This is a genomic window from Methanocorpusculum petauri (assembly GCF_026891975.1).
Classification (GTDB): domain Archaea; phylum Halobacteriota; class Methanomicrobia; order Methanomicrobiales; family Methanocorpusculaceae; genus Methanocorpusculum; species Methanocorpusculum petauri.
This window is the reverse complement of sequence record NZ_JAPTGB010000016.1, coordinates 1-55,810: the sequence shown is the minus strand read 5'-3', so window position 1 is coordinate 55,810 and position 55,810 is coordinate 1. Positions and strand designations below refer to the sequence as shown.

The following is a 55,810-nucleotide window of genomic DNA, read 5'->3' as shown; positions in this document are numbered from 1 at the left end:
CCCGTCCGCTCGGACGGGAAGGCGAGCGACGAAGAGCAAATGCGATGAGCGAAGCTGTGCCGTCAGGCACATCTGCGTTATCTGCGTTTTCCTTTCATCATGCCCGGCCACCACTCACCCACCAACAGCTTCCAGAAAAAATACCTGCTAAATCAACAACCGCAAAAAACTCTCGAACACATCGCCACAGGCGGGTACTGCCGCCAGATTCCAGTACATAGATTCTTTCCGTGTATTCCGTAAGCCGCGAAGCGGCGGTATTCTGTGTTTTTTTTCCGTGGAATTCCGTGGAGTCTGTGTTTTCCGTGGTTACTCCAAGCGAAACCACACACCAAAAAAACCCCGAACCCATCTCAGGAACAAAACCCCGCGAAGGATTCCATCGGACAACCGGAAAACAATCGGTTTCCTCCATTAACCCTCAAAATCCTCCGGCATTCCTGCCTGCCCTACCTGAAAAATGCATCTCCCCCTGAATCCTCCTATAAGAGGATTCAGTACCCCGCAAAAAAATTCTTTCAGCCGATGATCCGCCGCGCCGCCGCGTACACCGGCAGCTTGAACAGCTTCACAAAGATACCCACCAGCACCGCCGCAATCACCGTCCCCTCCCGGATACCGTACACCGTCGAAAACATCGCGAGCGACAGCACAAGAGAAACAACCACCAGACTCACATCCAGCACAACCTTCGCGGTCCCGAACTCCCCGTGAAACCTGCGGACAGCTGCCGTCAGCATACCCTCACTTGCCATCATCAGCACATTCGGCGCCACCTCAAAACAAATCCCGACACCCAGCAGCACACAGCTCAGCACCACAAGCAGCACCTGCTCCGGATAACTGACCGGAACCAGCCACCCGAGACCCGCGAGCACCAGATCAATAAACACCCCGAACACCACCGCAGCCCCCAGCTGCAACAACTGGATCGCCTCAAACTCCCGCGGCATCAACAGAAACTCAATCAACAGAAAACCCGCATGCAGCAGAATCGTCAGCATCCCCACCGTCAGCGGCACCCCGAGACTCACCACATACGGCAGACTCGAGATCGGCGTAATCCCCATATCCGCACGAATCGACAGGGCAATCCCTGTCGCCATAATAAACAGCCCGAAAATAAAAACCCCATATCTCCGGGCTAATTTGAAATAAACTGACTTCGGTTGCGTGGATATCTATTTGCGGCAAAAGTATTTGGGAATTGGTATTCCAGGCCTGGTTTTTTTCCACAGAGAATAACCAGGGAATACACAGAACACACACCGCTCCCTCATACTCCCTGCTTCGCAGCACTCTGCTGCATATCTCATTTTGTAACCGATGGGTGCGGTTACAAATCTGAGTTTATTAGTTAGTCTGTTTCGGATTCAAATTTGTTTTCGGCGTTTTTTTTATTTTTGTAACCGATGGTTTGGTACTGTGCTCCAAGTTTTTATCAGATTCTTGTACACAGTACGAATTTTGCGGTTACAGCGGTTACAAATTTTGTGAAACCTTTGGATTCTTGTTTATTTTTAATTTTCGGCATTTCCTATTGAGATTTTTGTAACCGGCATACCGGTTACAAATAGTTGAATCCTCAGCAGATAGAATATACTCCTCCCCGCCCGCCCGCATCAGACCCGGAACTATGTCATTCAAAAAAGTGACAACTCTCTTAAACTCCCAAAACAGAAATATCCTCATCATGTCCCCCTCCCCCTTAAGCACACAGGAACTCATCACCCGTCTCACCAAAATCGGCATGGGGGAATACGAAGCAAAAATCTACATCGCCTTATCCACACTCCGCGTTGCAACCGCCCGTGAACTCCATGAAGTCACCCGCATCCCGCGAACCCGCGTATATGACACCCTCTCCTCCCTCATTCAGGAAGGATACGTCGTCCTCCTCAGCGGCCGCCCCGCCCGCTACCATGTCACCGACATTACCGCAACCTTCGAACGCATCAGACGTCAGACACTCACCGAACTCGAAGAACTGGGCAGCGGCCTCGCAACCCTTGCACATGACCCGGAAAACCCATCCATGCGGGCATACGAACTCCACACCACCTACGCCGTCACCCACCAGATTCAGATGATCCTTGGACGGGTAAAAAACGAACTCATTCTTCTCTGCCGTGACCCCTCCCTCCTCAACGAATACACCCCCCTCCTCACCGCCGCCCGCAAACGCGCCGCCGTCTATCTCGTCACCGGCCGGCATCCCGCATCCGGAGAAACACCCAGAACCTGGTACACCGGAAAAAAAGACCTCGAAGAAGGAATCTTCCAAAACAACACCGACACCGACCAGCTCACCATCATCGCCGACCGGCGTGAATCACTCTTCATTCATGCAAAAAATGACGGAGTTGAAGGAATCTTCATCCCGAACGACCCGCGAAACGATTACTTCGCCAGAAAAATCCTCAAAGATCTCATCTCCGCATCAGACAGACACCTTTCTTCGCCGGAACCAGAAACTCCCGACAATGATCACACCAATCCCAAGAGCCGCAACACCACAAACCGCAAACAGACCAGCATACGTACCAACAACAATCAGCAGCGGAACCGCAAGCAGACTTGACGAAAAATTACCCAGGTTCAGGGAAACAGAAAATCCCCCTGTCGCCTTACCCATAACCGGCATCGGCACAATCTCGGAAAGCCACATCGTAATACTCGGCATCAAAAGACCATTCCCGAACCCAATCACCGCAACCGCAGCAACAACAGGTACCAGATCTGACACCACCCCAAGCAGCAGCATCCCTGCCGCCATACACACAAATGCCAGACCAATCACAACCTGCCGGTTCACCCTCCGGACAATCCTCCAGACATTCACCGAAGCCACCATCGAGGCAACTCCCATCAATCCAAGAATAACCCCGCTTATTATTGCAGCATCACTGCCCAGCAGACCCGAGAGAAGATACGGAAGTTTTGTCGGCATCAGGAAAAACAACGCAACACCCAGAAACAGCGTCACATACAGGATCGCAAGCTCCGTCACACTCAGTACCGCAGCAGCACTCGGATTGCCCGGCTCACTCTGATACGGAACGCATTCCCGCTTCGGCTCACGCATCGTCAGAAAAATACCGATCAGAATAACCGCGCCGATAAGATAGATCAAAAAGGATATCCGCCAGGACACACCAGCCAGAAAACCTCCGCCGGTTTCAAGAATCAGCGCACCAATACCCATAGCACCTGCCTGATATCCGAGAACTTTTGTCCGGGTAATCCCCGAATAATACTCGGCAATCAGTGACGTAATTGTCGTCGTAATCCCTCCGATACCAATACCCACTATAAACCGGCCGACAAGAATAGCCTCAAGACTATCAAGATAATATCCCGACGTCCCCGCAACCGTAAACAGCAGAATCGATCCGATCAGAACCGGCAGTCTCCCAATCCGATCAGAAAACGCACCAAGAAGAAAACCGGTCAGTGCCACCGCAAGGGACGGCAGGGTAATAATCAAAGACACCATCGTTTCGGATGCATCCGGAAACGCCGCACTGATCGAAGGAAGTGCCGGAGCAACCGCCGCACCTCCCATCAAAATCAGCGTCGAAGACAACAGGAGAAAAACAAGTGTCCACTTTGTCGGGCAGAAGGATGACCGGCCCTGATTTGCCGGACATGACGCTGCCGCATCGTCTGAAAATTGTTTCTTCATCCATAATTATTCATGTAATTTCCTATAAAGGAATACTGTCACTTTTTCCAATGACACCAAAAAAAGAAAAACCTCAGGAAGAATCCGCCCCGACCATCTGATTAATCAGAATCTCCGCAATATCCGAACTGTACTCACTAATCCTGTGCATACTGTTTGCAATCGTCGTCATCGCAACAGCCTCCTTCACCTTCATCTTCTGTGTCGTCGCCGACAGCGTATGATACTCCGGCAGCAGATCATCCGCCGCTGCAATAATCGCATTCGCCTCCGGAATGCTGTTCGCATAAATCGCCTTAATACTCCGGTTGAAAATATCCAGCGATGCCTCCCCCGCCTTCGTCACCTTCGCAACAACCGTATGATCCACCCGCATATCAATCAGCACCAGCGCCGCCTCCGAAATCGCCACCGCATGATCCCCCACCCGCTCAATAATCCGGGAAATCTGATAATACGTCGCCGCCTTTGCCGGTGCAATCTCCATCCTTCGTGACAGCGCAGGATTTGTCACAATCAGAGAAAACTGCCGGTGTATCAGCCAGTGCAGGCGATCCACATCCGTATCACGTGCAGCCACATCCTCCGCAAGCTCGCGGCGTCCCTGCTCAAGTGCATACAATGCATCCTCATGCATCGCCTTCACAATCACATACATCCGGCGAATCGTATTCTCAAACGGCATCTCGGACGGATTCAGAATATCCTTCAGAATAATACTATTATCACTCTCCTCCGCAACCTCCTGACCGATCGTCATCTGCGTAAACTTGCGTACCACCTGCCGCACCTTCGGCGGAATCCTCCCCGCAGACGTAACACGAATCGTCGTAAACCCGGAAATATATGCACCAATCAGGGATCTGAGCAGCATATCCGGAACCGGATACTCCTTCAGAGAAAACTCCTTAATCCGGATCGTACTGTCATACGTCAGATTCGGCGTCAGCAGAAGTGTCCCGTCCGCCTGCGTAATCACCCCGACCGGATCATTCTTCTCAATCTTCTGCTGGCGTATCCAGCCTTTCGGCAGAGAAATCACATACGATGACCCCCCGGTAACCTGCACTTTCCGAATTTCCATAGATCTTTCATACTATATGTCACAGCCAATATTTATTGACACCCACATATTCTCTATATACTCAATAGATGTATAGAAACTCTGCGTGAAAATTGTGAAGATAGAGATAACCAGAGACTATGTCGATCACCACTATACCTGATAATCCACAACCAAATGAGCGGAAGCTGACAAACAACAACGTCAATCTTCCGGGTGTAATTAGTATGCGTAGCTCAAAACGCTTCAACAAAGCAGGTCTCGCTGCAATCTTTGCAGTCGCCGTCCTCGCTCTTGCCGTCCTCTCGGCTGGATGTGTCAACACTGACACCCCGTCCGGGACTACCGGAACCATCTCGGTTGCCGGCTCCACGACTGTACTTCCTGTTGCCCAGGCAGTAGCCGAAGTATACATGAAAAATCATGCAAACGCTGACATCCAGATCAGCGGCGGCGGCTCCGGCGTCGGAGTAACCACTATCTCCTCCGGAACTGCTGACATCGGCATGCTGTCCCGTGACCTGAAATCCTCCGAAAAGGAAGGCCACAACTTCAAAGAATATATCATCGGACGTGACGGAATCGCCATCATCGCCCACCCGTCCAACAGCGTCTCCGCCCTCACCCTTGCCCAGGTCAAAGACATCTATCAGGGCAAGATCACCAACTGGAAAGAAGTCGGCGGATCAGACACAACAATCGTCCTCGTCGGACGTGACAGTGCCTCCGGAACCCGGGAATTCTTCACCGAGTTCGTCTTAAACAAAGAAGACGCCGCAAAGACCATGCAGGAACTCAACTCCAACGGAGCCGTTCAGCAGAGCGTCGCCCAGACTCCCGGTGCAATCGGTTACGTCTCCCTTGAGTACGTGGACAACACCGTCAAAGCATTCCCCATCGACGGCGTCAAGCCCTCAGTCGCCACCGTCATTGACGGCACCTACACCATCAACCGTCCGCTCCTCATGATCACCGACGGGGAACCAACCGGTCTTGCAAAGAGTTACCTTGACTTCATCCTCTCTGCCGAAGGCCAGAAAATCTTAAGCGACAACGGCTTTGTTCCGGTCAGCGGCAGCAGCACATCTACAGGCGACGTCTCCGGCACAATCTCCCTTGCGGGATCCACCACCGTCCTTCCCGTTGCCCAGGCAGTAGCCGAAGTATACATGAAAAACCATGCAAACGCTGACATCCAGATCAGCGGCGGCGGCTCCGGCGTCGGGGTAACCACCGTCTCCTCCGGAACTGCTGACATCGGCATGCTGTCCCGTGACCTGAAATCCTCCGAAAAGGAAGGCCACAACTTCAAAGAATATATCATCGGACGTGACGGAATCGCCATCATCGCCCACCCGTCCAACAGCGTCTCCGCCCTCACCCTTGCCCAGGTCAAAGACATCTATCAGGGCAAGATCACCAACTGGAAAGAAGTCGGCGGATCAGACACAACAATCGTCCTCGTCGGACGTGACAGTGCCTCCGGAACCCGGGAATTCTTCACCGAGTTCGTCTTAAACAAAGAAGACGCCGCAAAGACCATGCAGGAACTCAACTCCAACGGAGCCGTTCAGCAGAGCGTCGCCCAGACTCCCGGCGCAATCGGCTACGTCTCCCTTGAGTACGTGGACAACACCGTCAAAGCATTCACCATCGACGGCGTCAAGCCCTCGGTCGCCACCGTAATTGACGGCACCTACACCATCAACCGTCCGCTCCTCATGATCACCGACGGTGAACCAACCGGTCTTGCAAAGAGTTACCTTGACTTCATCCTCTCCGCCGAAGGCCAGAAAATCTTAAGCGACAACGGATTCGTCCCGGTCGCATAAACAATCAACCATCTTTTTTTTCGAGGGAACAATGACAGAACACACAAATATCGTAGCCCGCAATCGGGTTATGCGGGAAAAAATTATCAGATCCATCTGGCTGCTTACCGCTTTGATATCGGCTGCTGCCGTTGTATTCATCCTCGGTTATCTGATCTATACTGCTCTTCCCGCCTTTACCGAAGTGGGAATTTTTGAATTCTTATTCAACACGAACTGGAACCCGACCGGCTCCCTCCCCTCCTACGGCGTTGCCGCATTAATTATTGACACACTGCTTGTCACCCTGGGGGCACTGATCTTCGCTATTCCCTTAGGTCTCGCCACTGCCGTGTACCTCTCCTACCTTGCCCCGCCAAAGATCCGCGACGCAGTAAAACCAATCATCGAACTCCTTGCCGGAATTCCGTCAGTCGTGTATGGTTTCTTCGGCATGGTGGTTCTCTGCAACTTTCTGCGGACAACTCTTGACATTCCCAGCGGTTTCTCCTGGCTTGCCGCCTCGGTCATCCTGGGAATCATGGCACTGCCGACAATAGTCTCCGTCTCCGAAGATGCACTGTTTGCTGTTCCCAAAGACTACAAAGAAGCATCCCTCGGTCTGGGCGCAACCTACTGGCACACCATCTCCCGTGTTCTCCTGCCCGCCGCCGCATCCGGAATTTCCGCAGCGATCGTACTTGGTATGGGCCGGGCAATCGGTGAAACCATGGCGGTCATGATGGTTGCCGGAAACGCCGCAATCATCCCTGAACCCATCTGGAACGTTCTTTCGCCGGTCAGAACCCTGACCGCAACCCTTGGTATCGAAATGGCCGAGGTTGCAACCGGCACCATGCACTACTACGCCCTCTTCGGCGTCGCCGTCATTCTGCTGATAATTGCCCTCATCGTAAACCTTGCATCCGCCTGGATTATCAAACGGACACAGACCGGGAGGCGGACTGAACCGCGTCTCTCCGCCGAAAGCAGAAAAAGGCTCAAACTTTTCGCCCTTGCGGTAATCGGTGTGGCATTCTTCTGCTTCCTTGCAGCAGCTCTCGGCATCCTCTCGGCAGTGATCATAGCAGCACTCATTGCCGTCTGGTACTTCGGCCGGGCAAAAATATCCCACCGGATTGCCGAACTGAGTTCGTTTGGTGTCATCTATGCCTGCACCGCCGCCGTCATTCTGATCCTTGCCATCATCCTGCTGGATATCTTCTCAAACGGTCTGCCTGCAATCACGTGGGAGTTCCTCACCCAAAGCCCGAGCGACCTTGGCCGTGCCGGAGGAATTTATCCGGCAATTATCGGAACCCTGCAGCTGGTGGGCGGTGCAATACTTGTCGCACTCCCGATAGGAATCGGTGCGGCGATTTACTTAATCGAGTACTCACGGGAAAACCTCCTGACCCGTGCCCTGCGGACCGGAAACGATCTCTTAAACGGAACCCCTTCCATCGTGTTCGGCCTGTTCGGATTTGCCTTCTTCGTGATCTATCTCAACTGGGGTATCTGTATGCTCGCCGGTCAGATCTGTCTTGCCTTAATGATTCTGCCGACCATTGTCAGAACCACCGAAGAAGCACTAAAATCCGTACCGAATGCACTCCGTGAAGCATCCCTTGGTCTTGGCGCAACCAAATGGCAGACGATCCGCAAAGTCGTCCTGCCGTCTGCTGCCCCCGGTGTTCTCACCGGTGCAATTCTCTCCATCGGCAGAGCCGCAGGGGAAACCGCACCAATCATGTTCACGGCAGTGGTATTTACGAAACGGTTCGTCACCATGGACGTCTCTGACCCTGTTATGGCACTGCCGTTCCACCTGTATGTTCTTTCGACCAGTGTACCGGGCGCGACTGCCCAGCAGTACGGAACTGCCGTTGTGCTGATTGTCCTGGTAATGGTAATCTATCTTGCGGCAATTCTCCTGCGCAGACACTTCCAACAAAAACTTCTGAGATAAATTATGACAAGCGTTATTCAGACACAACATCTGAACCTTTCATACGGTTCAAAACAGGCACTCTTTGACGTGGACTTCCCGTTTGAAGAAAAGAAGGTCACTGCCCTTATCGGCCCGTCCGGTTGCGGAAAGTCTACACTTCTCCGCTGCTTGAACCGGATGAACGATCTTATCCCTTCCTGCAAAATCACCGGAGAAATTCTCTTCCGGGACGCAAATATTCTGGACGCCGACCCGGTCGAACTGCGGAAACAGATCGGCATGGTCTTTCAGCGGCCAAACCCGTTCCCGAAATCTATCTACGACAACATTGCCTACGGCCCCCGTGCCCATGGCGAACGTGACTCCGGCAAACTTGACGCAATTGTGGAGAACAGTCTGAAAGGGGCAGCCCTTTGGGACGAGGTCAAAGACCGGCTGCACGACTCGGCTCTCGGACTTTCCGGAGGACAACAGCAGCGTCTCTGCATCGCACGAACACTTGCGGTAAGCCCTGAAATCATTCTCATGGACGAACCCTGTTCAGCACTGGATCCGATTGCAACCTCAAAGATTGAAACACTGATTACGGATCTGAAGGAGAAGTACACCGTGATCATCGTCACCCACAACATGCAGCAGGCCGCCCGTGTCAGCGACACGACCGGCTTTATGTATCTCGGCAAACTGGTAGAGGTGGACGAGACGAAAAAGATATTCTCCAACCCCGCAGAAGAGCTGACCGAACGCTATGTAACCGGAAGGTTTGGTTAAATGAACGAGTATTTTCATCTGGAACTGGGTTCCTACAAAGATCAGGTAAACTGGTATGGCCGTTTCGCCTTAGGCATGCTGAAAAATTCCCTGATGGCCTTTGAAACGATTGATCGCGAGATTGCCGCCGATGTTGTCCGGCAGAAAGAGTATATTGCAAGTCAGTATGATCTGCTGAACGAACGGGGCGTACTGCTGATTGCACTGAATCAGCCGATGGCAACCGATCTCCGTATTATTGCCTGCAGTCTGGATATGATTACCTCGTCCGAGCGTGTCGGCCGCTACGGAAAAGACATCGGCGAACTTATTGCACAGTTTACGGATCGTGAACATGTTACACCGATTGCAAAAGAGATTACGGAAATGGGCGACGTAACCAATTCGATGCTGGAGATTGTGTACAACTGTTTTGCAACAGGCGAGATTGAACCACTCGGGTCGCTTTCCACTATGGAGAAATCCGTTGACGAAATGTATACGGTCATCTATGATGACTGTGTTACGGCAATGGGGCAGTATGTTTCGGTTGTTCCGCAGTGCAGTGCCTATCATATGATCAACCGGTATCTGGAACGGTGTGCGGATCATGCCTGCCGGATGGGTGAGAAGGTCTATTATATGCAGACCGGCAAGCGGACGTCGATTGATGGTATCAGCCGGATAGGCTGATACGGATCACTTTTTTTTGGTGGATACGCGATCTGTCCCCGGCGTGTATCCGAAAAATAATACTAAAAAGATCAGCGTTTCCGCCGGATAAGCAGTGCAAGAACGCCGAATCCGATGATGATAACGCCGATGAGTGCTATAGTCGGATACTGTTTGATAAGATCCACAAAGACTTCGGAAGCCTTTGCTTCTTTGGAGAGGACGAAGCTGATCTCGTATGTCGTGCCGGCCTCGAATTTGATCGTCTGTTCGTCGTCAAGGTATCCCTCTTTTTTCAGAAGAACTACATGAGTCCCCGGCGCAATTTCGGTCTGGGTGGTGGGGGTGAAGCCTTTGTAGTTGTTGTCGATAAAGATATTGGCCCCGGACGGATTGGAAGAGACGATAAGGGTTGCAACGGTTGGTGTCGGTTTCGGCGTGGGGGTTGTGGTCGGAACTGCGGTGGCCGTGGCAGTCGGAGTTGCCGTTGCGGTCTGGGTCTGCGTTGGTGTTCTGGTTGGTGTTGCCGTAGCGGCTGATGATCCGATTACGACTTTCTTTTCCGCGGTGGAGATGACAACTTTTCCGGTATTTTCCTCGGCGCTGAGGAGACTGAGTTCATCACCAACGGTGTTTGGAGGGACGGTTCCGGTCAGGGTGATAGTTGCAATAATTTCGTGGGAGTAGGAGAGAATGAATCCGTTTATGGAGTAGTATTTCCCGGTACGCTGAAGCGTGGTAAGAGGCGTTCCCTCTACGTGAGTAATTTCACAGGTCCACTTTGCATCAGAGAGATCCGTGGTCAGGTACAACTGGTGATCTGTAGGAAACTCCCGCAAAATAGTGATTTCAAGTTCAGCTGTCACCGTATCTCCCGGCATGAGTATGCCGGACGGAGATACTTTTATGTCGGTGTTTGAATGCCAGGCTGCTGCCGGCATGCAGCAGAATCCGGCAAGGAGGAGTACTGCAAGGATGCAGAGGATTAGTTTCTGGTATTTCATCGGAGTCACACACTTCGTTTGAATATCTCTTTTCTTTCATTCGGGAGGCTATATATTTTCTGACGGACACAGCTCTGCACCTTTCTTCCCGGACCGCCGGCAAAACACAGTTGTACAAGAGAGGGGAACATATCCAACATCGTGGTGGGAAAAGAGATCTGCGATGGCAGGGAACAATCTCCCTACTATACCAAATCCTGATCTCCGGACTGTACGTCAATCATCTCTCCCGCAGATGTATACGGACCCGACGGCAGCAGGCAATACAACCTCCGAAAACTACCGCTACAGATTGAAAATTCTAAAAAAAGTATTATTTAAAGAAGCCGCGCTTCTTTTTCTTCTCATCCTTCGGTGCATCCGACCCGGGAGAACTCTTCGGCTCTTTTGCGTCCTTCGTCTTCGATGCATTCCCTTCCGCTGCAAGAAGCTGCTCATACAGCTCCCGCTCGGTTGCGGAGAGCTTCTTCGGCGTTGCAATTACAATCCGCACCAGAAGACTTCCGAAATTACCGCGTCTCCTGACACCCTCACCCGGAATCCGCAGACGCGTTCCGTAGGAAATTCCTGCCGGAACCTTCAGCGACACCTTCTTCTTATCCAGCGTCTCGATCAGAACCTCGCAGCCAAGAGCCGCCTGGGCAGGTGTAATCTCATACTGCGTCACCAGATTATCATCCTCGCGATCGAACCGCGAGTTTGGCATCACGCGGACTTCAATATAGAGATCTCCGTTCGACGCCCCGTAATCTCCGGCCTCGCCATAGCCCTCCATCCGCAGACGCATCCCGGATTCAATACCCGGAGGGACGTGCACCGTGACTTTTCGCCGAACCTTCGTTCTGCCGGTACCGTTACATTTCCGGCACACTGACTCCGGAATCTTTCCGCGGCCTCCGCAGTTCGGACACGGGGCAGCCGTCACCATCTGGCCGAAGATCGAATTTCTGACCTGCTTGATCTGACCGGTTCCGCCGCACTTCGGGCATGTCGTGGTCTTCTTCGTCGAACTGCCCGTTCCGTCACAGTCCGGACACTGCTCGGTGTGCATCACCTCGATCTCCTTCTGCGCACCAAAGACCGCATCCTCAAGACTGATCTGAATACGCATCAGAAGATCATCACCCTGACGGGGGCCGGAACGCCGTCCGCCACCGCCGAAGAACGAATCAAAGATATCTCCGAACCCGGAGAAATCGGCATTAAACCCTGCACCGCCCGGGCCTCCGCCGTAGCTTCCCTTCGACGCATTCGTAAAGTTCTCATGTCCCAGCTGATCGTACTGGCGGCGCTTTGACTCATCCGACAGCACCGCATACGCCTCATTGATCGACTTGAACTTCTCCTCGGCGCCTGCTTCCTTACAGACGTCAGGGTGATACTTCTTGGCGAGGTTCCGGTATGCCTTTTTGATGTCCGTCTCCGTCGCATTGCGGGGAACACCCAAGACATCATAGTACGATTCCGAACCCATTGTCATTCACCTGAAAAGAAGGGGTTTAGTCCTTCTTCACTTCGTAGTCCGCGTCAACCACGTTGTCATCCTGCTTGGCACCTGCATCACAGTCGCCGCCGCAGGTTCCGTCACAGCCCGCGTTTGCGCCTGCTGCGCCCGCCGCGGCCTGCTGTTCCTGCTGAACTTTCTGATACATCTTCGAGGTCACCGCAAACACAACCTCCTGCAGAGCATCCATCTTTGCTTTGATGTCCTCGGTTGCCGCGTCTTCTTTTGCCAGCACCTCTTTGAGTTCGCCTGCGGCCTTCTCGATATTTTCCTTATCCTCAGCCTCGATCTTGTCGGCGGTCTCTTTGTCATTCACGAGTTTTTCTGCGGCATAGACAGCGTTGTCTGCGTTGTTGCGCAGCTCAATCTCTTCGCGGCGCTTCTTGTCCTCTTCCTCATACTGCTTTGCATCGTTGACCATCTTGTCGATCTCATCACTGTTGAGATCCTTTCTGCCGGTGATGGTCATCGACTGCTCATGACCGGTTCCGAGATCCTTTGCAGAGACGTGAACGATACCGTTTGCATCGATATCAAACGTCACCTCAATCTGCGGCATTCCGCGTGGTGCCGGCGGGATACCGGTCAGCTGGAACTTGCCGAGACTGAAGTTGTCGCGGGCGAACTGACGCTCTCCCTGCACGACATGGATCTCAACGGAGGTCTGGTTATCAGCTGCCGTACTGAAGATCTGGCTCTTTCGAGTCGGAATGGTGGTGTTTCTCTCGATGAGTTTGGTTGCAATACCGCCGAGCGTTTCAATGCCGAGGGTCAGCGGGGTCACGTCGAGAAGCACGACGTCTTTGGTCTCGCCGGTCAGAACAGCACCCTGCACGGCTGCACCGAGCGCAACACACTCGTCCGGATTGATGTTCTTGTCCGGTTCTTTGCCGAGGAGTTTTCTGACGGTGTCAACAACGACCGGTACACGGGTGGAACCGCCGACAAGAAGCACATGGTCAATATCGGATGCGGAGAGGCCTGCATCGCTTAATGCCTGTTTGACCGGCTCGACCGTCTTCTGGACGAGGTCGTCGATGAGCTGCTCGAACTTTGCCCGGGTCAGATCAATGTCAAGGTGTTTCGGACCGGAAGCGTCTGCGGTGATGTACGGCAGGTTGATGTTTGCCTTCTGTAAGGACGAAAGTTCGATCTTTGCCTTTTCGGCTGCGTCCTTTAACCGCTGCATGGCGACCGGGTCCTTTCTGAGGTCAACGCCTTCCTTCTTCTTGAACTCGTCGGCGAGGTAGTCGATAACTCTCTGGTCAAAGTCGTCACCGCCGAGACGGTTGTTTCCGGCGGTTGCCTTGACTTCGAAGAGACCGTCGTCAAGGGTCAGGATGGAGACATCGAATGTTCCTCCGCCAAGGTCATAGACGAGAACGGTTACTTCGTTCTCTTTCTCCAGTCCGTAGGCAAGAGCGGATGCGGTTGGTTCGTTGATGATACGAAGAACCTCAAGGCCTGCGATCTTTCCTGCGTCTTTGGTTGCCTGACGCTGTGCATCATTGAAGTATGCCGGGACGGTGATGACTGCTTTCTGGACTTTTTCTCCGAGATATGCTTCCGCATCCATCTTGAGCTTCTGCAGAATCATTGCGGAGATTTCCTGCGGGGAGTACTTCTTGCCGTCAATGTCAACGTGATAGTCGGTACCCATGTGCCGTTTAATCGAACTGATGGTTCGTCCCGGGTTGGTGATTGCCTGACGTTTTGCAACGTTGCCGACGAGACGCTCGCCGTCTTTGGAGAAGCCGACGACGGACGGCGTAGTCCGGAATCCTTCCGCGTTTGCAATGACGATCGGGCTTCCGCCTTCCATGACGGCAAGACAGGAGTTGGTTGTTCCAAGGTCGATTCCAATTACTTTGTTACTGATTTTATCTGCCAATTGATTCACCTTTGTGAAGTATTCATTCGTTTCCACGTGATACGGCAACTTTTGCATGACGGAGCACTTTGTCATGCATGGTGTAGCCGCGTATTGCTTCGTCGATGACGGTGCCTTCGGGCGAGTCGGACGGGATGTGGGCAACTGCTTCGTGCCGGTTCGGGTCAAACTGGGATCCTTCGGCATTCATGGGTTCTACACCGTTGCGGGAAAGGACGGAGGTATACAGTTTGTGTATCTGTTCCAGTCCTGACCGGAGATCGTCGTCACTGCCTTTGAGTGCACGTTCGAAGTTGTCTAAAACGTCAAGCATGTCGCGGGCAAACTTTTCGTTCGCGTAGCGAACGGTGTTTTCTGCATCACGCTGGGTGCGTTTTTTGTAATTTTCAAACTCTGCGACGAGACGGAGATACCGGTCGTTGAGCTCATCATATTTTCTGGTGAGTTCGGTAACCGGATCAACCGGAGTCTCTTCAACGGTAGTCACCGGAGTTTCCTCTGCCGCCGGTTTTTCTTCTGCCGGGGTTTTCGTTTTTTTCTCCATGGTAATTACCTGATACTTATACAACTAATTATTTGTATTGCGGTTCTATATAAATATTTGTTTCAGGTGTGTTTGCGGATATTTGGTAGTTTTGCAAATGAAGATGTTTACACGCGAATTCCAAAAATTCAGATCAAAACGACAGTTACCAATGGTAAGGGAGCGCGAAGAGGATCTTATGATACAGGTTTATCCGGATCGGTGTCAGGATCTTTTTTCCGGTAGAGTTTTCCGAGTTTCCAGCAGAGGACAGCAAGGGCAACTGCGGTGGTGACGGGGAAGAGGAAGTGCAGCCAGCCGCGGAAGGTGTTGACGTGTTCTGCGGGAATGGTTTGCAGGGGCGATCCTTCGTAGGTATGCATTTTGAGGATGGCGGCATCAACTATCGGCATACCGTAGGTTTCAAAGAGCGAGCTGAGGAGAACGTCGGCGGCAAATACCGCAAGAAAACAGCAGGTGGCAACTGCTATCCAGAGCCTGCGGATCGTTTTTCCCATGATGTTTGTATCGGTATCGATTCTGCATAAATGTTTTCCCGTTGGTTATTCCAAAGAAATCTACGTACCAAACATCCCGAAACCGGAAATCATTTTTTGTTCGGAAAAATTCTTACTCATCCAGTAAGCGTCTTAGCCCAGGTTTTGGAACAAAGTCAGAGTTTCACGAGAGTTTATCCCCCCTGACGATCAATGGTACTACCGCATGACCGAAACGGCAGCACACAATATGACAGATTACGAGGAAACCTATTCCACGTTTTCTATTGCCGTGCCGGAGTATTACAACTTCGGGTTCGACGTAGTCGATGCATGGGCGAAGAAAGACAGAAACAAGCTCGCTATGATCTGGACAAATCAGAAAGGAGAGGAGAAGTACTTTACTTTCCGCCATATGATGAATCTGTCCAATCAGATTGCAAATATGATGTTTAAGCAGAACATCGGCAAGGGCGACCGTGTGATGATTCTGCTGCCGCGGGTTCCGGAATGGTGGACCTTTGCGATTGCAGCAATTAAGATCGGTGCTGTGTTTTGTCCGTCTCCCTGTATTCTTACTCCGCACGACCTGAAGTACCGTATTAATCAGGGCAAGTTCAAGATGATTGTGACGGATATGGAAAACTCCTGGAAAATTGAGGAGATCCTGTCCGAGTGTCCGACACTTCAGGTGAAGTTTCTGACGGACGGCGGGCTGCCCGGATGGATTAATTATCAGACGGAGCTTGTCCACCCGGCACCTGCGTCCACGAAGCTGATTCCGCTGGCACGAAGTATCCGTACGAAGGCAACCGATCCGATGCTGATTTTCTTTTCGTCGGGAACGACCGGCGAACCGAAGATGGTTCTGCATACGCATGCCTATCCGCTGGGGCATATTGTGACGGGCCGGTTCTGGTATGATCTGACGGAGACTGATCTGCACTTTACGGTTGCGGATACGGGATGGGGCAAATCATCCTGGGGTAAGTTTTACGGGCCATGGGTACAGGGTGCTTGTGTGTTTGTGTATGATTACCGCGGGAAGTTTAATGCAACCGAGCTTCTGCCGCTGATTCAGAAGTATGAGATTACGACGTTTTGTGCGCCGCCGACGATTTACCGGATGCTGATCCTGGCGGATCTTGCGGCGTTTGATTTCTCCGAGCTGCGGCACTGTGTGTCGGCAGGAGAGGCGCTGAATCCTGAGGTTACCCGTGTCTGGGAGGAGGCGACCGGCAAGACGATCTATGAGGCGTATGGTCAGACGGAGACGGTGATGGTTATCGGGACGTTCCCGTGTATTCCGAATAAGCCGGGGTCGATCGGGAAGCCTGCGCCGGGATGGTGCGTGCAGCTGCATGATGAGGAGGGCAATGAGGTGCCGGCCGGTGAGGAGGGGAAGATTGCGATCAAGACGCAGGATCCCAGTCCGGTGGGTCTCTTTAAGGAGTATCTGGATAATCCCGAGGCGACGTCTTCGGTGTTTGTGAACGGCTGGTATTATACGGGTGATAAGGCGGTGAAGGATGAGGAGGGTTACTTCTGGTTCATGGGCCGCGATGATGATATCATTAAGAGTTCGGGATACCGGATTGGTCCAAGCGAGGTGGAGTCTGCACTGATTGAGCATCCGGCAGTGAAGGAGTCTGCGGTTGTGGGCAGTCCGGATCCGATTCGCGGGGTGATCGTGAAGGCGTTTGTGATCCTGAAGGACGGCTGGAAGCCGTCGGATGAGCTGGTGAAGGAACTTCAGAATCATGTGAAGAAGACGACTGCACCGTATAAGTATCCGCGTGCGGTTGAGTTCGTGGAGGATCTGCCGAAGACGATCTCGGGTAAGGTGCGGAGGGTTGAGCTGCGTGACCGCGAGATGAAGCGGTATCAGGCTCTCCACCATAATGATCCGGAGTCGGATTCCGGGTCACCATAATTGTTTTCTTTTTTGTGCAGCATTTTTGTTGGCAGCGGGGGGTACGTGTGTCCTCTCTGATGCTTCGGTACTCCGGCATTGTCCGTATACTATAATGGATGTGACAGGGGAATACGTGGTTTGGACAGAGAGATGTTGTACCTTTTTTCGGGTATTGGCTGCGGTCGTTTGTCAGTGCCCGTAATATTTCAGCCTGCGATATGTGGGTAGCTGATGAAGAAAGATGTACTGCCGAATAGAGATGTTCCGGCAGCGTGCGGGTTATTCGTATCCGAGCATGCGTTTGACCCTTTGTTCGAGTTTTTTGTATTCGGGGGAGTCATGGATGGCACGCCGGAGTGCTTGGGTCTGATATTCGCGGGAAAATTCTTCGCAGGCTTCGGTGACGATGCTGGCTACGGAGGTGTCGCCGCGGGAGAGAGCAATCTCTTCGAAGAGTGCATAGGCCTCCGGCGTCAGGCGTGCATAGACTTTGATCCGTTTGTTTTTTGCGGCAGACAAACTCCCTTTTCTCATTCCGGATAATCATACTATTTTGTGGAATATATTAATTCTTGTCAAATTTGTTCCATTTTGGAACAGATGGCGGATGTATGGAACAGTTTGAGGTACATTACGCCGCCAGTTATTTTTGATACAGGATGCATACCTGAAGTACCGGCAGGTTGTGTACTCCGGTTGATGATACAATGTATGTCGTGTGTTTGCGATGCAGGGTACGTGGCAGGGAGGGATAGTCGGAAGAGTTTTCGATCTGTTGGATACTTTCCGGGAAAAAACGGATGATGCCGGCCCCATAGCGTGGCCAAACTGTCTGTGAGGTCCGGCTCTGTTTTTTTCGCTGTGGCGATATATGAAATTTTCTTTCGCGGGGAGCGTGAGCTTTCGCGTTTTTGTCTGGAATCAAGGTATGAGTTCTGCAAAGTCAGTTGAGGTTGAGCGGTTGAGTACGGAGACAGCACCCCTGTTTTCGGTAATTATGCCGGTGTACAATAAGGAACCGTATATCCGGGATACGATTGCGTCAGTGCTTGCGCAGACGTGTTTGTCGTATGAGGTGGTGATGATCGGCGGGGTGTCTTCGGACAATACGGATGGGATCTGCCGGGAGTTTGCGGCGGCAGAGCCGGAGAGGTTCCGGTTTGTGGTGCAGTCGGGGAAGGGCGCGGCGAATGCGAGAAACGATGGTATCCTTGCGGCCCGCGGGAGGTATGTGGCGTTTCTGGATGCGGATGATCTCTGGGTGCCGGAGTATCTGGCGGTGATGGCGAAGCTTGTCAGAGATTTTCCGGCGGCAAAGATGTTCATCGGGGGACACCGCTGGAAGTTTCAGGACGGGCATGTGATGAACAGAATTATGTCGGTTCCCCGCGGTTACATCGATATTTTCCGGTCAAGCATGGAGTATGACGGTTTTGCCATCCAGACGTTTTGTGTGGTGTGTGAGCGTGAGGCGGTTCTGGATATCGGACTGTTCAAGACGGAGTATGTGATAGGAGAGGACACGGATCTGATTACGCGAATGGCGTTACTTCATGAGGTCGCATATGAACCGCAGCTGCTTGGAACCTATCTGGCGGAGCTTCCTTCATCACTCTGCAAATACAGCAGAGGATTTGTGGTGCAGGTTCCCGCAGATACGGAGTTGTCGGCGGCTGATCAAACATCCGAGATCGTGAGTTATCATGAGCGATGGATTCTCTCAACGGTTTTGAATAATCTGGATCGCGGCAATCACACGGAGGCACGGGATCAGCTTTCCCGCGTAACGGTTGGGTGGAAGCGGCATAAGAGATTACTGCGGGTTTTGTCCTATCTTCCCACACCGCTCTGGATGCGGGTTCATGAGATTTTCAATACGATCGTTTGGCGTCACAAATGGGATGAGGAGAAGGCATGAGAGAAGAACGATTGCATGTGATGTTTGGCATGTGGGATTTGGCCGATCCGTACAATCAGCACATCGGCGTTACGATAACCTCTCTTGTGATGAACTGTTCCCTGCCGGTAACGGTACATCTGTTGTACGATGAAAATCTGCATAAGGACTCTCCCGGGTACCGGGATAATCAGGAGAAGTATCGGCAGCTGGAAGAGCAATTCGGTGTGAAAATCTTCTATCATCACATCGTTTTACCGAATTACGTACTCCATACCCGGGGCGGCCTTGGATATTTTTCTCCCGGATGGCCGCCATCTGCATTTTTCCGAATATTTTCCCCAGATCTCTTAGTGGATCTTGATTGGATCATTTATCTTGATGGAGATATTGTTGTGAATACTGATCTTGCCGAAATATGGAAACGAAGATTGGTGGGAGAAGAGTTTGCTGTTGCCTGCTGTAGAGATCATGGACCCGAATACTGGAAAAATTCCCGGTTACGCTATTGTAAGAAAGTTGGAATTCCAACAGAGGGTTACTTTAACTCAGGTGTTCTCCTCATGAATCTGCGAAAAATACGTGACGATTATACGATTGTTGAGAGTACCAAGGAAATTCTTATGAACCACCCCGATCTCCCGTTACCTGATCAGGATATTCTGAACATCATTTTTGCAAATGACATACTATTTCTTCCAGAAAAATACAATCTGCCTGCGGGTTTAGATCAGGGTGATTGCTATAAATCCAGTTGTGTTCACTATATTTTTTGTGAAAAACCATGGAGGGATATTGATTATCCGGCTGCTAAAGAGTACTGGAAATATCTCTCTCTATCACCGTGGGGAGATACCTTTGAAAAAATATACTCCACGATTCAGTTAATGACGTATCGTGCTCCACTTGACAAACGTGTTTTAACTGGAAGTATCTTAAATTTGCGCACATTCCTCTCTAATCTCCTTCGTCGCGGATGGAATGACGTACGCGGCGTGAAAAAACTGCGGTGGTAATGATGCCGGAGAAGATTGGAATCATTACCTTTCACCGGGCAGAGAATTATGGAGCATTTCTTCAGGCATATGCATTACAGACAATCTTAAGAGAACAAGGTCACCGTGTGGAAATTATTGATTATGCTCCAAAATATCTGGAACAGGTGTACAAACACAGACACCGAATAACATTACCTACAGACACCGTGTGTCAGAAATTTTTGAAATTTTTCTACGGTTGCTACATGGATCTGCTGAATTTTGGAACGATACGGCGGAGGCAGAAATACTTTGCGTCCTCACAGTATCACTGCCTGAATCTATCTCCGGCATCCGCCCATACGTTTGAAGAACTCTCTGCATCTGAAATGGACTATACCTGTTGTATCTCCGGCAGTGATCAGATCTGGAATCCCAAGCTAACGAATGGACAACTTGATCCGGCATACTTCCTCGCATTTGTCCCGTCATCCATCCGCAGTATAGCATATGCTGTTTCCATGGGCGGTCCTTCTTTGGAACCAACCTACCGATCAGAACTACAAAAATATCTCCAGACCTACACCAATATCTCTGTACGTGAAGGATCCGCAACACCATATCTCGAACAACTCAGCAAAAAACCGGTTGTCCCAGTACTTGATCCCACACTGCTTCTCACACAAAAACACTGGAACAACTTTTTCGAATCACCCCGATTCTCAGAAAATCTCAGTAATTTTATTTTTGTGTACTCCCTTGCCGGCCCATTCCAAAATTCCCGTCTGGGTAAAAACAGCGTTTTGGGATTATCCGACCGTTTGAGAAAGACATACAACCTGAAAAGAGTGATCTATGTCGGGAATGGAAAAGACAAGATCTACCCAAAAGAAACCTACATTCCTCCCGAAGAGTTCCCGTGGTATTTTGCCCACGCCGCGTTTGTCGTCACCGATTCCTATCACGGAACAATTTTCTCTCTCATCAACAAAACACCGTTCTACACCATCCAACAGGAATCCAACAATACTCGGGTAGCTGATCTCTTAACCTCACTTGGGCTTCGCAACAGGCTGGTCTCATCCGCATCAGAGATCACCACCATACATTCTGAGATTGACTGGGACACAGTCGAAAAAAAACTTACCGTTTTGCGAACACATTCTCTGGAATACCTTACGAAGGCAGTAATGAACACAGAAAGTATCGAAGGGGTGACCAGTGTCGACAGTCCTTGAAACAACCGTTGCCTCCGGGTTCTGCTGCGGTTGCGGCGTCTGTGCCGGCATGTGTCCTGAGCAGAATCTTGTAATGGAGCTGAACCGATACGGCGAGTACAATCCCGGAAAACATCGCGAATGCACAACCCACTGCGGCCTCTGTGAAAAAGTCTGCCCCTTCCTCACGGGCAACCCGGACGAAAACGAACTCGGAAAAATTCTGTTCAGTAAAATTCCCGGCATACACCACCGACTGGAAACCGGCTACTATCTCTCCTGCGGTGTCGGAGCTGTTACGGATACCGAACATCGCATGGCCTCCGCCTCCGGAGGACTTGCCACATGGTTCCTCGAAGAACTGCTTCACAAACAGATCGTCGATGCAGTGATCTGTGTGGAACATGCCGGTGACGGGCGGCTATTCCAGTTCTGCTCGGCAGCAACACCCGAAGAAGTGAGAAAGGGAACCGGATCCGTATATTATCCGGTTGAAATCTCCGGTATGCTCCGAAAAATAATGACCGAAGACAAACGGTATGCCGTCATTGCTCTGCCCTGTGTACTCAAAGGCCTGCGGCTTGCGCAGCAACGAATCCCGAAACTGCGGGAACGGATAGTGGTGATGGCAGGACTTACCTGCAATCACCTGCCAAGTGCCAACTTCACCGGATATGCCGCGTACTGCTCAGGATTACAGGAAAAGGTTGCCCGTGTCTCCTATCGCTGCAAATCCAACACCGTTCCCCGTGTACTGTTTACATTCCAGTTTGTCGGCGTAAGTGGAACAAAAACAGCGCAAAAGTGGGATGGATCCCAACAGATGTGGAACATGTTTGGCAGCCGGTTTTGTTCATTACATTCCTGTGATTGTTGTGATGACATCTGGGCAGAATGTGCGGATGTCGTTTTTATGGATGCATGGCTACCCGAGTACTCACAGGAACTTCGAGGAACCAGTCTTTGGATTTCCCGATCTCCGCTCGTCGATCAGATTTTCATAGACGGCATAACATCCAACTCTCTGGAAGGAAATATTTGCGGGGTTGACCTGATTCTCCGTTCAGCAAACCAGCTGTGCTGGAAACGCGAGATGCTGTCCTACCGTCTTCACCTCATGCAGGAAAACGGCGAACACCCGCCGGCAAAACGGGTAGAACCCGGGTCAGGAAAGAATCTCAGTTTTCTTGAACGCGATGAATGCCGGAAATGTCTGGAGATTCAGCAGAAGAGCCGGATGAAAACCGCAGACGGTTATGCAGGAGTCAGTGAATGGTTCGATGCAGCCTATGCGGACAGGCCGCTTTTGATCAGAATCTGCAAAACAATCCTGCATCTGCTGTGGATGGGAAAGCATGCACCCGGATACCTGCTGCGGCATCTGCGGAAATGGTGTAGGCAGTCCTGATACCATACCCCAAACCTCTTTTGATCTTAGGACTTCGACAGTAAAGATATCATCCCGCACATTAGAAAATTTTCATTTCCGGAGGTGAAAATCGGTCATCACAACATTGTGTACAAATCCGAACATCAGAACAAAAAAGAAGGACACAGAAATTAATATCCGTCCATCAGCAGAAAATCCGCGATAGGGACATGCCGGACCCCATCCACATTCTCCCGCCACACCTCATCCATACTCACCACAAACTTCGGATAATGATCCCGAATCTCCAGAAGCGGCGCAAACTCACGCCTTGCCGTCTCCTCCGACTCCATCCGGAAACAGACCTGCACATACACTCGCTCGTCCTGTCGTTCCGCCACAAAATCCACTTCACGCCCATCCTGTTTCCCCACAAACACCCGGTATCCCCGACGGCTCAGTTCCTGCATCACCAGATTCTCCAAAATCCCCGCAATCATCCGATCCTTATACCCCATCAGCGCATAAATCAGCGACACATCACCCACATAATACTTCTCCATCGTTGCAAGAACCTCCCGCCCCCGGAGATCATAGCGGGGAATCCGCCGGATAATAAACGCACTCTCCAGCGCATTCAGATAATTATAGACCGTATTCAGATCCACCTTCCGGTGCTGACTCTTAAAATAATCCGCCACATTCTTCGCCGAAAAAATATTTCCCACATTCTCAAACACATACCCCACAACCCGCTCCAGCAGATCAATATTCCGGATATTATACCGCTGCACCGTATCCCGGAGAATGGCAGACGAATAAATATCATATACAATTTTTTCCATCGACTCGGGCGTGTACTCCGCAGTATGAATCACCGGAAACCCGCCCACGCGCAGATAGGAGAGAAACGCCGCATGAACGTCAGCAGGCCGCTCCCCCGTCCGGCACTCGGCAAACTCCAGAAACTCCGAAAATGACAACGTCTGTACCGGAATCTCCACATACCTTCCCGCAATGTACGTCGCAAGCTCCGAAGACAACAGACGGGAGTTTGAACCCGTCAGATAGATATCAGCCCTGCCGTCAGCCAACAATGAGTTGACCGCCTTCTCCCAACCCGCAACCTCCTGAATCTCATCCAGCAGAACATAATATCTCGTTGCATCCGTCATCCGATCCTTCACATACCGGTCCAGCTCTTTTGCCGAAGTGATCTCAGAATAATCCAGATTCTCAAAATTGATCCGGATAATATGCGAATCGGAAACGCCGCTTTTGCGAAGCTCCGTCTCAAGCAGGGAAAGAATCACCGACTTGCCGCAGCGCCGTATCCCGGTAATCACCTTGATGAAAGGCTGATCTCGATACGGCAGAATCTGCTGCATATACTGATTGCGGGGAATTATTGACATGACAGGGTTATACCCGGAAACATTCCGGACTCTTACCATATGTTTAGGGTTATAACCCTAAAAATATTCTCCGTAAGACAACATGTTCTGCCCATACCCAGAAACATCTTTATCTCCGGAACGAACACGGCACACCAACCACACACTTCCCGCACACATCACAGCCGGGATACAACGCCGCATTCTCCATACACACCGCAAAACACCGCCGTCGATCAAAACCCTCCGCAGAAAGCGCCCCGGACGGGCAGCGTGCAAAACACTTCCCGCACCCTCCACTCTGTTTGTACAGACACAGTTCCCCCGAAAGCGGCATGTCCGGCTCAACCGGAATCCGTGCCGCAAACGAACTCACCCGCCCGCAGCAGCCGGCCTTTGTGATCAGCATATTATTCACCCCGAACGTCCCGAGACCTGCCAGCACCGCAAAATGACGGTGCGACCATCTGCTCATCAGCGACTCCCCCGCAAAACCCGCCGCCGCACCCGGCACAGCCGCTGTTCCCCCGCGAGAACGGATCAGTTCCGCCAGCTGATCGTTCAGCTCCGCAAACAGGGCATTCGTCTCCGCATACGCCCGCGCCCACGCAAACGACGCGATCGTACCGGAACGGTTCGTCTCCGCAAGATCCCGCGTAAACGGCAGAAAGTACGCGACCACCACATTCGCATCCGCGAGAAGATCCTCCGGCAACAGATGATCCGGAGAAACGGAATGCTTCAGCTCCCGCAGTGCAGAACTTTTCGCATCGCAGAATCCCACAATCGGATCACCCCACCGTGTAACAATCCCGGGCCGTCCCGCATACGCTTTGATGAATGTTGAAATTGTCGCGGCAATCAACTGCTTCATAGATGCAAAAGAATACTGCGGGGTGAGACATAAGCATACCGGAACAGATTTGCAGAAAAAAATTCGGGCAAAAAAAGATTAGAAGTGGAAGTTCTTCTGCACAATCTTAATCGCACAAAAATCGCCGCACATCGTACACGCATCCGTATCTGCCGGCATCCGTGCACTCCGGATCTCCCGTGCCTTCTTTGCATTCAGCGAAACTGCATACTGGCGTTCCCAGTCAAGATCGCGTCGTGCATGGCCCATCTCCAGATCCGCCTCACGGGTCTTCGGAAGCTTCACCATATCTCCCACGTGGGCAGCAATCCGGGAACTGATCACTCCCTCATACACCTCTTCCGGTGTCGGCAGAGCAAGATGCTCTGCCGGCGTCACATAACAGATAAAGTCCGCACCCGCCGCAGAAGAAACCGAAGCACCGATAGCCGCAACGCGATCATCATAGCCCGGGGCAATATCCGTCACCAGGGGACCGAGCATATAGAACGGCTTATTATTCGTCACCCGCTTCTCCAGCTGCACATTGGCCGCAATCTCATCCAGCGGAATATGTCCCGGACCCTCCATAATACACTGAACACCTGCCGCATGCGCCTGATCCGCAAGCTCCGCATTAATCAGCAGCTCCTGAATCGCCGCCCGATCTGTCGCATCATGACAGGCACCCGCCCGCATACCGTTTCCGAACGAAAGCGTAACCTCATGCTCTTTTAAAATCTCCACCAGATAATCGAACCTGCGGTACAGCGGATTTTCCTGCTCATTATGCAGCATCCAGGCCGTCATAAACGCACCGCCGCGGGACACCAGACCACCATGACGTCCCTGATGCTTCAGCCGCTTCACCGTCTCATAATTGATACCCGTGTGAATCGCCATAAAATTCGTACCGAGTTTCGCCTGTTCCTCCGTGATCGTAAACAGATCATCCTCATCCATAAAGACCACACCGCCTTTCTTGCGGGCCGCCTCAATAAACGCCTGATACAGAGGAACCGAACCCACAGAAAGCGTCGTCGCCTCAATCACACGCCGGCGGATATCAAGAAAATCCCCGCCGGTCGAAAGCTCCATCAGCGAGTCCGCACCCGCAAGCTCTGCCTGACGGGCTTTCTCGATCTCCTCCTCCACATTCACAATATCAGACGATGTACCAATTGATGCGTTCACCTTTGTACGCAGGCCCGAACCGATACCGCAAAGCTTCACTTTCCGGTAGGGGCTCATCGGAATCACCATATGTCCGCCGGCAATACCGCGGCGGACAAAATCCTCGGTCACGCCTTCAGCGGCTGCAACGACTTTCATCTCTTCCGTGATAAGTCCGCGTTTTGCGTCTTCCACAATAGTCATGGATAGTAATCGGGATGGATACAATATAAACTATCTTATTTTCATTAAATAAAATACAATTTAATTTGTGAAACGGACAATTGGACACGATATCAGCACAGATAATACGGAGCAGCAGAAGAATTGCAAAAGAAAAGTTGTATTGAAGAACAGTTTGTCGATGCGGACCGCAAGCTGATTTGTTCTCAGTGATCCATCATCCGTTCGAAAAATTTTGGCGGGCGGTGATCTTCCCGTACATCCACCCGGATGTATCCCGGCTCTGCCGCATCCAGCACAGCAGGCACAATAACCTCCGCAAGCTTATCGCCTGCAACCTCTCCAGCAAGTCCGCCGAGCGTCACTCCGATGTACTTGCCGGTCGCCTTTCCGATCGTCCCGCCGATGACCGGAACCGCCCGTCCGGCAAGACCGCCGATCTGCTTTCCGGCAAATCCCCCGAGTGCCGAACCCGCCGCAACCGAAGCAACCTTGATCGGCACCGCAAGATCCGCAGAAAGTTTTCGCATGATACTCTCGTGGTAGGTCTCGTCGGTATATAATTTTGCCGGTGACGGCACAGCCTGAAAACACATCTTTAATACCGTTCACAGCGAGAATTAGTAAACATGGTAAAAGTACCCTGTCAGGAAATTGTCTGGGACATCATCCCTGCCATGCAGGCAGCCCTTGCCGCCGAACTGGTCAATCGCGGCGTATCCCAGATCAAAGTTGCCAAAGCCCTGTCAGTTGCTCCATCCGCCGTATCCCAGTATCTCTCCGGCAAACGGGGATACCGCATCGTCTTCGACGACGACATCAAAGAACTCATCGGCAGACTTGCCGAAGACATCAACAGCGGAACGATCACCGAAGACAAACTCGGCGAAGAGTTCTGCATCATCTGCCGTCACCTTCGCGGCAGTGAAACCTGCGGCGGACACAACGCATGAACAGCTTCTCGAACGGTCTTTTCAACGAACAGGCATTCGCCCTGACTGTCAACGGCAGAAACCTTCTCTCGGTTCTCATGCTTCCCGACCTTCCCGAAGAGTTCGCCCGCGGTTATCTCGCAACCGAAGCAATCACTGCCGCCGACGAGATCGAATCGATCATGATTGATGGGACAACGATTGGCGTCCTCACCAAAAATCCCTTCAGGGTTCTCCTCCCCAAACGTACCGTCATCTCCGGATGCGGCGGCACTGCATCCTACCTTGACCCCGCACGGCTGCCGGTCATCTCAGACGGCATCACCATGCGGGCTGACACCCTCACGATACCGTTCCCGCAGAATATTCTTGCTGCCGGAGGTTTCTGTGCCGCCGCCGCCCTGCCGGACAACACACTCTTCACCGCAGGCGACCTCAGCCAGCCGACGGCAATCGACAAAGCATGCGGCCTCCTCCTTCATGCAGGTCTGCAGCCTGCCGCCGCCGCCCTCATCATCTCCGGCAAACCAACCGCCGACACCATACGAAAAACCCTCAACGCCGGCTTCTCCATCCTCGCTGCATACCAGCCGCCGACCGCTCTGGCTGTAGAACTTGCCAAAACCGGGAACCTCACCCTCATCGACCTTCCGCACAAAAAGATCCACACCCATCCGGAACGGATTGTGTAAAAAAAGTTAGTAGGTATACACAACCGAAACGGTTGCTGTTGTCTTCAGCTCGCCGGACTGAATCGTTGTGGGAACTCCGGCTGCAGTGGCATCCGCCTTCATCAGCATTGTCTCCGCCGAGTTGTAGGAAACCGAGTATCTGCTCTGATCCACCGAAACCGTACCGGTTGAAACGATGTTCACACCAAGAGCCGAGGCAACGGCGTTGGCATCAGCCCGTGCAGCGGTAACCGCGGCAACAAGAGCCTTGTTACGCTCGGATACCTGTTTTGCATCGGAAAGGCCGAACTGTAAACTGCTCACACTGTTTGCTCCTGCGCCAACCGCGGCGTCAATATACTCACCGGCCTTTGACACATCATACGACGTCATCTGAATAGTATTGCGGACCTGATAGACCTCCGTACCGTTCGGCCACTTTCCCGGATTGTACTCACCGATGGTGTATGAGTAAATATTGTATCCGGTCGTCTTCAGATTATTTTCTGTAATACCTGCATTTTTCAGCGCCGCAACAACTGCCGCAATCTGTTCGGCATTCTGTTGCTGCGCGATCTTTGCATCCGGATCGGTTGTTTCAACTGCAAAACTGATCATAACCTTATCCGGAGTCGTCACCGACTCTCCGTAACCGGACGTAAGAATCACCCGGTCTGTCTGGGAGTTCTCTGCTGCTGCGGGGAGCACAAGAAGGGCAAACACTGCAAACAGCACAAGAACTGCGACTGCACTTTTTCTCATTATGTATCAGATGAATAATTACCCTCAATCATTCATATAGCTATGGTAAACTACCAAAATTCCGGTAGTTTTGAAAAAAGAAAAAAAGATCAGAGACCTTTGTCCGGCATATTGAGAATCCTGACTTCCCGCTGCGGGAAAGGAATCGAGATATTTCTCTCGCGAAACAGCCGGTCAATCTCACTGTTCACCGCATCAATTGCCGCATAATAATACAGTGGTTTTCCCGCACAGATCACCAGCTCAAAGTTCAGACTTGAATCACCGAATGACAGAAAGTTCGTCTCGACCGGTTCGTCGTGCGAAAGATACGGTGTTTTGGCAAACACATTGTCCACCGCATCCTTCATCGTTTTTTTCACCAGTTCCACATCCGAACCGTAGGCAACTCCGATTTTCAGGCGGATCAGCATGTACTCCTGCGGGGCCGAGAAGTTGATCACTGCATCGCCTGCGATTTTTGAGTTGGGAATGGTCATCAGTTGTGAGTCGAGGGTTTTGATCCGCGTACTTCGCGGCCCGATCTGCAGCACCTCGCCAAACTGCCCGCTCACCTTTACCCAGTCGCCGACCCGGAACGGCGTGTCCATATAGAGCACCACGCCGCCGAAAATATTTCCGAGAACATCCTGAGCCGCAAGGGCGACCGCGATTCCGGCGATGCCGGCACCTGCCAGAAGCGGGGTGATATTGATGTTCAGCGTGTTGAGAATCATCATTACGCCGAATCCCCAGATGATGACCCGGAGGGTGAATTTAAGGATAGGTCCTGCCCTGCTTGGTTCGTGATGATCGCTTGGATAGAAGTGGTCAACGGTACTCATGCCGATGCGGTACACCGTCCAGATGCAGAGAAACACCAGCAGTGCATCATAATATCTGGTGTTGATCTTCAGCAGATCCGGCATGTAGGTATCAAAGGCGATATAGATGGTTGTTGCCAGAATGAATCCGGCAATCGGATAGCCGAATGCATTGACAAGGAACCGGGCACTCTTGTGATGGAGATACCGCAGCAGGAAGTGTGTGGCAATCCCCACAATAACTGATGCAGAGATGCCGATGAGCAGAATCCCTCCGCCCATAAACAGCTCATCCAGTTCAAGCATATCACTTACGTTCGTCCCGAAACAACCTATACCTTCGCAACAGGTCAATGAGTATTTGTACTGGCAGGCACAATACTAACAGTAATTCATGACCATCGGAACTGATATGGCAAAGATGCTTGCCGAGGTGGTTGATCGGGATATCCGGATTATGCATGTGTGCGGTACGCACGAGGCAGCGATTGCGAAGTACGGTATCCGATCGGTTCTGCCCCCGCAGCTGAAGATTGTGATGGGACCGGGGTGTCCGGTCTGTATTACGCCGCAGGGAGAGATTGACGCGGCCTGCGAGCTTGCGGAACGCGGCTGCATTGTGGCAACCTACGGGGATCTGCTCCGTGTTCCGGGGACGAAGACGTCGCTTGAGCATGTGAATGGTGATGTCCGGATTGTACAGGGCGCGGCTAAGGCAGTTGAGATTGCCCGCCAGAATCCGGAGAAGGAGGTTGTGTTCATCTCGGTCGGGTTTGAGACGACCGTGCCGACCGTTGCGGCCACGCTTCTGACGAATCCTCCGGAGAATTTCAGTATTCTTGTGTCGCACCGGCTGGTACCTCCGGCGATGAAGTGGCTGATGGCTCAGGGCGAGGCATCACTGGACGGGTTTATTCTGCCGGGCCATGTATGTGCGGTGATGGGCTATCATGAGTATGAGGCGTTTCCCGTGCCGCAGGTGGTGGCAGGGTTTGAACCGGAGGATATTCTGCTGTCCCTTCTGATGATTGCCCGACAGGTGGAGAATGGTGAGGCGAAGGTGGAGAATGCGTACCCGCGGGTGGTCACCCGCGAAGGAAATGTGAAGGCGCAGAAGCTGATGCAGGAAGTCTTTACGCCGACTGATGTGGAGTGGCGCGGTTTTCCGGTGATCCCGGATTCGGGTCTTGCGCTCAGACCGGAGTTTGCGGCGTTTGATGCACAGAAAAAGTTTGATCTGGTGTATGCGAAGGTGACGAAGAACTCAGGCTGCATCTGTGACCGGGTGCTCCGGGGGCTTGCGGATCCATCCGACTGTAAGCTGTATGGGAAAGCCTGTACGCCGCGTGTTCCGGTCGGTCCCTGTATGGTGAGCCATGAGGGGGCATGCCGGATCTGGTATCAGTACCAGCTGCAAAAATAATCCTCACTCTTTTTATACTGAAAGGGGCAATAGAATAAGGCACATTCTTTTCCAAGCACTTGTAGGGTAGCGGATATCCTGGAAGCCTCCGGAGCTTTCGACCCGGGTTCAAATCCCGGCAGGTGCGTAAGTTTATTTTTCTGCGTTTATCCCCGCAATCTTATCCTTCACCACCACCGAAAGGATCACCACAACCGCCGATGCGACCGCCCCAAACACGCCGGTCATATGAAAGCCCGGCAGGAACTGCTCCATCTCCAAAAGGCCCACGGCAATATCCGCAGCTCCCGGAACCGTCAGATTAAACACCAGTGCATACAGGGCAACACCCACCACCATCCCGCTGTACTGCGCAAGCATCATCACAACCGACCCGGTTCCCCCTTCCCCCTCCGGTGCATGCTCAATAATCCGGGCACTTGACGGACCGCCGGAAATTCCGAACGTCAGACCCGACAAAACCATCAGAAGAATAATCCAGAAAAGACCGGACTCAGGCATCATCACTGCCATCACCAGACAGAACAGCACCCGCACAACCCCCGCTCCCGTCACCAGCCAGCGGGCACCGATCTTATCCGAAAGTGCACCGGACGGCAGTCCCATCACCGCCGTAATCACCGAACTGATCAGAAGAACCAGTCCCGACACCGCAGGTGACATCCCCAGCACAATCGACATATAAAACGGAATAATATACAAAAATCCGGCATACACAATACTAATCAAAAAGTACGACGAGACCACAAACGTAAACGGCACGGATCGAAACACCCGTATCCGCAGAATCGGATCTGGAGTGCGAAGTTCCCGGACAACAAAGGTCACCACCGACACAGCAAACACAACTCCGCAGAAGATCACCTGCGGGTTCATCCATCCGAGAGGAATCCCCCGCTCCAGCAGATAGATCAGCGATGCCATCGCCGTAAAGATCAGCACCGCACCCGCCAGATCAAACCTGATTCTCGGCTGGCGTTCGGCTTTGGGAATAATCCGCAGGCCGAGAACAACCGCTGCAATACCTACCGGGACATTGATAAAGAAACACCAGTGCCACGACAGGTACTCCGTCAGAATCCCGCCGAGAACCGGACCGAACACCAGCGCAACCGCTCCCGCCGTTGCTGCCATTCCCATTCCCATCCCCCAGTGGCGTTTCGGCATCAGTCGCACCACCAGAAGCGGCGCCACAACCGCGATCATCGAAGCTCCCACACCCTGCACCGCCCGGGATACCACCAGCATCAGAAGATCCGGTGCAAGACCGCAGGCAACAGACCCGATCGTAAACACCACAAACCCTGCACAAAAGATCTCCTGTAGTCGCCCGTGATCCGCAATCTTGCCAAACAGCGGAATAAGACCTACCAGAAACAAAAAATAGGCCATGATAACCCATGCCGCCGTTGACATATCCACGGAAAATCCCTCCGCAATCGTCGGCAGGGCAATATTCACAATGGATCCGTCCAGAGAATCAATAAAGATCGCCAGAGCTATCACTGCAAGCAGTTTTTTCAGATGGGATGAATCGGTTACGGTACGGTACATCTATGAAAATGCCAAATCCAGTGCTTCAGTCTTGTAGCTTTTATGCAGTTTGTCGGCCCACGGAATCTCCCGCATCGATCCCGTTGCCTTTGCCATCTCAAAAAACGCCTGAGCCTCGGTCTTCTGATCCAGCATCAGAAGAGCATACGCAATACCCGACCACGCATCACCATTGATATTCCGGACCGCAAGCGCCCGCGTATAAATCCGGATCGCCGTTTCATACATCTTAAACTTCGTTGCCGACTCCGCAATCTCTGACAGACGCGAAAAATCCTCTCCGGAAATCTCTGCCGCCGCCTCATACTCGGCAACACCCTCGGCCACCTTTCCGTTCATCACAAGAGAAGAACCAAGAAACATATGATACTCCGGGTTCTCCGGCGCAAGACGGACCGCCTCGACATACGCCTCTTCTGCCTCCTGCCACAGTGCAATACGTTTATAGGCTGCCGCAAGTTTTGCATAGGAACGGGCATCGGGAGATCTCCCCACCATCTCCTTTCTGAGCCGGATCTCCTCTATGATCGTATTCATTGCATCAGTTGTTCTTCCGAGATGATGGAGAACTTTTCCCTTGTTGTGCAGAAGATCCGCATTGTCCGGATATTTTGAAGAAAGGAGCGTATAATATACCAATGCCTCGTCGTACTTCCCGAGGTATGCAAGCATGTCGCCGGCTCTGAGCTGATAGCGGATATTATCCTTGAGGGATGCTGCCTTCTCAAACCACAGTTTTGCCTCATCGTACTCATGCACGGTTGCAAGAGCATCCCCGAGAGCTGCCATGATTTCCGGATTCTCCGGATCAAGGCCGGCAGCTGTGGTGAACGCATCAATAGCATCATAAAACTGCTGATCCAGCATCAGCACCCGTCCAAGGCCGCACCAGAGCGTCGGGTCGGTTTTGTTCTCCTCAATTTCCAAAAGACTCCGGTAGATATCTGCGGCATCCGAAAATTTCCGCTCTGTCGTCAGTTGTTCTGCTGTCTGTACTGATACGGGGTGTGTCATAGATCTGTTATTGGCAGGCTGAAGAGAAAAAGAGTACTGACTGAACAACGTGCAACAATCTATTTGACGCGGGAACGCGAATGCATATACGACATTTGAACCGGCGAGGAATATCGAGGATGACAAAGACCATTATTACCGTTGTAGGAAAGGACACTGTGGGGATTATTGCAAAGGTGTGCAGCTACCTTGCGGAGAACAAAGTGAACGTTGAGGACATCTCCCAGACCATTGTGCAGGGCTACTTCAACATGATGATGATCGCCGACGCAACTGCATCACCCAAACCGTTTGGTGAGATGGTGCAGGACCTTGACAGGATCGGCGAAGAGATCGGCGTGAAGATCCGCTGCCAGCACGAGGACATCTTTACGAAGATGCACCGCATCTGAGGAGGCCGGGATGATCAATATTTTCGAGGTCAATGAGACGAACAAAATGATCGAGCAGGAAAAGCTCGATGTCCGGACGATTACACTTGGCATCAGTCTGCTTGACTGCTGCGACGCAGACCTTGACAGACTTAACGCAAAGATCTACGAAAAGATTACGCGGGTCGCAAAGGATCTTGTTTCGACCGGCAAAGCGATCGAGCTTGAGTTCGGGATTCCCATCGTCAACAAACGTATCTCGGTTACGCCGATCGCGCTCGTCGGTGGTCAGGCATGTAAAACACCTGAGGATTTTGTAACGATTGCAAAGACACTGGATCAGGCAGCACGCGATACCGGTGTGAACTTCCTTGGCGGTTACTCGGCCCTTGTATCCAAAGGCATGACGCCTGCGGATGAGAATCTGATCCGATCTATTCCCCTGGCACTCTCCCAGACCGAGCGGGTGTGCAGTTCGGTGAATATCGGATCAACCAAGACCGGCATTAATATGGACGCCGTGAAACTGATGGGAGAGATTGTTCTTGAGACCGCAATGGCTACGAAGGAGAACGATTCACTCGGCTGTGCAAAACTGGTGGTCTTCTGTAATGCACCCGATGACAATCCGTTCATGGCAGGTGCATTCCACGGCGTGACCGAAGCCGATGCCGTCGTCAACGTAGGCGTCAGCGGCCCCGGTGTGGTCAAGCATGCGCTTGAGTCAGTGCGGGGGAAGAACTTTGAAGTTCTCTGCGAGACAGTGAAGAAGACTGCGTTCAAGGTGACGCGGGTCGGTCAGCTCGTTGCACAGGAGGCGTCCGAACGGCTTGGTGTCCCGTTCGGTATTGTGGATCTTTCTCTTGCACCGACTCCTGCAATCGGCGATAGTGTTGCCGGGATTCTGGAAGAGATGGGCCTTGAGTCGGTGGGTGCACCCGGCACGACGGCGGCTCTTGCACTCCTGAATGATCAGGTGAAGAAGGGCGGGGTTATGGCAAGTTCGTTCGTTGGCGGACTTTCCGGCGCGTTTATTCCGGTCAGTGAGGATCAGGGCATGATCGATGCGGTGAACCGCGGTGCACTGACACTGGAAAAACTGGAGGCGATGACCTGCGTCTGTTCGGTTGGTCTTGATATGATTGCAGTTCCGGGTAGTACTCCGGCAACAACCATTGCCGGAATCATTGCGGATGAAGCGGCAATCGGTATGATTAACCAGAAAACCACTGCTGTCCGCCTGATTCCGGTTATCGGCAAAGACATCGGCGATATGGTGGAATTCGGCGGTCTTCTCGGCTATGCACCAATCCAGCCGGTCAACCGCTTCTCCTGCGCTGACTTTGTGAATCGCGGCGGAAGAATTCCTGCTCCGATTCACAGTTTTAAAAATTAATTTTTATTTTTTGGTGAGGTACGTTCCGCAAACCGGAAACTCGCGGCCGTTTTCATGCGGAAACGCACATTATTTTAATCCCACATAATCTTTGACGTACATCCGCTCTCCGGTGCAAAGTACACCCGCCCGCATTTCATACAGCGAATCCGGAGAACATCGCCGTCGGCTCCTGCCATCTGATCCCGGGACGGATCATCCCCGTTCTCCTGATTCGGTGCAAGTACCAGGGAACGACCGCACAGTTCACAGGAGTATACCGGAGTCCAGATCTGATCATCTTTGACAATTGTGCAGAAAAACCTCACCTTCAGCGTTCGGCACTGCGGACAGTAGTAGAGCTTCTGGCCGTAGCTGCCGGAATGTGTTGTGTCCGGAACACCACCGTCATGAAGCATACGGACTGCATTGCAGTACATCTGGTATGGTAGGAAATCTTTTAGGAGCGGCGGGTCTGCATCATCCCCGTAAAAAATCTTCTGCGGCGTGTACTCAGAACCAATTCCAAGAGCAATATATGTTGCTTCTCCGCAGTCCGGACAATGATAAACATACCCCGATCCCATACACATCACCGTGTAGTATTATATTGATTGGCAAGGATAGTAAAATGGTTGGATATCCTGCTTAAATTGTTGCGGTGTTGACCCGATCAACGGTGAGACACCTGTACTGTATGGAACGAATACTCTCTCTAAAACAACCTAATTATCAAATCCCTGCATTTCTTGAACATTATATGAAAGAAAGGGCATTTTTTCGGTCTAATGAAAAATCAGGAATATATCCTTTTCAAAAAAGAAAATACCAGGTTCCTGAAGAAAAACCCGGATGTGAATATGAAGGATTATCGGTCTGCAGTCCAGCTTAAGTGGCCGAGTGTTCTGTAGGTAAATTCCAGCTCCTCGAACACCGGAATATTGTGCTGGGCAAGCAGCGACACACCCGGATTCATACAGTCGCCGCCGACCAGTGTTCCAACCAGCAGATTATCCGTTTTCTTTGAGTAATCGATCAGAACACGGGCAACCTGCTCTGGACTTAACACTTTGTTCGGGAAGTTAACGAGGATTGCCATATCCCAGAGTTCCGGGTTGCGGCAGAGCACATCAAACACACCGCGGAACCGTGCCTCATCCGCGTCTCCCAGAAGATCGATCGGGTTATTCTTGTTCCAGAACGGCGGAAGGAACGTGTTCATCTCATCGATCAGCTCTTTCGGGAGATCGATGATCTCAATACCCCACGTCTCGGCGTAGTCATTGGAAAGCACCGCAAATCCTCCGGCATTCGTGATAACCACCGCACGGCGTCCCTTCGGGGCGCGGTTTGCATCGGAGAGGATCTTTGCCACCTTGAATGCTCCCGGGAGTGTCTTTACCGGTGTGACGCCGCATTTGCGGAACGCTTCCATGTACACCTCGTAAGCACCGGAAAGTGATCCCGTGTGTGATGCTGCCGCAGCCTGTCCGCGTTTGGAGGAACCGGCCTTGATTGCCACGATTGGTTTAGTCTTCGTGATCTCTTTTGCCATCTCCATGAAGGCCACACCGTTTTTGATCTCCTCGATGTAGAGAATGATTGCTTTTGTGTGCGGGTCGCGCTGCGCGTAACTCATATAGTCGAGGAAATCAAGATCAGACTGGTTGCCGACCGATACAACCTCGGAGTATCCCATCTCGGATCCTTCAGAGAGCGAAATACCGACAACTGCGTTTACAATCGCTCCGGACTGAGAGATGAATGCAAGATCGCCCGGAAGGGGCGAGGTGGACACGTACGTCGTATCCAGCTTGTATGGCGGGAGAATCAGGCCGAGGCAGTTCGGGCCGACGATCCGGATTCCATAACTTTTTGCAATTTCAACCATCCGGTTCTCAAGGGCCCGCCCGCCCTCGTCCATCTCCTTGAATCCCGCGGTGATAACAACCGCCATCTTCACACCCTTCTGACCGCACTCCTCCATGATCCCCGGAACGAGCTGTGCCGGAACGGTGATTGCCACCATGTCAACCGGGCCGGGGATGGCCGAAAGGGTCGGGTAGCATTTCACACCCTGAATTTCGCTGCGCTTGTTGTTGACCGGATAGACTTTGCCGGGGAACTGCAGCAGGTTGTGGAACACTGCATAGCCCATCTTGGTCTTGTCATCAGATGCTCCGATAACCGCAACTGAACGCGGTTTGTAGTAATCGATCGGTACAATCTTGGATGCATCGTAGTGCGGCGGAAGCTCAATCGGCTCATCCTGCACAATCACGCGTGCATCCACCGCACATCCCCCCTTCTCGTAGAGACGGAGAGGGTTGATATCGAACTCAACCACATTCTCATTCTCTTCGAAAAACTCGCAGGCATTCTTTAATGTCTGGAAGAGGAACTCCTCGTCCTTGGGTGCATCGCCGCGGTAACCGGCGATAAGCGTGTAGCCTTTGATCTGTTTGATGAGACTTTTAATCTCGTCATCTGTACACGGCAGAATGCGGATGCCGACATCTTTGTGGAACTCGACAAGGGTTCCGCCAAGACCAAACGTAATAACGCGGCCGAATGCCGGATCAATCTTTCCGCCGATGATAAGTTCAAGGCCGGGTTTTGCCATCTCTTCGACGATGATTCCTTTGATCTCCGCATCGGGGTTGTAGGCTTTCACCGAGGAAATGATGGTATTGTATGCGGTTTTTGCCTCTTCATCCGTTTTGACACCGACGATCACACCGCCCGCATCACTTTTGTGAATGATCTGGGGACTGACGATCTTCATAACAACCGGGTACCCGATTTTTGTAGCAGCTGCTGCAGCGGCTTCGGGACTGGTAACTATCTCAAAGAGCGGGGCCGGCACGTTGAATCTCCGCAGCAGGTCATAACCGTCTGCTTCGGAGAGCATTTTGGTGTTGGCATGTGTTGACATGATTTTATCTCCATTCTTTTGTGGTTCGAAGAACCGTGTTCCCACTGTGGTGGAAAGGATTAACATTATTTATCATGTAGATTTGTTAAATACCCTGTGGTCAGAGCGGGGGTTCTGTGATTGTTAATGTCAAGTTCTGCATTTGTCGAAATCATCATTCCGGCTTTATTACCCTGAATTTCGTCAGATATCGATGAATTCTGTCTCATGAGGTATTTATATCGTTTTTCCTCCCTCGCGCGGAATTTAGGAGAGAGTCTGTTGTGGTACAGGACACAATATTAAAATACCAACCCGTGCAAGTTAGATGCATGGGATTTCGGAGTGTATTCGGACACAAACCCGATGACGTCATCGAGGCTGAGCAGCAGAATGAGGTGCTCTGCAAAGAGTTTGAGGAGTACATCCTTGGGATCTTTCCCGACGAGTTCGAGATCGAACGGCCGGACGCGGACGGCGATATCATTCCGGACTTTTTAGTAACCGATTCTTCCTCCGGAAAACGATTTGCTGTGGTTTGCGTGTTCCAGCCGAAGTTCAAAACGCCGGAAGACAACTCCTGTGACATTCTTGAGTGCGGAACTTTTGAGCAGGTGCGGGCATACAAACAGTTTGCCCACTTTGAAAGAATGCCGTTTTTCCTTATCATCGGTGTAGGAGGTCTGCCGGATCATCCTGAACGGGTATTTTCAATTCCGGTGGAGGAGATCGGATGCAGTGAGCTGCCAAAGGAGGCCTGTCTCAGGTATGAGCGGACCCCCGCGGGAACATTCGCCTATCACGAAGATCATCTGGAATAATCAGTCATCCTTTTTATACAGACACTACAACATTTTTGCTATCCTGTAATGATACGTAATTTCCACTAAATTTTGTCGGTGATATCCATGACAGTTTTACAGGAACCGGTACGCTGTATCGAAGAGATCTTTGGTGATCGGTTCCGGGAGATTACCATAACCTGTGCCGTATTCGGTCTGTTCTTTTCATGGTTCGGCAGAACCGCGGAGAGGCTGTTCATCAGAAAAATCCAGACATTCTGAATGCCAAAGAAATATCCTATCCTTTTTTAAGGGCATCATGCCAATATATACTGCACCAAGCGGGGCAGTAGGGTAGCCTGGTCCATCCTAGAGCGTTTGGGACGCTTTGACCCCAGTTCGAATCTGGGCTGCCCCATTCTTTTTATGAATACCGCAGAAGCTGTATCTGTTCTCACCGAGCTGAATCGTATCTATCCGCACACACGGGAGGATATGAACTTCCTCAAGTTCGAAAATCCGTATCAGATTTTGATCATGACCATTCTCTCGGCCCAGACCACTGATGTTACCATCAATGGTCTGCGGGATGAACTTTTTTCCTGCTATCCGGATCCTCCTGCGCTTGCATCAGCCGATCAGATAGAGGTTGAGCGGATTATTCATCCGGCAGGGTTCTACCATACCAAAGCAAAAAATATCATCGGAACTGCAAAATGTCTTTGCGAAAACTTCGGAGGTGAGGTTCCGCAGACCATCGCCGAGCTTGTTACCCTGCCGGGCGTCGGTCGCAAGACCGCAAACATTGTAACGAATCATGCGTTTGGGAATGCAGTCGGAATTGCGGTTGATACTCATGTAGGCCGCCTTTCACAGCGTATCGGGTTTTCCGACAACAGTGATCCGGATAAAATTGAACAGGATTTAATGGTGTTGTTTCCGAAGGAATGGTGGGGAGAGATCAACTATCTCTTAATCAGTCACGGCAGAGCGGTCTGTACCGCGAAAAAACCTGCGTGTGAACACTGTGCCATTTGTCACCACTGCAGAACTTATCAGGAAAAACATCAAACACAGTAGGAATGACAGAGATGGATTCCCGGACTAAACGGCTGATTTTGTTCGCCGCATCCATCGGTGCATTTTTGAATCCGCTTATCGGTTCGATGATCATCCTCGCTATGCCCGAGGTGGGTGTGACCTTTGAGGTTTCGGCACGTGATCTCGGATGGCTGTCCACGATTTTTATTCTGGCCAATGCCATTTTTCTTGTTCCTGCGTCCCGTTTGTCGGATATGATCGGCTACAAACGGTCATATCTGCTGGGCGCAGTAATTGTTGCGGTTGCCTGCGGACTGTCAGTGTTTGCTCCTATCTATTCTGTTCTTCTGCTCCTTCGGGTAACTGCGGCTCTCGGGACATCATTTCTGATGATCACAGGACTTGCAATTCTCTCCCGCGTGTATCCTCCGAAGGAACGGGGAGCGGCGTTTGGCATCAACACGGCGATGGTGTACATCGGAGCGTCCGCAGGTCCGATTCTCGGCGGATTTCTGACCGGTCTGTTTGGATGGCGGGCGGTATTTCTGGTGATGGTGCCGCTTGCGGTTGCTGCGGCGATTCCGATGTGGCGGTTCTTCCGCGATGAGATCAAAGTTCCGTCCGATAGTTCGTTTGATATCCGCGGGACGATTCTGTATGCTGCAGCGATGTTTTGTATGATGTATGGTCTGTCCACTCTGCCGGATCCGCTTTCGGTTGCTTTGACCGTACTCGGTATTCTGATGATGGTCGTATTTGTCTGGTACGAACTGCGTCTTCCTTCACCGGTTCTGCATGTGAAACTGTTTTTTACGAATCAGCGGTTCGCCCGTTCCTCGTATGCGGCACTGCTGAACTATGGCTGTACATATGGTTCGGTCTTTTTCGTGAGTCTGTATCTGCAGTCCGTCGGACATCTGACCGCAGATCAGGCGGGGATGATCATCTTTTTTCAGCCGCTGATTCAGGCGGTCATGACACCGATCGCGGGGAAACTTTCCGACAGAATTGATCCCCGCTACATCGTTACCGTGGGTATGCTGCTTTCGGCAGTCGGTGTTCTTCTGCTTGCGGGCCTCGGTCTTGCGACGGAGCTGCATTATATCGCCGTGACGCAGGTGTTCATTGGTCTTGGTTCTGCGCTGTTTGCGGCACCAAACACGAATGCGATTATGGGTTCGGTACCGGAAGAGGAGTACAGTACGGCATCCGGTATTGTTGCGGTGATGCGGCAGGTCGGGATGATTATCTCCATGGCGGTATGCATGTCGGCTATCTCGATTTATGTGGGTGGAACAGATATGCTCGGGCCTGCAATGTATCCGGAGTTTTTACAGGCACTGCGGGTTTCGATGATATTCTGCGCGGGTCTTGCTTTTGTTGGTGTGGTGTTTTCCTGGTTCCGCGGTGATGCGGGTGATGTCACAGGGATCGGGGAAAAATAATTCTTGAATACTTCCTTACCCTGTACTGCCGATCCTTTACATATTCAGTACCAAACCCTTAATCACTCGGGAAAACCATATAAAATACACATGAAGATTCTTTTCGCAATAGCTCCGGACCGGTTTTTAGATCAGGAATACACCGTACCCAAAACCGCCTTCGAAGAGAAAGGAATTGAATGCGTAACAGCCTCTACCATACAAGGAACCTGTTACGGCATGCACGGAGAAATCGTCGAATCCGATCTCTCCTTCGACGACGTCAACCCTGCCGACTACGACGGAATTGTCATCATCGGCGGCATCGGCTGTCAGGACTACCTCTGGAGATGTGAAAAACTCATCGACATCACCAACGCCCTCGGCACCGCTGGAAAAATAACCGCAGGCATCTGCCTTGCACCAATCGTCATCGCCGAAGCCGGACTCCTTGCCGGAAAGAACACCACCGCCCTTGACACTCCTGCATCCCGCAGAATCCTCGAACTCGACAAAGCAGTTTTCGTCAACGAACCTGTCGTCGTCTCCGGAAACATCATCACTGCACGTATGCCGCAGGACGCCAAAGTCTTCGCCGACACCATCCTTCAACACCTCGCATGACACAATGACAAACGAATCTTCCCGCACTACTCCCGCACTCGACGAGGCAATGCAGCTCTTTAACGCCGGTAAATTTGCCGACGTCATCAGTCTCGCCTCCGGCACCAGTGATCCTGCCCTCCTCCTCCTCGCTGCCCGCAGCTACGCGGAAACCGGCCAGTATGATACCGCAGGTTACCTCCTCCGCGATCTCATACAGATAATGCCCGGCTCCTCGTACCTGCACAGTTATTTAGCCGATGTCATGGAAAAAACTGGTGACGAACATGCCGTCTCTGAGTATGCGACCGCCCTTATTCTCGATCCCGAGAACCGGCCTGCCCTCAAAAGCTATGCCCGCCTCCTGCTCGGCAAAAATGATCTCCGCGGCGCAATTCCGTCCCTTCGATCTCTGGTGCGGTTCGGCTCTGATGCTGTCGACATCCGCAAACTCATGCAGACTTTAACCGAAGTCGGTGAACCCGAAGAAGCCGCAGCCCTTCATATCCAGAACTTCGGCGAAGATGAATACTCCCCCGAGTACGTGGAAGCCCTGCTCGCTGCAAAAGAGTATCAGAAAGCAATGAGTGTTGCCCTTCGCGGCTGGAACACTGTCCGCGAACTCGTTTATCTCCGGCTTGATCTTGAAGCCCTTGCGGCTCTTGACCCCGAAGCTGCCGAAAGTGCCTATCGGTCAGCACTCGACAGCTTTGAGGAAGAAGATATGGACAACGAAGAGGTTGCCCAGATACGTTTCTCTTTCATCCTGCTCGAAAAACTTCTCGGTCACTACGATGCGGCACGTTACGAACTCGGGTTGCTCCTCAAAACCCGTACAGACCCCGTTTACCGGCTGCTGGAAGCAGAACTCGCCGCCCGCACGAATCACGGCGACGAGGCGAATACCATCTACCGGCAGCTGATCGCTGAAGAGTGCGGTAAAGATCCGGATATCGCCGACCCTGCCATGCAGGAACTGATCATCACCAGGTTCAAAGCATTCCTCGATTCTGTCCGCAGCAAAGAAGAGGTCGCAGGAATCATCAGCGTCCTCCTCTCTTCATATCCGACCGCTGTCTGCTTAACGCAGATCGGCGCTGCCTACGAAGAGGCCCGTGCCTGCACCCAGGCACGGGACTGGTATTACCGGGCATACCGTGCCGACTACATCCACGGCGGCACCGCTTATGCGGCTTTTCTCAAACGCCTTGGTGAAGACCGCGAGTGCGAGACCGTTATCCGCTACATCCTTACCAACATCACCCGTGCCGCCGATGTTGAACTCGTCGCGGGTGTCGTCCTCAACGGTAAAGAAGCCATGTACCGCATCCCCAAGGTCATGGAGCAGGTACTTGCCCGTCTCACCTCGGTTCTCGAAAAGCTTTCCTCCAATGGCCGTGAGATGCTGGCTGTCGGTCTTCTCTATGCGGCGGGGGATGCCCTTGAACGGCAGGACTACGAGGAATGCAAATGGCACTGCCTGCTCGGTCTTGACGTTATGCCCTGCTATCCGGCGGTTATCAAGGTTGAGGATTTCATGCAGCTGCTCTCTCAGGCAAAAGGACGGGCGCTTGCCGAACGCCCTGTGCTTCTTGAAAAAAATTCCTGGTTGGAAACCGTTGCCGATGCAGGGACTGAACCTGCACCGGTTGCCAACCTGCTTGATCTTGACGAGCGTGAACAACAGGTTGTTGCGTTCCTCAAAGAGCATCGTGAAGCAACTGAGATGGATCTCAGATCTGTTCTCAACACCCGCCGGGTAACCGGCATCGTGAACGGTATCTTAACCAAAGCAGCCGAAAAAGGTGTGAAGATCATTGAAAAGCGGGGTGTTGGCGACCGCGGAGAAATTTATGGCTATACCGGAGAGTAACAGCGTGGGGCGTGACGAACGCCGTCTGGAAAGTGTTGCAATCATTAACGCACTGCGCCGCGGAACTGTTCCCGAGTCAGGACTGGGAAGACTGGCTGTCGGCCTGACTACCGAAGAAAAAGTCATCACCTCCCAGCTGGCGTTTGTGGGTACCGGGCATGCGGACTGCAAGTTTGTCCGCGGTGAGTACGGCTCAGGCAAAACATTTCTCATCTCACGTGCGGTGGAGATTGGTCTTGCGGCAAAGTTTGTGACAAGTCACGTTGTCATCTCTCCCGATACTCCGCTGCACAAACTCCAGGCTGTGTATGCAAAAATCTGTGCGGGTCTTATGACTCCGACCGAAGATCATGCGCTGAAGAGCATTGTTGACACGTGGATCTACGGCATCGAAGACCGGCTGATCAGTACCGGCATTGATGAGAACGATCCGGCACTGGCTGACCTGACGGCAAAAGAGATCGAAGCAGTTCTGATGCGGGTCAGCGGAATTAATTCAGGTCTTGCAGCTGCTCTGCGAACCTATTACAAAGCAAACAACAGCGGTGACTTCGCCACCGCCCAGGCGGCAATCGGTTGGATTTCCGGAGAGCAAACGGTCGGCAGAACCTTCAAGGCCCAGGCAGGTCTCAAGGGAACCGTGACCGAAGGAGACGCTCTTGCCTTCCTGAACGGTCTGGTGCACATTATTGTTCAGGCCGGTTATGCGGGACTCCTCGTCAGTTTCGATGAAGTCGAAACGGCCCAGGCATTTGCCCGGCCACAGCGGGAAAAAGGATACATCAACCTCCGCCAGATTGTGGATATGATTGATCGGAACGAACTGCCGAACTGCTTCTTCCTGTTTGCCGGAACACCGGCACTCTTCGACAGTGCGAAGGGTATCCGGTCACTGCCGCCGCTGTATGACCGCATCGGCATGATTGCGGATGACGGGTTTTCCAATCCCATGCAGACGCAGATCGTTCTGCCGAAGTTTGATGTGAAAAAACTCGAAGAGGTCTCTCTGCGGGTGATCGACATCTACACCGAGGCGTACTCCGAGGTTGACAAGACCCGTGTTTCAATCCGGTTTATCCGCACCATGATCGAGCGGGTGACCGGACGGTTCGGCGGCCGCGTGGATGTGGTGCCGCGTTTGTATCTGCGGGAGTTTGTGGATGTGCTGGACAAATGTGCACTGTATGATTCCTATAACCCGATGGAGAAGTATGCATTCGTCGCAAAAGAGAATGATACTTCGTTAAAGGAGGAAGAGATAGCGGTGATGGAAGTCAGCTGGTAAGCAGAGTCGCTGTCTCTGCTCACCAGCCAGAGTAGGGGATGTCCTTTATGGCGCTATCCCCGGTTGTTTCAGTTGTAACACTTAATGGATCGACATTTCCTCGATGCTCTGTTATTACTCCGTATGGTGCATTAGCTCCATTGTACAGAAAATATCCTGATAAGACCAAGCAGGTACTCACCTCAGTCATGTTTTTCGGGGTTGTATGCCCCAACCTGTACTGAGATATTCGAATTACACAGATATAATACAATTAGTTTGTAAAATTCACTTAATTACTTGAATTTATTGTAATATCTCCTGACAGAACTGATCTTTTCTGCGGCAAGAGAGGAAACATACATCCGGGATACATGTTCCTATAATCCTTTATTTTTTGGCCTCACATATTTATTCACGGAAATCATCCATGGATAAGAATCTCTATGTAGAAAATATCACCAACGGAACAGAGGTCTCTTCTCTCTTCCTCGTTAAACGTTCCGACCTCCGCAGTAAACGCGGCGAACAGTTTGTTCATATGACCCTTGCGGATCGTACCGGAACTATTGAATGTAAAGCCTACGGTGACAAAGCGGTTGAAGCTGCCCGTGCGGTGAAAACCGGTATGGTGTATGCAATTTCGGGCGTCGGCAAAGCAAACCAGAACGGTGAACTGCATGTCTTCTCCGACTCTGCGGCAACGCTTGACTCACTCCTCACAGGTCCTGTTGCATTGATGCCCGGTCAGGATACCGAGTTCATCTTCACACCCGCCAATATCACCGGCAACGCATCCGAGATTCAGAAAATTGTCGCAAGTATTGTAAACGGTGATCTCCGGCTGTTTGTAGCCTGCTGCCTCGATCAGCGATTCTATGAATGCCCTGCCGCCATACGCCGCCATCATGAGTACACCGGCGGCCTCTGCGAACATTCCCTTGAGACTGTCAGAATAGCCTTAAACCTCGTGGAGACGATGCCCAGAACAGAGATCAACCGCGATATGGTCATCGCAGGAGCAGTCCTGCACGACATCGGCAAAATATTCTGTTTCGATAAAGTCGGCTACGGTTACGTACCCAACGACACCTACAACCTCATCGAACATATTACCATGGGCATCATGTTCATCGACGAGTACAAAAATCTCATCTCCGACGCTCAGCTCTTACAACTCCGCCACATCATCCAGTCGCATCACGGTATCTACGGTGACGTCGTGCCGCTGACTGCCGAAGCATGGCTCGTGAATCAGGCGGATGGTGCAAGTTCTCTTCTCCGCAGTATCGTTGATGACCTCTCCGAGACGCCGAAGGGTCAGAAGAAAAAAGGTCTTCGCAGCGAAAAATTCCTCTGGAAAGCAGTCTGATCCCTTTTCTTTTTTTCAGAGTGTCCGTGCAGAAATCTGTTTGGAACATTTTTCTTGAAAACACACATCGAAATATTCTCATGGCATCACAGTTTATACCGTCGCGCTTCCGGATGTTTTTGTATGATACATGTCAATACAAGTTATCTTTCTAACACGAATTGTAATTTGATTTGAATACAAATAAATACTCATTACATCAATTATGTTTAATGCACATTATGGAAGGGTATTTGCCCATCGAATGGTGCGTGCTGTGGGCAGTGCTCTCGGCACCATGTGTCATCTATGGTCTGTGGAGGATGAAACAGATGATACAGCAGGACAGACGCGTTCTTCCTCTGATGGCAGTCTGCGGTGCGTTTGTGTTCGTACTTTCTGCATTGAAGATTCCGTCAGTTACCACTGGAAGCTGTTCGCATCCTACCGGAACCGGTCTGTCCGCTTCCTTCTTCGGTCCGTGGGTCACCGCGGTTCTTGGAACCATTGTATTGTTATTTCAGGCAATTTTACTTGCGCACGGCGGTCTTACCACGCTTGGTGCAAACGTATTCTCAATGGCAATCGTCGGCCCGTTTGTTGCCTGGCTGGTTTTTGTCGCATTACGTCGCTATGCCCATGCCGGTCTCGGTCTGTCGGTGTTCGTCACCGCAGCAGTTGCAAACCTTGTGACCTACACGGTTACCTCTCTGCAGCTTGCCCTTGCCTTCCCGGCTGACGGCAGTATTCTCACGGCATTCATTGCGTTTGCAACCATCTTTGCTGTTACCCAGATTCCGCTCGCAATCATTGAGGGTATCATCTGCGGTCTCGTCGCAAAGTACATCGTCCGTGTCAAGCCTGACATTCTCAAGAAACTCGACATCATTGAAGATGCAGAGATTGAAAAAATCCAGGGTGAGGCAGCATGAACCGGGCGACAATGGAGATCATCCTCGGGCTTGCCGTTATTGTGATCTTTGTGATTGGCACGCTGTTTCTCATTCCCTCCGGAGGAGAAGGTGAAGAAGGCTGGGGCGGTGCGGACGGCGGGGCCGCCGACCTGATCGACAGCACCGGGTATGAACCCTGGTTCAATCCGATCTGGGAACCGCCAAGCGGTGAGATTGAGTCATTGTTCTTCTGTGTTCAGACCGCAATCGGTGCGATAATCGTCGGGTACTTCTTCGGCTACTGGAGAGGTGCCAAAGGCCGCAAAGATGAGTAAGTGAGTGCACATAAGTGTGGACCAGAAGCCTATACTGGCTTTGCGTCCCGCGGGGCAGGACACCCCGTATCTTTTTTTTTGAAAATATATTCGGAAAGTCCGTCCGAGATAATCTGAGAGATCATCTGTGAAACCATCTGTTTTATTGTCTCTCAATGCCACAACTCCTATGAACCATGATCACCTTCCTTGCAGGAATCGGCATTCTCATCCTTGGCTATTTTGTCTGGGGTAAAGTCGCCGAAAAGATTTTTGCTCCTGACGAACGCCTCACACCGGCCTGTGCAAGTCCGGATGGTGTTGAGCGGGTGCCGCTCTCCAAAAAACGCAACATGCTCCTGCAGTTGCTGAATATTGCCGGTATGGGGCCTATCGTGGGGGTTGCCCTTGGTATGAAGTTCGGCGCAATCGTCTTTCTTCTGCTCCCCGTCGGAAATGTGATCGGTGGTGCAATTCATGACTACTATATCGGCATGATCTCTGCGAGAAACAATGGTACTGACGTCCCGACCCTGATGGAGAAGTTCTTCGGCCGGCGGGTCAGCGGACTGTTTATGGTGCTCGCTTCTGTCTGTCTGGTTCTGGTCGTGACCACCTTTACCAATATTCCCGCCCAGTTTATCCAGACCCTGATTCCGCTCGGTTCATGGGTGCTTACTGCCGCAGTCATCGCCATTTTTCTTTACTATATTTTTTCCACGCTGTATCCGATCGATAAAATCATCGGCAGAATGTATCCGTTCATTGGCGGTCTTCTGATCCTGATAACCGCTGCGGTCTGTATTGCCTGTATTCCGTACGCAGGTCTCATTCCTGATGTTGTGATGACCCCCGAAGGAATTGCTGCTGCGTTCACCGCCCATCCCGACGGTCAGCCGCTCATTCCGATGCTGTTTATTACGATTGCCTGCGGGATTCTCTCGGGTTTTCACGCTACCCAGTCACCGATCGTTGCACGAACGATGCAGTCCGAAAAGGACGGCCGGAAAATTTTCTACGGCATGATGATCGCAGAAGGAATTATCGCGATGATCTGGGCTGCGGTAACCTCGATTCTGTTTGCCCTTGAGCCGGAGATGCTTGCCTCTTCAAACGGCAACCTGATCATCTCAACTGCGGTTGCTGTTGCACTTCCGGCAGTTCTTGCCTCGCTTTCCCTGGTTGTGTTCATCTTCCTCGCGGTTACGAGTGGTGACACGGCACTGCGGGTTCTCCGGACCTCGGCTGCGGATTTCCTGAAGATTGATCAGACCTCGGCGAAACTCCGCGTTCTCGTACTGCTTCCGCTTGTTTTCCTTATCACCGGTCTTCTGATCTGGTCGAATCTTTCGCCGACCGGGTATGCGGTGTTGTGGAACTACTTTGCCTGGTTCAATCAGCTGATTGCTTCCTGTGCCCTGCTGCTTGCAACGGCATATCTGGCAAGCAAAGCAAAACCGTATCTGATCACAGCTGTTCCCGGAACAATTATTCTCTTTATGTGTATCAGCTACATTGTGTGGGTGAGTCCGGCCCATCTTGCGGGAGCGCCGCTCGGACTTGGGCTGCCGCTTGCGGTGTCGTATGTGGTCGCGGCAGTGCTGAGCGTGATCTTTTGTGCGGGTGCTGTTCTCACGGGTCGTCGTCTCAGATGTAATCCAAAGTTTTCGGCGGATGCACCTGCGACGTATGCGGATGAGTCCTGATCCCAAACACTTTTCTTTTTTCTCATCGAGAAACTGAATAGAGTATTATGTCCCCCCGCCTCATCTCCGAGTTCCGCAGCCGGTTTGCCGCGTCCGGTATGACCGGGGATCTCGTCCGCGATTTTCAGAACGAAGTGATGGAGTTCTATGATACCAAAGGGCGGCATGATATGGAATGGCGGCTGCGGTTCGATCCGTACCGCATTGTGGTTTCGGAGGTGATGCTGCAACAGACTCAGGTGCCGCGGGTGGCGGTGATGTATCCACGGTTCATCGAAAAGTTTCCTGACTTCGCCGCACTTGCCGCTGCCCCGCAGACGGAACTGCTTGCCGCTTGGCAGGGTATGGGGTACAACCGGCGTGCACTGAATCTGCAGAAACTTGCGGTCCGGGTTCTGGAAGAGTTCGGCGGTGTTCTGCCGGAGGAACCGGAAGTGCTTGCAGCACTTCCGGGAATCGGCCCTGCGACCTCATGTTCCATTGCAGCCTTTGCCTTCAACCGCCCCGTAGTCTTCATCGAAACCAACATCCGCCGTGTGTTCATCCATTACTTTTTTTCCGATACTGCCGTTGTGGATGACCGCGATCTTTTTCCGCTGGTGGAGGCCTGCCTGCTACCGGACCGGGCGCGGGAGTGGTACTGGGCATTGATGGATCTGGGCACCGCCCTGAAAACCTCTGTCCCCAATCCGAACCGCCGGAGTCGCCAGTATGTGAAGCAGGCGGCATTCGAAGGGTCCGACAGGCAGGTTCGCGGAGCCCTGCTTCGTCTGTTGCTTGCCGGAGACGCCGGAGATTCCGGAAGTCTGGCAAAAGCGGTCGGGGCATCTCCGGAGAGGGTTGCGGGCATACTGGATGAGATGTGCCGCGAAGGATTCTTTGTACAGGAAGAGAGCGGCGCATACCGCGTGCGGTGATTTTTGTTTTCCGAAAAAAAGATCAGATGTAATCCCCGATATCCATCTCGCGGGAAATGATCGTATCACAGTACTGACAGCGGAAACCCCGCGGATGCACCACAAACTTGCTCTGTGCCGGTTCACGGGTGTTGCTGATACAGTTCGGATTCGGGCACTTAATCACACCCACAATATCGGACGGAACCTCCACCGGCTTTTTGGCAACCACCTTGAACTCCCGGATAATGCTGATCTTCGCATCCGGTGCGATGAGGGCAATTTTGTCCACCTCGGATTTTACCAGCTCGCGGTTCTCGATTTTTACCATATCCTTTCTGCCGCCGCGGCTGCTCGTCACATTCGTTGCAACCGTAAACGTCACATTCGTTCCGTCCTGAATACCAAGAATGCGGATTACCGTCAGCCCCTCGCCCGGCGTGATGTGATCGATCACTGTACCGTTTTTGATAGGCGAGATCACAATCCCTTCCGAAACCGATCGTTTCATGGACTCATCACCTCGTGCAACATTGCCATTCGTACCGGAACACCGTAATGCGCCTGCTGGAAGTACTTTGCACACGGCAGACTGTCCACCGCAGGATCAATCTCATCCACCCGCGGCAGCGGGTGGAGCACAATCATTGACGGCTTCGCCCGTTCCAGCAGTTCCGGCGTTATCCGGTATGTCGCCGCAAAACTTGCGAATGCTGCCGGGTCCGGAAACCGCTCCCGCTGCAGCCGTGTTACATACAACACATCAAGCTCCGGGATCGTCTCCTCAATACTTTCATGCACAATAATCTCCATTCCTGCATCGGTGAGGTCTTGTTTCAGATGATTCGGCAGATCCAGTCCTTCCGGTGCAATCGTATGCAGCCGGATATTGTTGTACTTCGTCAGTGCATCCGCAAGTGAGTGCACCGTTCTGCCGTAACGGAGATCGCCCTGTAAGCCTACATCAATATTTTCCAGCTGCATCGATTTGCGGATTGTAAACAGATCCAGCAGTGTCTGTGACGGGTGCTGACCGGCTCCGTCGCCGCCGTTAATCACCGGAACACTGGCAACTTCGCTTGCGAGCCGGGCAGCTCCCTCTTTCGGATGCCGGAGCACGATTGCATCCGCATACCCCGAGATGACGCGGATGGTATCCGAGAGTGTTTCTCCTTTCGCAATTGATGACGCTTCCACACTGCCGAGATTCAGAATCTTTCCGCCGAGCCGCATCATCGCCGACGAAAATGACATTCTGGTCCGGGTACTGGGTTCGAAAAAGAGCACCGCGAGAATTTTATCATCGAGTTCATGCCCCGTGAACTCATGCTGATCAAATTTTGCTGCAGCAGTGAGAAGAGCGTCTATCTCTTCACGGTCCATGTCCCGTACAGACAGGATATTTTTTTGATCATGTGTCATGTGAGATCGACCAACTCTGATGTATCTGTATATGTCCGGTGTGGGATAAATAATGGTCGTCTCCTTCGTGTCCGAAAGAAACCCTTACGTTTTCGCCCTGCATACAGAACTGATAATGATTCATATAATTCCCAAACCCACCGATACGCCGGGGGATAACTCAACCGGCATGGTGATGGACGAGCTGCGGCGGCTGGACGTCCCCTTCGCAGTCCTTGATCTCGCTGCTGTTGATCCGTTTCATCTCCCGGTCGAAGGGGAAACGATCTGGGCCTGCGGGATTCGTCAGGATGGGGTGCAGTTTGAGCTTCTCAAAGCTCTGGAACTCGCAAACCATGTGATCAATTCGCCGGAGGCGATCGCTACCTGTGCAAGTAAAGTTACTACCACGGCAAAACTGATCCATGCCGGAGCGCCGAGTCCGGATACCTGTTTTACGAACGATAAAAAAATCGTTGCAGATTTTCTCGCCTCTCACGGGGGGCGTGCTGTCTATAAGCCGGTCTATGGATTTGACGGAAACGGTATCTATCTGTTCGAGTCGGTCGATCAGATCACTGAAGCTGCGCCGTATTATGTGCAGGAGTACGTCAGAAACGATCGCGATTATCGTATCTTTGTGATTGGAAACAAGGCGGTCGGTGCAATCAAACGGGAGTCTGCCCATCTCACCCACAATATCCATCAGGGCGGCTGCGGCTGTGCTGTTGAGATTTCGCCCGAGATGCGGGCTGCCGCAGAATCTGCGGCAGCGGCGGTTGGGATCGACTACTGCGGTGTGGATCTTCTGCCGCTGGAGGATGGAGGTTATACGGTTCTTGAGGTCAACGGTACGCCGAACTGGCATTGTATGACAGTCCCTATCCCGCGGCTTCTGGCTGAATATCTGGTTGAGCAGGAAAAACTTGGAAGACAGTAAGCACATGCATGTTATCGGTATCAATGGGAGTGCCAGGAAAAACGGCAACACTGCACTCCTGATCCAAACCGTCTTCCATGAGCTGGAAGAGGCCGGGATTACCACTGAACTGATTCACCTTGCAGATGCAAATCTCTCCGGATGCGCAGGGTGTTTTGCCTGTGCCGGAAAGAAAACCTGCGTCCGCTGTGATGATGCCTTCGCAGAAATATTTTCCAGCATGTGTTCTGCTGATGGTATCATTCTTGGTTCTCCGGTGTATTCTGCGGACATTTCTGCAAAGATGAAGGCATATCTCGAACGTGCAGGTGTTGTGGCTGCATCCAATCCCGGCATTCTCCGGCACAAGGCCGCCGCATCTGTTGCTGCCGTCAGGCGGGGAGGTGGTCTGCACGCGGTTGATACCATGAATCATTTTTTCCTGAACAAGGAGGTCTATCTGGTCGGGTCTACGTACTGGAACATGGTGTACGGCAAAGATGCGGGAGATGTCCTTGACGATACCGAAGGTATGGCCAACATGAAAAATCTTGGAAAAAATATGGCGCAGCTTCTTTGGAAGCTTTGCTGACAATTTTTGTTTCGGAGTTTTCTGGAAAAAAAGTATATGATATTGTTAGTGTTCGCGTTCCGATTCCATTTCTTTGAGGGTTTTTTCCGCAAGTTCCTTCATGCGTGTCGGAATACCGCGGGAAGAGATGGTTTCAAATTCTTTCATGGATGCGGCGAGTTCGGAGCCGAGGATGAAGATTGCGTATTTGTGCTCAAGTTTACTCCGGTTAATCTGATCCGGCTGGATTTTCAGGGCCGTGTACTGCGGGAATTTCAGATCCGGGTTGATCGATTCAAAGTATTCCTTAATATCATAAAATATCTGGTGCAGTTCGATGAGTTCTTCCTTATGCATTGTGCCATTAAGGTAAGAGGTATAGCATCATAAGCATTTGCCCCTCCTGATTTTATTTTTCTTATGGGGGAGTTCTTTTCCTGCGTTCGCTCCCGTTTATCCCACTACCCTGTTATCATCTGCTGATTTCCGCAGCTCCGGAGGAGGCGGGGGTGCAGGAATTCCGGGGCACAATACCTATCTTCCTGTCGCACAAATACGTAATGAAATATTCAGGAGCAGCTGTGAAATCCATCTATGTTATCGGTCACCGTCATCCGGATACGGATAGTATCTGTAGTGTGATAGGGTACGCCGCTTACCTCAATAAACAGGGTTCCGGTCAGTACATCGCCGCCCGCTGCGGCGATCTGAATGCCGAGTCCCGCTATGCTCTGGAGAAGTTCGGTGTGGAAGCGCCAGAGCTTATCCTTAGTGTCGAGCCGTCTGTTGCGGATATTGCGTTTACGTATCCGCAGAGTGCGACTGCAAGTACGCCGACGATCGATGTGATCGAGGCGATGGACGCAAACGATCTGCGGAATCTGCCGATTACTGATGGTGCCGGTAAACTGATAGGGCTCGTGAGTGAGCACGGTCTTGCCCGCGCTTATGTGAGTACGATCAAGCGGGAGAATCTGACGATGTCGCCGATGCCGGTCGATACGCTGGCACGGATTCTTTCCGCAGATGTCCGCGTGAAGAAACACGAGGTGCTTGAGGGTTCGGTGTACATCTCGATTGATGCGCTGCATGTGATCCTTTCCCGCATCACGGCGAAGGATATTGCCATCGTGGGTGATGATGAGCCGACCCAGCTTGCGCTGGTGTCGGCGGGGATTGCGGCGCTGATTATTGCGGACTCCGCGCCGGTCGGTGAGCGGCTGCTGTCGGCTGCCGAGGCACGCGGGGTTACGGTTCTGTCCACGGATGTTGATGCGTTTGGTGTTGCGAAGATGATTCATCTTACGCTTCCCGCCGAGATGATTATGGCGACGGATGTTCCCACAGTGCACATGAACGATACGCTGGAGTACGTGAAACAGCTGGTCTCCAACTCCAAGTACCGGACGGCCTGTGTGGTGGATGATGCAGGAACACTGATCAGTACGATTTCCCGTAATTCCCTGATGGAGGATGTGGCCAAGTCGGTGATTCTGCTGGATCACAATGAGTACAGTCAGGCGGTCGAGGGTATTGAGACGGCAGATATTATTGAGATCATCGATCATCACCGGCTGGGGGCTATGGCGACGCTTCGGCCGATCCGGTTCGATATGGAACCGGTCGGTTCTACGTCGACGATTGTGACGCGCCGGTTTATGGAGTCGGGTATCCAGCCGGAGATGGGAGTTGCAGGTGCTCTTCTTTCGGGTATTCTTTCGGATACGCTCGGTCTGAAGATGTCAACGACGACGAGACTTGATGAGGAGGCGGTGATGTTCCTTGCGGAGATTGCGGGAGTGGATCCGGAGGTTTATGCGCAGGAGCTGATTGCAGAAGGGATGTCCCTTTCGGGAGTTTCGCAGAGGGAGCTGCTTGATCGTGATACGAAGGAGTATACGCTGTCCGGCAAGCGGGTGGTTGTTGCCCAGATTCTGACGCCGTCGTACGAGTATGCCCGCGCGGCGGCGGCTGATATTTATGCGGCGCTGCGGGAGAAGATGAACGAGGCGAATGCTCCGGATATGTATATTGCGCTGTATACGAGTGTTGCGGAGATGGGTTCGGATATGTTTGCGGTGTCGGATGAGGCGACGATGCTGAAGATGCACTGGGGGAAGGAGCCTTTGCATCTTGAGGGAGTGGTTTCGCGGAAAAAGGATTTCGTGCCGCACTTCGGACGGATTCTGGCAAATATTTTGTGAGGGAGAGGAGTTTCCCTCTACTCTTTTTTTCTGCGGAGGTGCTATATCCTCTTTAAGTAGGATTCAGGGGGAGATGCATTTTTCAGGTAGGGCGGGCGGGGATGCCGGGGGATTTTGAGGGTTAATGGAGGAAACCGATTGTTTTCCGGTTGTCCGATGGAATTCTTCGCGGGGTTTTGTTCCTGAGATGGGTTCGGGAGTTTTTTGTTTTGGTTGTGATATCACGAAATGATTTAGCAGGTATTTTCTGGAAGTTGTTGGTGGGTGAGTGGGATACCTGAGAAAGGAAAACGCAGATAACGCAGATGTGCCTGACGGCACTGCTTCGCTCATCGCATTTGCTTCTCGTCGCTCGCCTTCCCGTCCGAGCGGACGGGCGGCGTTGCTGTCGCAAACGCGACGGCAAATGCTCGCGAAGCT

53 protein-coding genes, 2 tRNA genes and 1 pseudogene are annotated in these 55,810 nt (G+C 52.0%); 32 read left to right on the top strand and 24 right to left on the bottom strand.

What is annotated here, in order from left to right:
• Positions 1 to 97: 97 nt before the first annotated feature.
• On the bottom strand, positions 98 to 415 hold the full coding sequence (locus O0S10_RS07920) for a hypothetical protein (protein ID WP_268925340.1): 318 nt from the start codon (positions 413 to 415) through the stop codon (positions 98 to 100).
• Positions 416 to 518: 103 nt separating this feature from the next.
• On the bottom strand, positions 519 to 1,181 hold the full coding sequence (locus O0S10_RS07915) for a YczE/YyaS/YitT family protein (protein ID WP_483869630.1): 663 nt from the start codon (positions 1,179 to 1,181) through the stop codon (positions 519 to 521).
• A 455-nt stretch (positions 1,182 to 1,636) separates the two neighbouring features.
• On the opposite strand from O0S10_RS07915, the pseudogene O0S10_RS07910 reads away from it, so the two are divergent.
• Positions 1,637 to 1,921: pseudogene (locus O0S10_RS07910) on the top strand (TrmB family transcriptional regulator); the annotation flags it as partial.
• Positions 1,922 to 2,440: 519 nt separating this feature from the next.
• Here the strand turns inward: O0S10_RS07910 and O0S10_RS07905 are convergent.
• Both O0S10_RS07905 and O0S10_RS07900 read right to left on the bottom strand, forming a co-directional pair.
• Positions 2,441 to 3,685: an MFS transporter gene (locus O0S10_RS07905; RefSeq protein WP_268925339.1), complete on the bottom strand. Its 1,245-nt coding sequence runs from the start codon at positions 3,683 to 3,685 to the stop codon at positions 2,441 to 2,443.
• A gap of 73 nt (positions 3,686 to 3,758) precedes the next feature.
• Entirely contained in the window at positions 3,759 to 4,769 is a 1,011-nt protein-coding gene (locus tag O0S10_RS07900) for a phosphate signaling complex PhoU family protein (protein ID WP_268925338.1), read from the bottom strand.
• Between the two features lie 206 nt (positions 4,770 to 4,975).
• Here O0S10_RS07900 and O0S10_RS10510 point away from each other — a divergent pair, with 206 nt between their 5' ends.
• From O0S10_RS10510 to O0S10_RS07875, 4 genes are read left to right on the top strand one after another with little or no spacing between them, the layout of a single operon-like run.
• Positions 4,976 to 6,580: a phosphate ABC transporter substrate-binding protein gene (locus O0S10_RS10510; RefSeq protein WP_338148563.1), complete on the top strand. Its 1,605-nt coding sequence runs from the start codon at positions 4,976 to 4,978 to the stop codon at positions 6,578 to 6,580.
• Between the two features lie 31 nt (positions 6,581 to 6,611).
• Complete coding sequence (gene pstA / locus O0S10_RS07885) at positions 6,612 to 8,528, top strand: phosphate ABC transporter permease PstA (protein ID WP_268925337.1); 1,917 nt, start codon at positions 6,612 to 6,614, stop codon at positions 8,526 to 8,528.
• A gap of 3 nt (positions 8,529 to 8,531) precedes the next feature.
• On the top strand, positions 8,532 to 9,281 hold the full coding sequence (gene pstB, locus O0S10_RS07880; protein WP_268925336.1) for a phosphate ABC transporter ATP-binding protein PstB: 750 nt from the start codon (positions 8,532 to 8,534) through the stop codon (positions 9,279 to 9,281).
• On the top strand, positions 9,282 to 9,953 hold the full coding sequence (locus O0S10_RS07875; protein ID WP_268925335.1) for a phosphate signaling complex PhoU family protein: 672 nt from the start codon (positions 9,282 to 9,284) through the stop codon (positions 9,951 to 9,953).
• Positions 9,954 to 10,024: 71 nt separating this feature from the next.
• Here the strand turns inward: O0S10_RS07875 and O0S10_RS07870 are convergent, their stop codons facing one another.
• From O0S10_RS07870 to O0S10_RS07850, 5 genes are all read right to left on the bottom strand, one after another.
• Positions 10,025 to 10,936, bottom strand: coding sequence for a PEGA domain-containing protein (locus O0S10_RS07870; RefSeq protein ID WP_268925334.1), 912 nt, complete (start codon positions 10,934 to 10,936; stop codon positions 10,025 to 10,027).
• Between the two features lie 313 nt (positions 10,937 to 11,249).
• Complete coding sequence (dnaJ, locus tag O0S10_RS07865) at positions 11,250 to 12,410, bottom strand: molecular chaperone DnaJ (protein WP_268925333.1); 1,161 nt, start codon at positions 12,408 to 12,410, stop codon at positions 11,250 to 11,252.
• A gap of 25 nt (positions 12,411 to 12,435) precedes the next feature.
• Positions 12,436 to 14,262 carry a molecular chaperone DnaK gene (gene dnaK, locus O0S10_RS07860; RefSeq protein ID WP_425438311.1) on the bottom strand — a complete coding sequence of 609 codons (1,827 nt, stop codon included), beginning with the start codon at positions 14,260 to 14,262 and terminating at the stop codon, positions 12,436 to 12,438.
• Positions 14,263 to 14,353: 91 nt separating this feature from the next.
• Entirely contained in the window at positions 14,354 to 14,875 is a 522-nt protein-coding gene (locus O0S10_RS07855; RefSeq protein ID WP_268925331.1) for a nucleotide exchange factor GrpE, read from the bottom strand.
• Positions 14,876 to 15,051: 176 nt separating this feature from the next.
• Positions 15,052 to 15,372 (bottom strand): hypothetical protein, encoded by a 321-nt coding sequence (locus O0S10_RS07850; RefSeq protein ID WP_268925330.1) that lies wholly within the window; start codon positions 15,370 to 15,372, stop codon positions 15,052 to 15,054.
• Positions 15,373 to 15,577: 205 nt separating this feature from the next.
• On the opposite strand from O0S10_RS07850, the gene O0S10_RS07845 reads away from it, so the two are divergent.
• Positions 15,578 to 17,284 carry an AMP-binding protein gene (locus O0S10_RS07845; RefSeq protein WP_268925329.1) on the top strand — a complete coding sequence of 569 codons (1,707 nt, stop codon included), beginning with the start codon at positions 15,578 to 15,580 and terminating at the stop codon, positions 17,282 to 17,284.
• 261 nt (positions 17,285 to 17,545) lie between these two features.
• Here the strand turns inward: O0S10_RS07845 and O0S10_RS07840 are convergent, their stop codons facing one another.
• Positions 17,546 to 17,800: a hypothetical protein gene (locus tag O0S10_RS07840; RefSeq protein ID WP_268922714.1), complete on the bottom strand. Its 255-nt coding sequence runs from the start codon at positions 17,798 to 17,800 to the stop codon at positions 17,546 to 17,548.
• Positions 17,801 to 18,194: 394 nt separating this feature from the next.
• Here O0S10_RS07840 and O0S10_RS07835 point away from each other — a divergent pair, with 394 nt between their 5' ends.
• The 4 genes from O0S10_RS07835 to O0S10_RS07820 are packed head-to-tail and all read left to right on the top strand — an operon-like array spanning position 18,195 to position 22,765.
• Positions 18,195 to 19,184 carry a glycosyltransferase family 2 protein gene (locus O0S10_RS07835; RefSeq protein WP_268925328.1) on the top strand — a complete coding sequence of 330 codons (990 nt, stop codon included), beginning with the start codon at positions 18,195 to 18,197 and terminating at the stop codon, positions 19,182 to 19,184.
• Positions 19,181 to 20,179, top strand: coding sequence for a glycosyltransferase family 8 protein (locus tag O0S10_RS07830; protein WP_268925327.1), 999 nt, complete (start codon positions 19,181 to 19,183; stop codon positions 20,177 to 20,179). Before O0S10_RS07835 ends, O0S10_RS07830 begins: the two co-directional genes overlap by 4 nt.
• The gene (locus tag O0S10_RS07825) at positions 20,179 to 21,378 is read left to right on the top strand and encodes a polysaccharide pyruvyl transferase family protein (RefSeq protein ID WP_338148562.1); all 1,200 of its coding nucleotides are present in this window, start codon (positions 20,179 to 20,181) and stop codon (positions 21,376 to 21,378) included. The genes O0S10_RS07830 and O0S10_RS07825 overlap by 1 nt, the downstream gene beginning before the upstream one ends.
• Positions 21,362 to 22,765, top strand: a complete 1,404-nt coding sequence (locus O0S10_RS07820) for a Coenzyme F420 hydrogenase/dehydrogenase, beta subunit C-terminal domain (protein ID WP_268925326.1) — start codon at positions 21,362 to 21,364, stop codon at positions 22,763 to 22,765. The genes O0S10_RS07825 and O0S10_RS07820 overlap by 17 nt, the downstream gene beginning before the upstream one ends.
• Positions 22,766 to 22,917: 152 nt before the next feature.
• On the opposite strand, the gene O0S10_RS07815 is transcribed toward O0S10_RS07820, so the two are convergent.
• The 4 genes from O0S10_RS07815 to O0S10_RS07800 form a co-directional block, all read right to left on the bottom strand.
• The gene (locus O0S10_RS07815) at positions 22,918 to 24,141 is read right to left on the bottom strand and encodes an ATP-binding protein (protein ID WP_268925325.1); all 1,224 of its coding nucleotides are present in this window, start codon (positions 24,139 to 24,141) and stop codon (positions 22,918 to 22,920) included.
• 109 nt (positions 24,142 to 24,250) lie between these two features.
• Complete coding sequence (locus tag O0S10_RS07810) at positions 24,251 to 24,994, bottom strand: hypothetical protein (RefSeq protein WP_268925324.1); 744 nt, start codon at positions 24,992 to 24,994, stop codon at positions 24,251 to 24,253.
• 78 nt (positions 24,995 to 25,072) lie between these two features.
• On the bottom strand, positions 25,073 to 26,350 hold the full coding sequence (thiC, locus tag O0S10_RS07805; RefSeq protein ID WP_268925323.1) for a phosphomethylpyrimidine synthase ThiC: 1,278 nt from the start codon (positions 26,348 to 26,350) through the stop codon (positions 25,073 to 25,075).
• Between the two features lie 185 nt (positions 26,351 to 26,535).
• Entirely contained in the window at positions 26,536 to 26,925 is a 390-nt protein-coding gene (locus O0S10_RS07800; protein WP_268925322.1) for a tape measure protein, read from the bottom strand.
• A gap of 33 nt (positions 26,926 to 26,958) precedes the next feature.
• Here O0S10_RS07800 and O0S10_RS07795 point away from each other — a divergent pair, with 33 nt between their 5' ends.
• Complete coding sequence (locus tag O0S10_RS07795; protein WP_268925321.1) at positions 26,959 to 27,282, top strand: transcriptional regulator; 324 nt, start codon at positions 26,959 to 26,961, stop codon at positions 27,280 to 27,282.
• Positions 27,279 to 27,953: a formate dehydrogenase accessory sulfurtransferase FdhD gene (locus O0S10_RS07790; protein ID WP_268925320.1), complete on the top strand. Its 675-nt coding sequence runs from the start codon at positions 27,279 to 27,281 to the stop codon at positions 27,951 to 27,953. The genes O0S10_RS07795 and O0S10_RS07790 overlap by 4 nt, the downstream gene beginning before the upstream one ends.
• A 6-nt stretch (positions 27,954 to 27,959) precedes the next feature.
• Here O0S10_RS07790 and O0S10_RS07785 read toward each other — a convergent pair whose 3' ends face one another.
• Together O0S10_RS07785 and O0S10_RS07780 are read right to left on the bottom strand one after the other, a co-directional pair.
• Positions 27,960 to 28,694, bottom strand: a complete 735-nt coding sequence (locus tag O0S10_RS07785) for an SIMPL domain-containing protein (RefSeq protein WP_268925319.1) — start codon at positions 28,692 to 28,694, stop codon at positions 27,960 to 27,962.
• Between the two features lie 89 nt (positions 28,695 to 28,783).
• The gene (locus O0S10_RS07780) at positions 28,784 to 29,803 is read right to left on the bottom strand and encodes a mechanosensitive ion channel family protein (protein WP_268925318.1); all 1,020 of its coding nucleotides are present in this window, start codon (positions 29,801 to 29,803) and stop codon (positions 28,784 to 28,786) included.
• A gap of 88 nt (positions 29,804 to 29,891) precedes the next feature.
• Here O0S10_RS07780 and hypD point away from each other — a divergent pair, with 88 nt between their 5' ends.
• Positions 29,892 to 30,920: a hydrogenase formation protein HypD gene (gene hypD / locus O0S10_RS07775; protein ID WP_268925317.1), complete on the top strand. Its 1,029-nt coding sequence runs from the start codon at positions 29,892 to 29,894 to the stop codon at positions 30,918 to 30,920.
• A gap of 55 nt (positions 30,921 to 30,975) precedes the next feature.
• Positions 30,976 to 31,047, top strand: a tRNA-Arg gene (locus O0S10_RS07770).
• A 5-nt stretch (positions 31,048 to 31,052) separates the two neighbouring features.
• Here the strand turns inward: O0S10_RS07770 and O0S10_RS07765 are convergent.
• Together O0S10_RS07765 and O0S10_RS07760 are read right to left on the bottom strand one after the other, a co-directional pair.
• Positions 31,053 to 32,474, bottom strand: coding sequence for a DHA2 family efflux MFS transporter permease subunit (locus O0S10_RS07765; RefSeq protein ID WP_268925316.1), 1,422 nt, complete (start codon positions 32,472 to 32,474; stop codon positions 31,053 to 31,055).
• On the bottom strand, positions 32,475 to 33,488 hold the full coding sequence (locus O0S10_RS07760; protein ID WP_268925315.1) for a tetratricopeptide repeat protein: 1,014 nt from the start codon (positions 33,486 to 33,488) through the stop codon (positions 32,475 to 32,477).
• 119 nt (positions 33,489 to 33,607) lie between these two features.
• Between O0S10_RS07760 and O0S10_RS07755 the strand changes: the two genes are divergently transcribed.
• Both O0S10_RS07755 and O0S10_RS07750 read left to right on the top strand, forming a co-directional pair.
• Positions 33,608 to 33,880, top strand: a complete 273-nt coding sequence (locus tag O0S10_RS07755) for an ACT domain-containing protein (protein WP_268923393.1) — start codon at positions 33,608 to 33,610, stop codon at positions 33,878 to 33,880.
• Between the two features lie 10 nt (positions 33,881 to 33,890).
• Positions 33,891 to 35,255 (top strand): PFL family protein, encoded by a 1,365-nt coding sequence (locus tag O0S10_RS07750; RefSeq protein ID WP_268925314.1) that lies wholly within the window; start codon positions 33,891 to 33,893, stop codon positions 35,253 to 35,255.
• Positions 35,256 to 35,329: 74 nt separating this feature from the next.
• On the opposite strand, the gene O0S10_RS07745 is transcribed toward O0S10_RS07750, so the two are convergent.
• On the bottom strand, positions 35,330 to 35,821 hold the full coding sequence (locus O0S10_RS07745) for a hypothetical protein (RefSeq protein ID WP_268925313.1): 492 nt from the start codon (positions 35,819 to 35,821) through the stop codon (positions 35,330 to 35,332).
• A 281-nt stretch (positions 35,822 to 36,102) separates the two neighbouring features.
• The gene (locus O0S10_RS07740) at positions 36,103 to 38,169 is read right to left on the bottom strand and encodes an acetate--CoA ligase family protein (protein WP_268925312.1); all 2,067 of its coding nucleotides are present in this window, start codon (positions 38,167 to 38,169) and stop codon (positions 36,103 to 36,105) included.
• 311 nt (positions 38,170 to 38,480) lie between these two features.
• Between O0S10_RS07740 and O0S10_RS07735 the strand changes: the two genes are divergently transcribed.
• From O0S10_RS07735 to O0S10_RS07675, 13 genes are all read left to right on the top strand, one after another.
• Positions 38,481 to 38,969: a hypothetical protein gene (locus O0S10_RS07735; RefSeq protein ID WP_268925311.1), complete on the top strand. Its 489-nt coding sequence runs from the start codon at positions 38,481 to 38,483 to the stop codon at positions 38,967 to 38,969.
• A gap of 87 nt (positions 38,970 to 39,056) precedes the next feature.
• Positions 39,057 to 39,212 (top strand): hypothetical protein, encoded by a 156-nt coding sequence (locus O0S10_RS07730; RefSeq protein WP_268925310.1) that lies wholly within the window; start codon positions 39,057 to 39,059, stop codon positions 39,210 to 39,212.
• 61 nt (positions 39,213 to 39,273) lie between these two features.
• Positions 39,274 to 39,348 (top strand) — tRNA-Pro (locus tag O0S10_RS07725).
• Between the two features lie 8 nt (positions 39,349 to 39,356).
• On the top strand, positions 39,357 to 40,010 hold the full coding sequence (nth, locus tag O0S10_RS07720) for an endonuclease III (RefSeq protein WP_268925309.1): 654 nt from the start codon (positions 39,357 to 39,359) through the stop codon (positions 40,008 to 40,010).
• Between the two features lie 2 nt (positions 40,011 to 40,012).
• Positions 40,013 to 41,416 carry an MFS transporter gene (locus tag O0S10_RS07715; RefSeq protein ID WP_268925308.1) on the top strand — a complete coding sequence of 468 codons (1,404 nt, stop codon included), beginning with the start codon at positions 40,013 to 40,015 and terminating at the stop codon, positions 41,414 to 41,416.
• 90 nt (positions 41,417 to 41,506) lie between these two features.
• Positions 41,507 to 42,019 carry a DJ-1/PfpI family protein gene (locus O0S10_RS07710; protein WP_268925307.1) on the top strand — a complete coding sequence of 171 codons (513 nt, stop codon included), beginning with the start codon at positions 41,507 to 41,509 and terminating at the stop codon, positions 42,017 to 42,019.
• Positions 42,020 to 42,023: 4 nt separating this feature from the next.
• On the top strand, positions 42,024 to 43,871 hold the full coding sequence (locus tag O0S10_RS07705; protein ID WP_268925306.1) for a tetratricopeptide repeat protein: 1,848 nt from the start codon (positions 42,024 to 42,026) through the stop codon (positions 43,869 to 43,871).
• Positions 43,852 to 45,156 carry a BREX system ATP-binding protein BrxD gene (gene brxD, locus O0S10_RS07700; protein WP_268925305.1) on the top strand — a complete coding sequence of 435 codons (1,305 nt, stop codon included), beginning with the start codon at positions 43,852 to 43,854 and terminating at the stop codon, positions 45,154 to 45,156. Before O0S10_RS07705 ends, brxD begins: the two co-directional genes overlap by 20 nt.
• 409 nt (positions 45,157 to 45,565) lie before the next feature.
• Positions 45,566 to 46,507 carry an HD domain-containing protein gene (locus O0S10_RS07695; RefSeq protein WP_268925304.1) on the top strand — a complete coding sequence of 314 codons (942 nt, stop codon included), beginning with the start codon at positions 45,566 to 45,568 and terminating at the stop codon, positions 46,505 to 46,507.
• Positions 46,508 to 46,719: 212 nt separating this feature from the next.
• Positions 46,720 to 47,418 (top strand): energy-coupling factor ABC transporter permease, encoded by a 699-nt coding sequence (locus O0S10_RS07690; protein ID WP_268925303.1) that lies wholly within the window; start codon positions 46,720 to 46,722, stop codon positions 47,416 to 47,418.
• The gene (locus O0S10_RS07685) at positions 47,415 to 47,714 is read left to right on the top strand and encodes an energy-coupling factor ABC transporter substrate-binding protein (RefSeq protein WP_268925302.1); all 300 of its coding nucleotides are present in this window, start codon (positions 47,415 to 47,417) and stop codon (positions 47,712 to 47,714) included. Before O0S10_RS07690 ends, O0S10_RS07685 begins: the two co-directional genes overlap by 4 nt.
• Before the next feature lie 176 nt (positions 47,715 to 47,890).
• On the top strand, positions 47,891 to 49,399 hold the full coding sequence (locus O0S10_RS07680) for a carbon starvation CstA family protein (RefSeq protein ID WP_268925301.1): 1,509 nt from the start codon (positions 47,891 to 47,893) through the stop codon (positions 49,397 to 49,399).
• A 47-nt stretch (positions 49,400 to 49,446) separates the two neighbouring features.
• Entirely contained in the window at positions 49,447 to 50,316 is an 870-nt protein-coding gene (locus O0S10_RS07675; RefSeq protein ID WP_268925300.1) for an HhH-GPD family protein, read from the top strand.
• Between the two features lie 22 nt (positions 50,317 to 50,338).
• On the opposite strand, the gene pyrI is transcribed toward O0S10_RS07675, so the two are convergent.
• A complete protein-coding gene (gene pyrI / locus O0S10_RS07670; RefSeq protein ID WP_268925299.1) occupies positions 50,339 to 50,806 on the bottom strand; it encodes an aspartate carbamoyltransferase regulatory subunit in 468 nt (155 codons plus the stop codon).
• On the bottom strand, positions 50,803 to 51,717 hold the full coding sequence (pyrB, locus tag O0S10_RS07665; protein ID WP_268925298.1) for an aspartate carbamoyltransferase: 915 nt from the start codon (positions 51,715 to 51,717) through the stop codon (positions 50,803 to 50,805). Before pyrB ends, pyrI begins: the two co-directional genes overlap by 4 nt.
• Positions 51,718 to 51,832: 115 nt before the next feature.
• Here pyrB and O0S10_RS07660 point away from each other — a divergent pair, with 115 nt between their 5' ends.
• Both O0S10_RS07660 and O0S10_RS07655 read left to right on the top strand, forming a co-directional pair.
• Positions 51,833 to 52,636 (top strand): ATP-grasp domain-containing protein, encoded by an 804-nt coding sequence (locus O0S10_RS07660; protein ID WP_268925297.1) that lies wholly within the window; start codon positions 51,833 to 51,835, stop codon positions 52,634 to 52,636.
• The gene (locus O0S10_RS07655; protein WP_268925296.1) at positions 52,623 to 53,207 is read left to right on the top strand and encodes a flavodoxin family protein; all 585 of its coding nucleotides are present in this window, start codon (positions 52,623 to 52,625) and stop codon (positions 53,205 to 53,207) included. The genes O0S10_RS07660 and O0S10_RS07655 overlap by 14 nt, the downstream gene beginning before the upstream one ends.
• Positions 53,208 to 53,252: 45 nt before the next feature.
• Here the strand turns inward: O0S10_RS07655 and O0S10_RS07650 are convergent, their stop codons facing one another.
• Positions 53,253 to 53,543, bottom strand: coding sequence for a UPF0058 family protein (locus O0S10_RS07650; RefSeq protein ID WP_268923422.1), 291 nt, complete (start codon positions 53,541 to 53,543; stop codon positions 53,253 to 53,255).
• Between the two features lie 224 nt (positions 53,544 to 53,767).
• Here O0S10_RS07650 and O0S10_RS07645 point away from each other — a divergent pair, with 224 nt between their 5' ends.
• The gene (locus tag O0S10_RS07645) at positions 53,768 to 55,390 is read left to right on the top strand and encodes a putative manganese-dependent inorganic diphosphatase (RefSeq protein WP_268925295.1); all 1,623 of its coding nucleotides are present in this window, start codon (positions 53,768 to 53,770) and stop codon (positions 55,388 to 55,390) included.
• Positions 55,391 to 55,453: 63 nt separating this feature from the next.
• Here the strand turns inward: O0S10_RS07645 and O0S10_RS07640 are convergent.
• The coding region (locus tag O0S10_RS07640; protein ID WP_268925294.1) for a hypothetical protein at positions 55,454 to 55,810 on the bottom strand (357 nt) is incomplete at its 5' end.

Coding starts and splice junctions, on each gene's coding strand:
- O0S10_RS07920 (WP_268925340.1), bottom strand. CDS start 415: ATGGAGGAAACCGATTGTTTTCCGGTTGTCCGATGGAATCCTTCGCGG.
- O0S10_RS07905 (WP_268925339.1), bottom strand. CDS start 3,685: ATGAAGAAACAATTTTCAGACGATGCGGCAGCGTCATGTCCGGCAAAT.
- O0S10_RS07900 (WP_268925338.1), bottom strand. CDS start 4,769: ATGGAAATTCGGAAAGTGCAGGTTACCGGGGGGTCATCGTATGTGATT.
- O0S10_RS10510 (WP_338148563.1), top strand. CDS start 4,976: ATGCGTAGCTCAAAACGCTTCAACAAAGCAGGTCTCGCTGCAATCTTT.
- pstA (WP_268925337.1), top strand. CDS start 6,612: ATGACAGAACACACAAATATCGTAGCCCGCAATCGGGTTATGCGGGAA.
- pstB (WP_268925336.1), top strand. CDS start 8,532: ATGACAAGCGTTATTCAGACACAACATCTGAACCTTTCATACGGTTCA.
- O0S10_RS07875 (WP_268925335.1), top strand. CDS start 9,282: ATGAACGAGTATTTTCATCTGGAACTGGGTTCCTACAAAGATCAGGTA.
- O0S10_RS07870 (WP_268925334.1), bottom strand. CDS start 10,936: ATGAAATACCAGAAACTAATCCTCTGCATCCTTGCAGTACTCCTCCTT.
- dnaJ (WP_268925333.1), bottom strand. CDS start 12,410: ATGGGTTCGGAATCGTACTATGATGTCTTGGGTGTTCCCCGCAATGCG.
- dnaK (WP_425438311.1), bottom strand. CDS start 14,262: ATGGAAGGCGGAAGCCCGATCGTCATTGCAAACGCGGAAGGATTCCGG.
- O0S10_RS07855 (WP_268925331.1), bottom strand. CDS start 14,875: ATGGAGAAAAAAACGAAAACCCCGGCAGAAGAAAAACCGGCGGCAGAG.
- O0S10_RS07850 (WP_268925330.1), bottom strand. CDS start 15,372: ATGGGAAAAACGATCCGCAGGCTCTGGATAGCAGTTGCCACCTGCTGT.
- O0S10_RS07845 (WP_268925329.1), top strand. CDS start 15,578: ATGACCGAAACGGCAGCACACAATATGACAGATTACGAGGAAACCTAT.
- O0S10_RS07840 (WP_268922714.1), bottom strand. CDS start 17,800: ATGAGAAAAGGGAGTTTGTCTGCCGCAAAAAACAAACGGATCAAAGTC.
- O0S10_RS07835 (WP_268925328.1), top strand. CDS start 18,195: ATGAGTTCTGCAAAGTCAGTTGAGGTTGAGCGGTTGAGTACGGAGACA.
- O0S10_RS07830 (WP_268925327.1), top strand. CDS start 19,181: ATGAGAGAAGAACGATTGCATGTGATGTTTGGCATGTGGGATTTGGCC.
- O0S10_RS07825 (WP_338148562.1), top strand. CDS start 20,179: ATGATGCCGGAGAAGATTGGAATCATTACCTTTCACCGGGCAGAGAAT.
- O0S10_RS07815 (WP_268925325.1), bottom strand. CDS start 24,141: ATGTCAATAATTCCCCGCAATCAGTATATGCAGCAGATTCTGCCGTAT.
- O0S10_RS07810 (WP_268925324.1), bottom strand. CDS start 24,994: ATGAAGCAGTTGATTGCCGCGACAATTTCAACATTCATCAAAGCGTAT.
- thiC (WP_268925323.1), bottom strand. CDS start 26,350: ATGACTATTGTGGAAGACGCAAAACGCGGACTTATCACGGAAGAGATG.
- O0S10_RS07800 (WP_268925322.1), bottom strand. CDS start 26,925: ATGTGTTTTCAGGCTGTGCCGTCACCGGCAAAATTATATACCGACGAG.
- O0S10_RS07795 (WP_268925321.1), top strand. CDS start 26,959: ATGGTAAAAGTACCCTGTCAGGAAATTGTCTGGGACATCATCCCTGCC.
- O0S10_RS07790 (WP_268925320.1), top strand. CDS start 27,279: ATGAACAGCTTCTCGAACGGTCTTTTCAACGAACAGGCATTCGCCCTG.
- O0S10_RS07785 (WP_268925319.1), bottom strand. CDS start 28,694: ATGAGAAAAAGTGCAGTCGCAGTTCTTGTGCTGTTTGCAGTGTTTGCC.
- O0S10_RS07780 (WP_268925318.1), bottom strand. CDS start 29,803: ATGCTTGAACTGGATGAGCTGTTTATGGGCGGAGGGATTCTGCTCATC.
- hypD (WP_268925317.1), top strand. CDS start 29,892: ATGACCATCGGAACTGATATGGCAAAGATGCTTGCCGAGGTGGTTGAT.
- O0S10_RS07765 (WP_268925316.1), bottom strand. CDS start 32,474: ATGTACCGTACCGTAACCGATTCATCCCATCTGAAAAAACTGCTTGCA.
- O0S10_RS07760 (WP_268925315.1), bottom strand. CDS start 33,488: ATGACACACCCCGTATCAGTACAGACAGCAGAACAACTGACGACAGAG.
- O0S10_RS07755 (WP_268923393.1), top strand. CDS start 33,608: ATGACAAAGACCATTATTACCGTTGTAGGAAAGGACACTGTGGGGATT.
- O0S10_RS07750 (WP_268925314.1), top strand. CDS start 33,891: ATGATCAATATTTTCGAGGTCAATGAGACGAACAAAATGATCGAGCAG.
- O0S10_RS07745 (WP_268925313.1), bottom strand. CDS start 35,821: ATGGGATCGGGGTATGTTTATCATTGTCCGGACTGCGGAGAAGCAACA.
- O0S10_RS07740 (WP_268925312.1), bottom strand. CDS start 38,169: ATGTCAACACATGCCAACACCAAAATGCTCTCCGAAGCAGACGGTTAT.
- O0S10_RS07735 (WP_268925311.1), top strand. CDS start 38,481: ATGGGATTTCGGAGTGTATTCGGACACAAACCCGATGACGTCATCGAG.
- O0S10_RS07730 (WP_268925310.1), top strand. CDS start 39,057: ATGACAGTTTTACAGGAACCGGTACGCTGTATCGAAGAGATCTTTGGT.
- nth (WP_268925309.1), top strand. CDS start 39,357: ATGAATACCGCAGAAGCTGTATCTGTTCTCACCGAGCTGAATCGTATC.
- O0S10_RS07715 (WP_268925308.1), top strand. CDS start 40,013: ATGACAGAGATGGATTCCCGGACTAAACGGCTGATTTTGTTCGCCGCA.
- O0S10_RS07710 (WP_268925307.1), top strand. CDS start 41,507: ATGAAGATTCTTTTCGCAATAGCTCCGGACCGGTTTTTAGATCAGGAA.
- O0S10_RS07705 (WP_268925306.1), top strand. CDS start 42,024: ATGACAAACGAATCTTCCCGCACTACTCCCGCACTCGACGAGGCAATG.
- brxD (WP_268925305.1), top strand. CDS start 43,852: ATGGCTATACCGGAGAGTAACAGCGTGGGGCGTGACGAACGCCGTCTG.
- O0S10_RS07695 (WP_268925304.1), top strand. CDS start 45,566: ATGGATAAGAATCTCTATGTAGAAAATATCACCAACGGAACAGAGGTC.
- O0S10_RS07690 (WP_268925303.1), top strand. CDS start 46,720: ATGCACATTATGGAAGGGTATTTGCCCATCGAATGGTGCGTGCTGTGG.
- O0S10_RS07685 (WP_268925302.1), top strand. CDS start 47,415: ATGAACCGGGCGACAATGGAGATCATCCTCGGGCTTGCCGTTATTGTG.
- O0S10_RS07680 (WP_268925301.1), top strand. CDS start 47,891: ATGATCACCTTCCTTGCAGGAATCGGCATTCTCATCCTTGGCTATTTT.
- O0S10_RS07675 (WP_268925300.1), top strand. CDS start 49,447: ATGTCCCCCCGCCTCATCTCCGAGTTCCGCAGCCGGTTTGCCGCGTCC.
- pyrI (WP_268925299.1), bottom strand. CDS start 50,806: ATGAAACGATCGGTTTCGGAAGGGATTGTGATCTCGCCTATCAAAAAC.
- pyrB (WP_268925298.1), bottom strand. CDS start 51,717: ATGACACATGATCAAAAAAATATCCTGTCTGTACGGGACATGGACCGT.
- O0S10_RS07660 (WP_268925297.1), top strand. CDS start 51,833: ATGATTCATATAATTCCCAAACCCACCGATACGCCGGGGGATAACTCA.
- O0S10_RS07650 (WP_268923422.1), bottom strand. CDS start 53,543: ATGCATAAGGAAGAACTCATCGAACTGCACCAGATATTTTATGATATT.